Raw genomic sequence first — 56,027 nt, 5'->3', positions numbered from 1 at the left:
GACCACACCTGCCAACCGACTAGAATCTGGTTGCAGCTTTATAACGGATTTTAGACAGCTCGTATGACATTTTTTTGAAGCAATCCGTCACATTAGATTTACATATACATGCCGCCGTTGACCGGAATCGTTGCCCCAGTCACATAACCCGCACCTTCAGAGGCCAGGAAAGCCACCACATTGGCGATCTCCTGAGCCTGACCCAGACGCCCCAGCGGGATCTGGGTCTGCAGCGCTTCGCGCTGAGCTTCAGGCAGTTCGCGGGTCATGTCGGTGTCGATAAAGCCCGGGGTCACCGAGTTCACGGTGATTGCACGGGAGCCTACTTCACGCGCCAGGGCACGGCTGAAACCTTCGAGGCCCGCCTTGGCTGCTGCGTAGTTGACCTGCCCGGCGTTACCCATGGCACCCACTACCGAACCGATGCTGATGATACGACCCCAGCGTGCCTTGGTCATGCCGCGCAACACACCCTTGGACAGACGGTAGAGGCTGTTGAGGTTGGTATCGATGACATCGAACCACTCATCATCCTTCATGCGCATCATCAGGTTGTCACGGGTGATACCGGCGTTGTTGACCAGAATGGTCGGCGCACCGAATTGCTCCTGGATCGCAGCCAGGGTCGCGCTCACCGACTCGTCGCTGGTCACGTTCAGCTCAAGGCCGGTACCGGTGATGCCGTGCTCCTTGAGGGTGGCAGCGATACGCTCGGCGCCGGAGGCGGAGGTCGCCGTACCGATCACGGTAGCGCCCAGACGGCCCAGTTCCAGGGCGATGGCCTGGCCGATACCACGGCTGGCGCCGGTAACCAGTGCAACTTTACCTTGCAGGCTCATGCAAGCTTCTCCTAAATCAGGCCAGCGCCGCGCGGGTGGCGGCGAAAGCATCTGGGGTGTTGAGGTTGTAGGTGGTGACGCCTTCGGCGCAACGCTTGTTCAGGCCCGCCAGGACCTTGCCCGGGCCGCACTCGACCAGATTGACCGGACCATTGGCGGCCAGGGTCTGTACGCATTCAACCCAGCGAACCGGCTTGTACAGCTGCTCGAGCAGGTCGCGCTTGAGGGTGTCGAGGTCGGCAGCAACAGCTGCGCTGACGTTTTGCACCAGCGGGATCTGCGGGGCTTGCCAGTCGATGGCATTGACCGACTCGGCAAAGCGCTCGGCGGCAGGACGCATCAGCTCGCAGTGCGATGGCACACTGACCGGCAGCGGCAGTGCGCGCTTGGCACCGGCCGCCTTGCAGGCTTCCATGGCACGCTCGACGGCTGCCTTGGCACCGGCGATCACGACCTGACCCGGCGAGTTGAAGTTTACGGCGCTGACGACTTCGCCCTGAGCCGATTCGGCGCAGATACGCACGACTTCAGCATCGTCCAGGCCGAGGATCGCCGCCATGGCGCCCTGCCCGGCCGGCACCGCTTCCTGCATGAGTTCGCCACGGCGCTTTACCAGCTTGACGGCGTCACTCAGGCTCAGGCTGCCAGCGGCAACCAGTGCGCTGTACTCGCCCAAGCTGTGACCGGAAACGAACGCCGGACGCGCACCGCCCTCTGCCAGCCACAGACGCCACAAGGCGATCGAGGCGGTAAGGATGGCCGGCTGGGTTTTGTCGGTTTGATTGAGTTGCTCTTCCGGCCCCTGCTGGGTCAGCGCCCAGAGGTCATAGCCCAGGGCATCGGAGGCTTCCTTGAAGGTATCAATGACCAGCGGATACTGGGCGCCCAGCTCGGCGAGCATGCCGAGGGACTGCGAACCTTGACCGGGAAAGACGAATGCGAGGGATGCAGACATTGAACAAGCCCCTAATGATCTTGTCGTCGGAAATGAAGCGCCCAGCACCTGGCTGAGCACAAGAAACTGAAGACTTGGATGATAACGCGGACCAAGCGGTCACATTTAACCACTTCCTCGCCGATATGCCTAAAGCAACAAGTCTTCCAGTCGCCCGTGCAGGCGCTCCGGCAGGTTCTCCTGGATTTCGATCAAAGCGCGCTGGATGGCGCTCTGAAAACCCTGCACACCCGCAGAACCATGGCTCTTGATAACGATCCCCTGCAGGCCGAGGAAACTCGCACCGTTATGCCGTGCCGGCGCAAGATCTGCCTGCAGGCGCTTGAGCAGCGGCATGGCCATGGCACCGGCCAGGCGCGCCGCCACGCCACCCTTGAACAGCGCCTCGATGCGCGCGCCGATCATGGTCGCCAGCCCTTCGCTGGATTTGAGCAGGATGTTGCCGACAAAACCGTCGCACACCACCACATCCGCCTCGCCGCGGTACAAGCCATCGCCCTCGACAAAACCGATGTAGTTAAGGCCACGTGCATTTTGCAGCAGACTGGCCGCCAGCTTGACCTGCTGGTTACCCTTGATGTCTTCGGTACCGACATTCAGCAGCGCCACGCGTGGCCGGGAAATCCCCAAGGCCTGAGCGGCCACCGAGCCCATCACGGCAAACTGGAAGAGGTTTTCTGCACTGCAGTCGACGTTCGCCCCCAGGTCAAGCAACTGGCAATAGCCGGCCTGCGTGGGAATGGCCGCAACCATTGCCGGGCGATCGATACCGGGCAAGGTTTTCAATACATAGCGCGACAGCGCCATCAGCGCCCCGGTGTTGCCAGCGCTCACGCAGGCCTGAACCTTGCCATCACGCAATAGTTCGAGCGCCACGCGCATTGACGAATCGGGCTTGCCGCGCAATGCCTGGGACGGCCGCTCGTCCATGCCGATCACTTCGCTTGCCGCAACAATCTGCAGGCGCGCGCGATCCGCTGCCGACTGGCCAGCGATGAGATCTTCAAGGAGGGAGGGTTGACCGACGAGGGTCAGGTGCAGCGAGGGAGTAGCCGATAGGCAAGCAATACTTGCCTGAACAATGCTGCGGGGACCGAAGTCCCCGCCCATTGCGTCAATCGCGATGATCTGAGCGGACAAGGATTACTCGTCAGCGCCCTTGTCGATCACTTTACGACCACGGTATACGCCTTCTGGCGATACGTGGTGACGCAGGTGTACTTCACCGGTGGTTTTCTCTACGGACAGAGCGTTTTCCGAGAGGGCGTCGTGCGAACGGCGCATGTCACGGGCAGAGCGGGATTTTTTGTTCTGCTGAACAGCCATAATTGATTAACTCCTAAACGTTTGGGTCACGCTTTAACTGCGCCAATACACTGAACGGGTTGGACCGTGTTACCTCGTCCTTGCTCGGTTCGGGCTCATCGGCGCCCGCCGGCTGCTGGCATTCTTCCGGATGATGAGCAGGCACGATGGGCAGGGCGAGCAAAAGCTCCTCCTCGACCAAGGCCTGCAGATCCAAAGGATCTTCGCCCAGTTCCAGCACGTCATAACCTTTCGGCAACGACTGGGTATTCGCACCCTCCTTCACCACAGCGTATGTACATTCGCTATGGATCGGCAGGGTGACCAGCTCAAGACAACGCTGGCAAACCATCTTGACCTCGACGCTCAGGTCGGTGTGGATAACCACAGCCTTCTGCTCGTCTCGCTCAAAATCGAATTTAGCCTGCACCGTACCGACAGTGTCGGAAAGCGGGTCGCAGAGTCTCTCCAAATCGGCGAGTTGCAGCGTTCCTTCGAGAGAAACACCACGATCGGCCAATTTGCGCGGGTCAACGTGAGGTGGAATCGGGTCATTCAACATAGGCGCAGCATTCTAGGGATGACCCCCGCCCCTGTCAAAGGAAATTCGGCTCCGTTCAGCATGTTAGAATCGTTTCACCTGCCCAGGAGTTTATCATGCTGCCTTTATTACTGGCTTCCAGCTCGCCTTACCGGCGCGAATTGCTTGAGCGCTTGCGCCTTCCTTTCAGCTGGGCCTCCCCCGATATCGACGAACAGCGCCTGCCCGAAGAGCCTGCCCTTGACCTGGTCAAACGCCTGGCCCGCGAGAAAGCCCAGGCCCTGGCGGGCAGCCACCCCGCGCACCTGATCATCGGCTCCGACCAGGTGGCCGTGCTGGGCGAGCAGATCCTCGGCAAGCCACACACCTTTGAACGCGCCTGCGAGCAATTGCTGGCCGCCAGCGGCAATCACGTCACCTTTCTCACCGGCGTCGCCCTGCTCAACAGCCAGACCGGCCACTGCCAGGTCGACTGCATCCCCTTCACGGTCAACATGCGCGAGCTGGACTTGGCGCGCATCCAGCGCTACCTGCGCACCGAAACGCCTTACGATTGCGCCGGCAGCTTCAAAGCCGAAGGCCTCGGCGTGAGCCTGTTCCAGAGCACCCACGGCGTCGATGCCACCAGCCTGGTCGGCCTGCCGCTGATCCGCCTGATCGACATGCTGCTGGCCGAAGGCGTTGACCTGCCCTGACCCATAAAAAAACCGGCCTCGACGGGCCGGTTTATTAGCTGACAGAACCTTCAGCGCAGCGATGGCCCCTGAAAGCCCATCCACATTGCCATGCGCTCGGCAATGCTGGTACCCAGACGCTTGGAGAAGCGATCGAACGGCGACTCTTCAACGGTAAAGTCCACCAGTTCCTTCTCACCCACCACCTCACGTGCCACGTAGCCTGCACTGCCCAGGCCATCCACCAGGCCCAGCGCCAATGCCTGCTCGCCCGACCAGATCAAACCACTGAACAGCTCAGGGTGCTCTTTGTCTTTGAGGCGCTCACCACGTCCCTGCTTGACGCTGGCAATGAACTGCTTGTGCGTGGTCTCCAGCACACCCTGCCAGAACGCGGTCTCTTCAGGCTTTTGCGGCTGGAACGGGTCCAGGAACGCCTTGTGCTCGCCCGCCGTGTAGGTACGGCGCTCGACACCCAGCTTCTCCATGGTACCGACAAAGCCATAACCGGCCGCGGTCACACCGATCGAGCCGACCAGGCTCGCCTTGTCGGCATAGATCTGGTCTGCGGCACTGGCGATGTAATAGGCGCCGGAAGCTCCGAGATCGCTGATCACGGCGTACAGCTTGATGGCCGGATATTCCGCGCGCAGGCGGCGAATTTCATCGTAGATGTAACCCGATTGCACCGGACTGCCACCCGGGCTGTTGATGCGCAGGATCACCGCCTTGGTTTTCGAGTCTTTGAAAGCGTCGCGCAAGCCACTGATGATGTTGTCGGCACTGGCCGGCTCCTGATCGGCAATCATCCCGCGCACTTCGACCACCGCGGTGTGACTGACGCTGCGAGACGCCGCCTTGTCCATGCTCATCAACGGGCTGAACAGCGCGAGAATGCCAAACAGGTACGCAAAGGTCAGCAGCTTGAAGAAAATCCCCCAACGCCGCGCACGACGCTGCTCCTGCACACCCGCCAGCAAGGTCTTTTCCAGCAACTTCCAGCTTTTGCGCTCTTCGTTGCCTTCACTTTCGTCGGCGCTGGGCGCCTTCCACTCGTCAGCCATGCTCACCTACCCTGGAATCACAGGCGAGCGATTCAGCCACGCCTGCAAATGTGAAAAATGCTCGATACAGACCTGCGGCCCGAACGCGCTCAACGCTTGCAGCGACATCGCCCCGTAACCGACAGCGACCGAGTGCATGCCTGCATTGCTGGCCATCACCAAATCGAACGACGAGTCACCCACCATCAACGCACGCTCAGGCGCTACCTGGCAATGCGCAAGGATCTCTTCAAGCATCTGCGGATGCGGCTTGCCGCGACTTTCATCGGCAGCCCGGGTGATATCGAAATAATCCTCCCAGCCATTGGCCCGCAATACGCGATCCAGACCACGACGCGCTTTGCCAGTGGCCACTGCCAGACGATAGCCCTGGGCACGAAACGCCTCAAGCGACTCCACCACGCTATCGAACAAGGGTGATGGCTGCTCATCCAGCGCCATGTACACATCAGCATAGTGCTGACGGAACACCGCCACTTGCTCGGCATCCAGGTGTGGATACAGCGTGGCGATCGCCTCGGACAACGCCAGGCCAATTATACCCTTGACCGCCTCGTCATCACTGACCGCATGGCCGGCGCGCCCGGCAGCCAGGCGCATGGCTTCGACAATGCGCCCGATGGAATCGGCGAGGGTGCCATCCCAATCGAAAATCAGCAGATCGTAATCACGACGCACTCAAGCGCTCCACGGTTTTGGCCCACATTTCGTCGACCGGCGCCTCAAGCTTGAGCTCGCCACCGTCAGGCAACGGCACAGTCAGGGCGTAGGCATGCAGGAACAAGCGCTTGCCGCCGAGATCGCGAATTTCACGGGTGAAATCCTCATCGCCGTACTTGCTGTCGCCGGCAATGCAATGTCCGGCATGCAAGGCATGTACACGAATCTGGTGGGTACGACCGGTAATCGGGCGCGCCTCGACAATGGTGGCGAACTCGCCAAAGCGGCGCAGTACACGGAAGATCGTCAGCGCCTCCTTGCCTTCATCATTGACTTCGACCATGCGCTCGCCGGAGCGCAGGTTGCTCTTGAGCAACGGCGCATTGACCTGCTTCTTGGCGGTCGCCCAGTGGCCACGCACCAGCGCCATGTAGCGCTTGTCGACACCATCACCGCGCAAGGCAGCGTGCAGGTGGCGCAGCATGCTGCGTTTTTTCGCGATCATCAGCAGCCCGGAGGTGTCACGGTCCAGGCGATGGACCAGCTCCAGCTCCTTGGCATCCGGACGCATCTGACGAAAGGCCTCGATCACACCGAAATTCAGGCCGCTGCCGCCGTGCACGGCGATGCCGGCCGGTTTGTTCAGTACGATCAAGGCCTTGTCTTCGTAGACGATGGCGGCCTCAAGCCGCTGAAGCAAACCCTGGGCCACTGGCACAGGTTCATCGCGTTCCGGCAGACGAACGGGCGGCACGCGCACGATGTCACCCGCCTGCAATTTGTATTCGGGCTTGATCCGCCCCTTGTTCACCCGCACTTCGCCTTTACGCAAAATCCGGTAAATCAAGGTCTTGGGAACACCCTTGAGTGCAGTGATGAGGAAATTATCGATTCGTTGGCCGGCAAGTTCCGGCGCGACCTCGATCAGCTGGACGCCGGAGGTCGGAGGGGCATTAGTCGTCATTTGCCAATCATAACAATTTTTTATGGATTTGAAGCACTTAATGATTGCTGCTATAGTCGCGAACGCCGCCAAAAGCGGCTGGCCAGCGGAATCACGGCTTCTAGCCGGCCCTGACCGACGCAAATCTCGAGGACGCGAGGCCGTCCGACGGGGCTTTTGCCAGTTTACAGAAATGCCTGGAATCGCCACCAGCGCCGTGCAGAGAAGACCGATAAAAAACTACAAGAGCGGTGTTTTGCCCTCCCCCACGTTTTTTTTCGATGCCCACTCTGTCAGTGCCGTCAATTTCACGCAGTCAGGCGAAGGCTTCGGAAATACCAGCCTTGGACATAAAAGGCGCGGGCTCCCGTATTGGAGCTGGCGATAAATGCAACCCGTTGCGGATTCAGCGCGCGGCAGCACCCGAATTATCAGGGATACGTGTAGGGTGGAGATGCACAACCGTCGGACCGTGTAGTACTGCGTCCAGTCCACAGGCCTTTTGGCCAGGCGACCGGACCCGGTCTTGATCAAGATGCCCCTGGGGCGTCCACGGCCGAAGGCTGATTCCTCCTCCTGACTGAGTGCATTTGACACCACAGCAAGCAGGACGCGTCGTCGCGACTTCGGCAGTACTGGGTTACCAGTCTGGCTCGAATGTCGCTGGACACGGGGGTGGCCCGCCACCCCTTGCGCACCTGACACCGACCGTGAGAAGTCGTGTGTGCCGAACGCCGTTTCCGGCAGCCCGGAAACCGACGGTATTACATGAAAAGAATGCTGATTAACGCGACTCAACCCGAAGAGTTGCGTGTAGCTCTGGTAGACGGCCAACGTCTCTACGACCTGGACATCGAGTCCGGTGCGCGCGAGCAGAAGAAGGCCAACATCTACAAAGGCCGGATCACCCGGATCGAACCCAGCCTCGAAGCCGCCTTCGTCGACTTCGGCTCCGAACGTCACGGCTTTCTGCCGCTGAAAGAAATTTCCCGCGAATACTTCAAGAAGTCCCCGGAAGGCCGGGTGAACATCAAGGAAGTGCTCAGCGAAGGCCAGGAAGTCATCGTCCAGGTCGAGAAAGAAGAGCGTGGCAACAAGGGCGCCGCCCTGACCACCTTCATCAGCCTGGCCGGTCGTTACCTGGTCCTGATGCCGAACAACCCCCGTGCCGGTGGTATTTCCCGCCGCATCGAAGGCGAAGAGCGCAACGAACTGCGCGAAGCCCTGAACGGCCTGGTTGCACCTGCCGACATGGGCCTGATCGTGCGCACTGCCGGCCTAGGCCGCAGCAGTGAAGAAATGCAGTGGGACCTGGATTACCTGCTGCAACTCTGGACCGCGATCAAAGAAGCCTCCCAGGACCGCGCCGCGCCTTTCCTGATCTACCAGGAAAGCAACGTCATCATCCGCGCGATCCGCGACTACCTGCGCCAGGACATCGGCGAAGTGCTGATCGACAGCATCGACGCCCAGGAAGAAGCCCTGACCTTCATCCGCCAGGTGATGCCGCAGTACGCCAGCAAGATCAAGCTGTATGAAGACAGCGTTCCGCTGTTCAACCGTTTCCAGATCGAAAGCCAGATCGAAACCGCCTTCCAGCGCGTGGTCGACCTGCCGTCCGGCGGCTCGATCGTCATCGACCCGACTGAAGCCCTGGTGTCCATCGACATCAACTCGGCGCGCGCCACCAAAGGCAGCGACATCGAGGAAACCGCCCTGCAGACCAACCTGGAAGCGGCTGAGGAAATCGCCCGCCAACTGCGTCTGCGTGACATCGGCGGCCTGATCGTCATCGACTTCATCGACATGACCCCGGCCAAGAACCAGCGCGCTGTCGAAGAAAAGGTACGCGAGTGCCTGGAAGCCGACCGTGCCCGCGTCCAGGTCGGTCGCATCTCGCGCTTCGGCCTGCTGGAAATGTCCCGTCAGCGCCTGCGCCCTTCCCTGGGTGAAAGCAGCGGCATCGTTTGCCCACGCTGCAGCGGCACCGGCATCATTCGTGACGTCGAGTCCCTGTCGCTGGCGATCCTGCGCCTGATCGAAGAAGAAGCCCTGAAGGACCGCACCGCCGAAGTTCGCGCCCAGGTGCCGATCCCGGTGGCCGCGTTCCTGCTCAACGAAAAGCGCAACTCGATCACCAAGATCGAACTGCGTACCCGGGCCCGTATCGTCATTCTGCCGAACGACCACCTGGAAACCCCGCATTTCGAAGTCCAGCGCCTGCGCGACGACAGCCCGGAAGCCCTGCGCGGCCCGTCCAGCTACGAAATCGCTGCCGCCGAGACCGAAGAAGTCCAGCCGACTGCCGCCACCCGCACCCTGGTTCGCCAGGAAGCCGCGGTCAAGACTGCTCCGGCTCGCGCCAACGCCCCGGTGCCGACCGCACCCGAGCAGCCGGCCGCCCCGGTGCACGTCGCACCTGAGCCAAGCCTGTTCAAAGGCCTGGTGAAGTCGCTGGTCAGCCTGTTCGCCGGCAAGGAAGAACCTGCAGCCGCCCCGGTGGTTGCCGAGAAGCCAGCCACCGAGCGTTCGCAGCGCAACGAAGAGCGCCGCAACGGTCGTCAGCAGAGCCGCAACCGCAATGGCCGTCGCGATGAAGAGCGCAAGCCACGCGAAGAGCGTGCCCCGCGTGAAGAGCGTCAGCCACGCGAAGCTCGCGAAGAGACCCAGGCCCGCGAAGAGCGCGCGCCACGTCAGCCGCGTGAAGAGCGTCAGCCGCGTGCGCCACGTGAAGACCGTCGCGCCACCCGCGAAGAGCGTCCGGTGCGTGAACTGCGCGAACCACTGGATGCCGCTGCCCCGGCCGTGCGTGAAGAGCGTCCTGAGCGTGCCCCACGCGAAGAACGTCAGCCACGCGAAGAGCGTGCACCGCGTGAAGAGCGCGCCCCACGTGAAGAACGTGCACCGCGCGAAGAGCGTGCGCCGCGTGAAGAACGCGCCCCACGTGAAGAGCGTCAGCCACGTGCGCCACGCGAAGAGCGTCAGCCTCGCCCTGCAGCCGAAGTAGCTGCAGAAGCTGCAGAAGAGCAACTGCCGAACGAAGAGCTGCTGCAGGACGATAACCAGGAAGGTGCAGAGGGCGAACGCCCACGCCGCCGCTCCCGTGGTCAGCGTCGTCGCAGCAACCGCCGCGAGCGTCAGCGTGATGCCAACGGTGATGTCGTTGAAGGTTCTGAAGACGGTGCAGAAGATGGCGCCGAGCCGTCGGCCGCCGAACTGGCAGCCGGCCTGGCCGTTACCGCTGCGGTGGCGACCAGCAACATCAGCGCTGAAGCCGAAGCTCAAGCCAACGTTCAGGCTCAACGCGCTACCGCTGCCGTTGAAGAAGCTGCCCCGGTAGCCGCTCAGGAAGCGACTGAAGTCGTTGTTGCTCAGGCTGCTGAAGTAGTCGAAGCACCGGCCGTTACCGAAGTAACTGAAACCACCGTGGTCGAGACTGTTGCAGTCGAAACCCCAGCGCCTGCAGCTGTCGAAGAAGTGGCAATCGCCCCTGTGGTCGAACAGCCTGTCGTCGAACCTGTAGCCGTGATTGAACCGAGCATCGAGCCGGTTGCCGAAGTGGCACCTCAGCCCGTAGCAGAAGCGCCTGTCGAAGCACCAGCTGAAGCCGTCGTGATCGCCGAGCCTGTTGTTGAAGCACCTCGCGAGCCGGAAGCCGTTCAGGCACCTGTCGTTGAAGCCGAGGCCGCCAAGGTCGTCGAAGCTGCACCGGCTATCGTCGAGCAGGCCCCTGCTGCCGAGCCGGTTGTAGAGCCAGCTCCGGCTGTCATGCTGCCGAACGGTCGCGCGCCTAACGACCCGCGTGAAGTGCGTCGTCGTAAGCGTGAAGCCGAAGCAGCTGCTGCAGCGGCTGCCGCAGTAAGCGCTGAAGCCGTGGAATCGGAAGAAGAGCAAAAGCCGCTCGTCTGACATTCCAGGCAATAAAAAGCCCCGCCAGGTAACTGGCGGGGCTTTTTTTATGCCGGAACAGTAACAACGGTCGGCACTGTGATCTGTAGGAGCCAGGCTTGCCGGCGAACCAGGCGCCGCGGTGCACCTGCTACACCGCGTTATCGTTCTTCGCGGGCAAGTCGGAGCGCCGCCCGCTCGCTCCTACACACCCTGCCTCAGTACAGATTCGGCTCCATCTCCAGCCTGACATCAAAGCGCTCAAGAATGTCAGCCTGGATTTTCTGCGCCAGCTGATGCAACTGCAGACCGCTGGCCTGGCCATAATTCACCAGCACCAATGACTGCAAACGGTGCACACCGGCATCGCCTTCGCGATGCCCTTTCCAGCCCGCCTGCTCGATTAGCCAGCCCGCAGCCAGCTTCACCTGACCATCGGCCTGTGGATAAGCCACCAACCCCGGATACTGCAGACGAATCCTGTCGGCCAGCACTGCAGCGACCACCGGGTTCTTGAAGAAGCTCCCGGCGTTACCCAGCTCGACCGGATCCGGCAGTTTCTCGCGACGAATGCTGCAAATCGCATCACTGACATTCTGCGCCGTCGGTTGACCAATGCCCTGCTCGCTCAGGCGCTGACGCACTGGCCCGTAGTCCAGGTGCGCCTGCATGACGTGGCTCAAGGCAAAACGCACGCGCAGGATCAACCAGCGCCCGGGGTGCTGCTTGAACACACTGTCGCGGTAGGCGAACTGGCATTCCTCGAGGGTGAACTCACGCAGCTCACCGGTCTGGCGATCCAGCGCAGTCAGCCCGGCAAACACATCCTTTATCTCGACCCCGTAGGCACCGATGTTCTGCATCGGCGCAGCGCCGACGGTACCGGGAATCAGGCTGAGGTTTTCCAGGCCCGCCAGGCCCTGGGCCAGGCTCCACTGGACAAAAGGATGCCAGGGCTCGCCCGCCTCGGCTTCAACAATCACCCGCTGGCCGTCATCCGCCAGAATGCGCACACCACGACTGGCCATGCGCATCACCAGTGCCTGTACATCCGCGGTCAACAGCAGATTGCTGCCACCGCCGATGACCAGCACCGGTACTTGCCGGTGCTTGGCGTCGGCCAGTGCCTGGCGCACTTCGACATCATTGTGCACATCGGTGAAATACCGCGCCGCGACATCAATGCCAAAGGTGTTGTACGGCTTGAGCGATACCTGCTCCTGCCACTGACCGCTCATAGACGACCCTTGAGTTCGATGACCAATTGCCGGCAGGCCGCTTCGATCAGGTCAAGCACCTGCTCGAAACCCTGCTCACCGCCGTAGTAAGGATCCGGCACTTCGTCCAGTGCGCCCTGGTAACGGCGCAGAAACAGGTCAAGCTCGGCTTTTGCCCCGGCAGGCTGCAGAGCCCGCAGATGACCAAGGTTGCTCTTGTCCATCGCCAGGATCAGGTCGTAGTCATTGAAGTGACCGGCCTTGACCTGTTGCGCGCGTTGCTGCGACAGGTCATAACCGCGCAATTGCGCAGCACGGCGAGTGCGGCTGTCTGGCTGCTTGCCGACATGCCAGTCACCGGTGCCGGCCGAGGCCACTTCGATCTGCTCACCCAGGCCTTCGGCCTCAAGCTGATGGCGCAGCACGCCCTCAGCGGTAGGTGAGCGGCAGATGTTACCCAGGCATACAAACAGAACCCGCATCAAGCCTCCAGAATGCGCCGAACGCGCTCCAGGTCTTGCGGCGTATCAACGCCCACAGGCGGCGCCTCGATGGCATCAGCGACATGGATACGCACGCCGTGCCAGAGTGCACGCAGCTGCTCAAGCGATTCGGTGCGCTCCAGCCAGCACGGCCCCCAACCCACGAAATCCTGAAGAAAACCTGCACGGTACGCGTACATGCCGATATGACGACGATAAGGCACGCCGTCAGGCAGGCGGTCCTGGCTGTGGGCAAATGCATCGCGTGCCCAGGGCAGCGGTGCACGGCTGAAGGTCAATGCCAGGCCGTTACAGTCGCTGACCACCTTGACCGCATTGGGATTGAACACCGCCGTCACGTCGTGGATCGGCTCGGCCAGGGTAGCGATGCCCGCTTCAGGGTGGGCGGCCAGGTTGGCCGCGACCTGGTCAATGATGACCGGCGGAATCAGCGGCTCGTCGCCCTGGACATTGACCACGATCGCGTCGGCGGCAAGACCGAGCTTGACCGCCACTTCAGCCAGACGGTCGGTACCCGAGTCATGGTCTGCGCGGGTCATCAGCACTTCAGCACCGAAGGCCTCGCAGGCCTGGTAGATACCGGCGTCATCGGTGGCAATCACCACACGGCTGGCGCTGCTTTTACGGGCCTGTTCCCAGACAAGCTGGATCATCGGCTTGCCGGCGATAGGCAGTAACGGCTTGCCCGGCAGCCGGGTGGACGCCAGGCGTGCCGGAATCACCACGGTAAAGGTCAGGCTCATTTATCCAGACGCTCTTCATCAGTCAGGGTACGGGCCTCGCTTTCCAGCATGACCGGGATACCGTCGCGAATCGGATAGGCCAGGCCAGCGCCTTTGCTGATCAGCTCAGTCTTGTCGGCACTGAGTTTGAGTGGGCCTTTGGTGATCGGGCAGGCCAGGATATCGAGCAGTTTGGTGTCCATGAAAATTCCTCAGGCCAGTGGCCGGAACTAGAAACGAATCAGGAAAGCCGCGAGCCGGGCAGCAAGCGTTCCAGCTGGGCGTCGAACCAGGCCTGAAAGGCCGGTGACGGCTCAGCATCGACCGCAAGGTACCACCAGTCGTCAGCAGCGAAGGCGCGGCATTTGACCGCGTCCTTCTCGGTCATGATCAATGGCAGCGCAGGGCTGAAGCCCAGGGCTTGAGCGCTGTACTCGGCATGATCGGCAAAAGGGTGTGGCACAGGCTGCCAGTTTAGCCCCTGCAGGGTATTGAAGAAACGTTGCGGATTGCCGATACCGGCAACCGCATGCACCGCCTGCCCGGCCGGAAAACGCTCAAGCCCGGCACGCTCGCCCGTGCGCAGATTGACCAGCGCCGTAGGCTTGAGGACAAAACCGTAGCCGTCATCGCGGTCCGTCATCGCGCCGTTGTAGAGCATTGCATCTACAGCCTGCAAACGCTCAACCGGCTCGCGCAACGGCCCGGCAGGCAAGCAGCGGCGATTGCCCAGGCCGCGGGCGGCATCGATCAACACCAGCTCCAGGTCACGGGCCAGACGGTAGTGCTGCATGCCATCGTCGCAAAGTATCAGGTCCAGGGTCTCAGTGGCCAACAACGCCTGAACGGCACGGGAGCGGTCGGGGTCGATCACCAGCGGCACATCGCTGCGCTGCACGATCAACAGCGGCTCATCACCCGCCTGGGCAGCGCTCTGGTCAGCACGCACCCGCCAGGGCAGTTGCGGCGGCTTGGCGCCGTAGCCGCGGCTGACTACGCCGACACGCAAGCCTTGTCGGCGACAATGTTCGATCATCCACAGGATCATCGGCGTTTTGCCGGTGCCACCGACGGTGATGTTACCGACCACGATTACCGGTACCGGCGCGCGATAGCTGGGCTGCTCGCCGCTGAGAAATCGCGCGCGTTTGCGCTGCACCACATGGCGATACAGCGACTCCAGCGGACGCAGCAGGGCCAGGGCCGGATGCCCGTTGTACCAGGCATTGAGCAAACGATCGGCCAAGCCCATCAAGGCGTCCCCTGCGCCGCCTCGACCGTGGTCATGCGCAAGTGGCTGAAACCGAGCTTGCCGGCTGCATCCATGGCAGTCACCACCGCCTGGTGCGGGGTCTTGCCGTCGGCACTGATCGACAACGGCAGTTTGGTGTCACCGGCAGATTCTTTCTGCAGGGCTTCGATCAGGGTCGCCAGATCGCTCTTGGGCAGCAGGTGATTGTTGACCGAGTAAACGCCATCGGCACTGATGGTGATGTCGAGCTGCTTGGCTTCGTTATCGGGCGCCGGTGCGCCGCTGACAGACTCCGGCAACTCTACGCGCAACTGGGTCTCGCGGGTGAAGGTGGTGGTCACCACGAAAAACAGCAGCAGAATGAACACCACGTCAATCAGCGACGCCAGGTTGATATCAACGTTTTCCCGTTGCTTGCGTCGGAATTTCACGCCTTGCCCCCGGCCAGGTCGACATCACGATCGCCCTGGACCACTTCAACCAGTTTGATCGCCTCTTGCTCCATGCCCACTACCAGTTCGTCGATACGACGCTGCAGAAAGCGGTGGAAGAACACCGACGGAATACCCACCATCAGGCCCGCAGCGGTGGTGATCAGCGCCTTGGAGATACCCCCGGCGAGCACGGCGGCATTGGTCGTCATGCCGGTGCCCATGAACGCGCTGAAAATATCGATCATGCCCAGCACGGTACCGAGCAAACCGAGCAGCGGGGCCATGGCGGCAATGGTGCCCAGCGCATTTATATAGCGTTCCAGCTCATGGATGACGCGGGCGGCCGCCTCTTCGATGCACTCTTTCATGATCTCGCGACCATGACGGGAGTTGGCCAGGCCTGCGGCCAGGATCTCGCCCAGCGGCGAATCGGCGCGCAAAGCCTTGAGCTTGTCACTGGTGAGCTGCTTGTCTTTGATCCACATCCACACCTGGCCAAGCAGGTGCGGAGGGGTAACACGGCTGGCGCGCAAGGTCCAGAGACGCTCGGCGACGATAGCCATGGCGGCGATGGAACTCAGAATGATCGGCAGCATCATCCAACCACCGGACTTGACCAATTCCCACACAGTTAGCATCCCCTAGAAAAAGTCCGCCACTCTACCATATGCCCCATGCACGCTCATCTGCCGAAGGTCGTCAAACCGGCTCACGCCAGAAGCGCCGCTGGCTGCGCAACCCCTGTGGCTCGCCGAACGTCCCCAGTTGCAGGCGCAATGCGCCGTGTACGGCGCTGTCGAAGACCACAAAGCCACTGGTCCGGTAGCGCTGCATGACCTCGGCATGAGGGTGACCAAAGGCGTTGTGGCGCCCCCGGGAAATCAATACCCCGCGCGGCGCCGTGGCGGTCAGCAGGGCCTGGCTGGACGAGGTGCGGCTGCCATGGTGCGGGGCTTGCAGCCAATCGACCCGGGTAGCCTGCCAGTCGCGGACCCAGGCCCGTTCGCCTGCGGCATCGAGGTCGCCAGTGAGCAGCAACCGCTCACCGTTTGCCTCGACCAGCAGCACACAGGAGTCCTGGTTGCTGTCACGCGCGCCTGGCCATTGCCACAGCGAGAAGCTCACACCATCCCACTGCCAGCGATGGCCGCTGCTACAGGCTTGCGCCTGCAAGGCAACTGGAAGCTTCGCCGCCTCGCCCGCCTGTACCGCGCGCACCGGCATGCCGCGGGTAATCGCCAACGCCCCGCCTGCATGATCGGCGTCGGCATGGCTTAGCAGCATCAGATCAACCTGGCGAATGCCCAACTTGTACAGGGTTGGCAACACGACCCGCTCGCCCAGGTCATGGTCGCCCATTGCCGGCCCTGCGTCATACAGGAGCGTGTGTTCACGGGTACGCAGCACGAATGCCAGCCCTTGCCCGACATCCAGCTGCCAGACCTCAACCTGGCCGTACGGCACCCGCTCTCGCGGCGCAATGACGGCCAGCAACAGCAACGGCCAGCCCAGCACCCGCATGGGCAATCCCCGTGGCAACAACAGCAACAGCACGCCGACACACAGCAAGCCCCAGAGCGTCCAAGGCAGCGGTTGTGGTACCCAGGCCGGTTGCCAGTCGGCAAGCAGCCCGAGCAGGCGAAACAAGCCGTCAAGCAGCTCTCCTGCCAGCCAGAGCAATGGCGCACCGAGCATCGGCAGGGGCAACAACACCGTTCCCAGCAGCGCCAGTGGCAGCACCGCAAGGCTGATCCAGGGCACCGCAAACAGATTGGCCAGCGGCGCAGTAAGGCTCACCGGCAATCCCAGCGCCATCAGCACCGGCAACAAGCCCAGGGCAATCAACCACTGCGCCCGCCCCCAGGCCTGCCAGGCGCGCCAGGCGCCCAAACGACCGCTGAACGTGAACAGCAATACCGCCACTGCAGCGAACGACAACCAGAACCCCGGCAACAGGCTCGCCAGCGGTTCCCACAGCAACACCGCATTGAGCGCCAGCAACAGCGGCAGGCCTACGCCCAGGTGACGGAAACGCAAGCGCCAGAGCAGTACCACCGCCAACATCACGCAGGCACGCTGCACCGGCACCTGAAAGCCCGCCAACAAGCCGTAACCAAGCGCCGCCGCAAAGGCACAGCCACAGGCCCACGGTAGCCAGGGCAACGCGCGTGGCCAGGCGCCCAGGCGCGCCAACCCGGCAATCAACCCATACACCAGGCCGGCCAGCAGCCCGACATGCTGCCCGGAGATCACCAGCAAATGCACCGTGCCGGTAGCCTGCAGTGTTTGCCAGCTCTCACGGGCCAGCCCTGACCCATCACCCAGCACCAGGGCCAGCAACTCCGGCTCGCGGCCTTGCGCATCGATCGTCAGCAAGCGCTGGCGAACACCGTCACGCCAGGCGCCCTCAGCCGGCGCCAGCCGCTCCCCGGCCTTGATGGTGCCGGTCGCACCGATCCTGCGGGCCAACAACGCCGCCTCACGGTCCGGGCCATGCGGGTTGAGCAGCCCGTGGGGGCGCTTGAGGGTGACGGCCAGCCGCCAACGCTCGCCGCTGTTGACCTCGGGCCCGTTGAACCAGCTCAGCAGCAGTCGCTGTGGCAATTGTGCACGGCGTGACTGCGCGCCATCGAGTTCGAAGCGCACGGAACGACCGCTTTGCGCAGGCAAACCGACCACCCTGCCCTCCAGCCACAGCGTACGCCCGTCGAGTGAGGGCGCGAGACGATCATCCAGTGCCTGATGCGCCGACAGGCAGGCCCAACTGACACCCAGCAAGAACAGCCCCGGCAGGCGCGTGCGCCGCCAGGGCAGGCAAAACAGTCCGATAACCGCAGCCACGACGAGCCATCCGACCGATGGCAAAGCCGTAAGAACACTCAGGCACAACAGGCCCAGTGCCAGCGCCAACATCCCTGTGCGCATGGTTTGAAGCTCCAGAAGAAATTCACCCTCTGAGGCTTAGTTCAGTGCGCCGGGAAACTTGCTCAATAATTGTCACAAAGTCTGTAATGGGAGGCTTTTGGATTCCGTGCATACTTGCCCCCTTCACCCAGTCGAGAGCCTACATGCCGCGTCGTCTCTTCAAACGCTACATGCCCGACCCGACCAGCATCAGGGAACATAAATCCTTACGCTTTCTCGGCCGGCTTTTGCATGACCCGAACCTCTGGCACCTCAACCGCCACTCGGTTGCACGGGCGATGGCGGTCGGCCTGTTTGCGGCGTTCATTCCGATTCCGATGCAGATGCTGCTGGCTGCAAGCCTGGCGGTACTGGTGCGCGGCAACATGCCGATTGCCGTCAGCCTGGTGTGGCTGACCAACCCGTTCACCATGCCGCCGGTGTTCTATTGCACCTACCAGATGGGCGCCTGGCTGATGCAGGTACCGCCGCGCACCTTGCCCGAGGAGCTGACCTTCGAATGGATCACCGGCGAGCTGTCGACGCTCTGGCAACCCTTCCTGCTGGGTTCGGTGGTGTGCGGCGTGCTGCTGGGCGCCCTGGCCTACTGCCTGACCATGCTCTACTGGCGCTGGTGGGTAGGCCGGCAATGGCGCCGGCGCAAACAGAAGGTGTCAGGTACGCATTCCACGCCCACTGACCAGTAGGCGCACGCAACCCAAGTACAGCACCGCCGTGGCCACCAGCATGAAAGTGATGGCGACGCCGATACGGATGTCGGAGACCCCGAGGATGCCGTAACGGAACGAGTTGACCATGTGCAGCACCGGGTTGGCCAGCGACACGGTCTGCCAGAACGGCGGCAGCAGGTTGATCGAGTAGAACACCCCGCCCAGGTAGGTCAGCGGCGTCAACACGAAGGTCGGGATGATCGAGATGTCGTCGAAGTTGCGCGCAAACACCGCGTTGATGAAGCCCAGCAACGAGAAAATCGTCGCCGTCAGCAGCACCACCAGAATGGTCACGCCCAGGTGATGCACCTGCAGGTGGGTAAAGAACAGCGACAGGATCGTGACGATCACCCCCACTGCCAGCCCGCGCAACACACCGCCCAGGGTGTAGCCGATCAGGATGGTATGCGGTGATACCGGCGATACCATCAGTTCTTCGATCGAGCGCTGGAACTTGCTGCCGAAGAAACTCGAGACCACGTTGCCGTAGGAGTTGGTGATCACCGACATCATGATCAGCCCCGGCACGATGTACTCCATGTAGGTGAAGCCGCCCATGTCGCCAATCTGCCGGCCAATCAGGTTACCGAAGATCACGAAGTACAAGACCATGGTGATCGCTGGCGGCAGCAACGTCTGTGGCCAGATCCGGGTAAAGCGGCGTACTTCGCGATAAACGATGGTATTGAGGGCGACCAGGTTGGCGCGCAGTTCCGAACTCATATCGCCACCTTCGCCAGGTTTTTCTCCACCAGGGACACAAACAGCTCCTCGAGACGATTGCTCTTGTTGCGCAGGCTTTGCACTTCGATGTTCTGCAGGGCCAATTGGCCGAACAACGCGGTGACGCCGGCCTCCTTGTCGACTTGTACTTCCAGGGTATGCGGGCTGATCAGTTTGCAGGGATAGCCGAGCAGCGTCGGCGCCTGCGCCAGCTCCTGTTTGAGGTCGAGCAGGAAGGTTTCAACGTGCAGCGTACTGAGCAGCGCGCGCATGCTGGTGTTCTCGACAATGGTGCCATGGTCGATGATGCCAATGTGGCGGCACAGCTGTTCGGCTTCTTCCAGGTAATGGGTGGTGAGGATGATGGTGATGCCCTGCTCGTTCAGCTCGGTGAGAAAGCTCCACATCGAGCGGCGCAGTTCGATGTCCACACCTGCCGTCGGCTCATCGAGGATCAGCAGGCGCGGCTCGTGGATCAGCGCCCGGGCGATCATCAGGCGACGCTTCATGCCACCCGAGAGCGAACGCGACGGCACATCGCGCTTGTCCCACAGGCCGAGCTGGGTCAGGTACTTCTCGGCGCGCTCCTTGGCCACCTTGGCCGGGATACCGTAGTAGCCAGCCTGGGTAACGACGATGTCGAAGGTCTTTTCGAACTGGTTGAAGTTGAACTCCTGCGGCACCACACCGATGCTGCGCTTGAGCGCGGCCGGCTGACGATCGAGGTCGTTGCCGAAAATGCTCACCGTGCCACTGGTCTTGTTGACCAGGGTCGAGAGGATGCCGATGGTGGTCGACTTGCCGGCACCGTTGGGGCCGAGCAAGGCGAAGAAGTCACCTTCGGCGACATCCAGGTCGATACCCTTGAGGGCCTGGAAACCGTTGCCGTAGGTTTTGGTTAGCTGCCTTATGGACAGAGCAGAACTCATAGCGGGTCATGCACCAGAATGGAAGGTTCAGGACGCGGCCGGACAGGCCAGCCGCAGCGAATATGACCATGGTGCTTGCCCCGGCCATACAAGTACAGTCATGTGTATCGATAATAACTATCAGGTTGACCGAAAACTCAGGTCAGTGCGGTCATAACTGCCACCTGATACGCCTCGCGCTCCTGCAGGCGCTCGTACCAAGCGCGTAAATGGCGCATCTCCGGGCGCTCTATGGGCATTTCGAACCAGGCATAGGCGAAGCAACCCAAGGGAATGTCCCCCATACCCAGGTGCTTGCCGGAAAGGTACGGCCGCGTAGCCAGCGCCTGGTCGGCAATCGACAGCAACTGCGCGCAGGTTTTGTGCGCGGCATTGATCGCCACCCAGTCCTGCTGTTCCGGCGGAGTACGCAGCAGGCCCCAGAACAAGGGGCGAAACGGCGCAGCGAAGGACGAAGTTGTCCAGTCCATCCACTTGTCCGCTTCGGCACGTTTGCGCGGATCGCTGAGGTACCAGTGCGAATCCTTGCCGTACTGCGCGCACAGGTAGCGCACGATGGCATTCGACTCCCAGAGCACCAGGCCGTCGTCTTCGATCATCGGCACCAGGCCGTTGGGGTTCAACGCCCGGTATTCAGGCTCGTTGACCAGCCCAAAGGCCCCACCGGCATCGATCGACTCATACTCTAGCCCCAACTCCTGCGCGCACCACAGCGCTTTTCTGACATTGGTCGAATTCTTCCGGCCCCAGATCTTGAGCATGACGTCGTCCTGATGAATGTTTGGGCGCCCAGTCTACTCCAGGCCACCGTGCTGACAATCGCATACACCTCAAGACGAACTCCACGCCGCACAGCCTGTCACTGTTCAGACAGGCTGATCATTGCAGGCCGACTAAGCTCTATGGTTTGCACAACGCCCCGCTGTTTCACGGAGGAATGAATATGTTGCTGTTGTGGTTAGTGGTTCTGGTGATCGGTACGGCCTACCTGGCCCATCGACGCATCGCCGCCTTGCCGATGCTGGGCATCATCGCGGTGTATGTCCTGCTGATGGGCATTTTCAGTCGCGCCCCTGGCTGGTTGCTGACAATTTTCTGGCTGGTGCTGGCGGCCAAGGCTGCACTGTTGCTGCTGCCAGAGCTGCGGCGCAGGGTCTTCAGTGGCCCGCTGTTCGGTTGGTTCAAACGCACCTTGCCGCCCATGTCACAAACCGAACGCGAAGCGATCGATGCCGGCACCGTGTGGTGGGACGGTGAGCTGTTCAGCGGCCGCCCCGACTGGGACACCCTGCTGGGTTACGCCAAGCCTGAACTTACTGAAGAAGAACAGGCCTTCATCGACGGCCCCACCGAAACACTCTGTGCCATGGTCAGCGATTGGCAGATCGGCCAGGACCTCGACCTGCCCCCCGCTGCCTGGGAGCACATAAAGGCCGAAGGCTTCTTCGCCTTGATCATTCCCAAGGAGTACGGCGGCAAAGGCTTCTCGGCCTATGCCCACTCACAGGTGGCGATGAAGCTCGCAACCCGCAGCGGCGACCTGGCGTCCACGGTGATGGTGCCCAACTCTCTCGGCCCGGCGGAACTGCTGCTGCACTACGGCACGGACGAGCAGCGTAATCACTACCTGCCACGCCTGGCGCGCGGCGACGAGATCCCCTGTTTTGCCCTCACCGGCCCCCTGGCCGGTTCCGATGCCGGGGCCATGCCCGATACCGGGGTGATCTGCAAAGGCCAATGGCAAGGCGAAGAAGTGCTCGGCCTGCGCCTGAACTGGGAAAAGCGCTACATCACCCTTGGCCCGGTCGCGACCCTGCTCGGCCTGGCGTTCAAGGCTTACGACCCCGAGCACTTGCTGGGCGAGGAAGAAGAACTGGGTATCAGCCTGGCGCTGATCCCCACCGACACGCCGGGCGTGGAGATCGGCAAGCGCCACCTGCCCCTGGGCGCCGCGTTCATGAACGGCCCCAACAGTGGCAAGGACGTGTTCGTGCCGCTGGAGTTCCTGATCGGCGGCCAGGACATGCTCGGCAAGGGCTGGATGATGCTGATGAACTGCCTGTCGGTAGGCCGTTCTATCTCCCTGCCCGCTGTCGGCACCGGCGCGGCCAAGTACACCAGTCTGGTCACCGGCCAGTACGCGCGTATCCGCGAACAGTTCAACGTGCCGCTCGCCGCCTTCGAAGGTATCCAGGAAGCGCTCGCACGCATCGGCGGCAACGCGTGGCTGATGGACAGTGCTCGCCTGCTCACCGCCAAGGCGGTGGACCTGGGCGAGAAACCCTCGGTGCTGTCGGCGATCCTCAAATACCACCTCACCGAGCGTGGCCGCGAGTGCATTCAGCATGCGATGGACGTTCACGGCGGCAAGGGCATCATCATGGGCCCAAACAACTACCTGGCGCGCAGCTGGCAGGGCGCACCGATTTTCATCACCGTCGAGGGTGCCAACATCCTTTCGCGCAACCTGATGATCTTCGGCCAGGGCGCGATCCGCTGCCATCCGTTCGTGCTCAAGGAGATGGCCCTGGCCGGGCGGGAAGACCAGCAGCTGGCGCTCAATGAGTTCGATGAGCTGTTGATGAAGCACATCATGTTCGCCGTCGGCAATGCGGCCAGCACCTTTGTGCTGGGGCTGGGCCTTGGCCACTTCGAGCGCGTGCCGGGCGATGCCCTCAGCCAGGGCTATTTCCGTGCCCTCAACCGCCAGGCGGCCGCCTTTGCGCTGCTGGCCGATCTGTCGATGATGCTGCTCGGTGGTGCGCTCAAGCGCCGCGAGCGCCTGAGTGCACGCCTGGGTGACGTGCTCAGCCACCTGTACCTCTCCAGCGCCGCGCTCAAGCGCTACCACGACCTGGGCTCACCGCAGCACATGCAACCGCTGCTGCGCTGGGCCATGGAAGAAAGCCTGGGCAAAGCCGAACAGGCGCTGGACCGCTTGCTCGACAACTTCCCCAACCGCTTCATCGGCTGCGCCTTGCGCGTGCTGGTGTTCCCCTTCGGTCGCCGTCACACCGGGCCGAGCGACGCGCTGGATGCCGAAGTGGCCGCGCTGATTGGCCGAAGCAAGGGCGACCCGGCGCTGGAAGAGCTGTTGGCTGGCTGCTACCGGCCGCAGGCTGATGGCGATCCGGTGGCTGCCTTGCAGCAGGCCAGCGATCTGCTGGACGAAACCGTACCGCTGCACAAGTCGCTGCATCAGGCAATCAAGGACGGCAAGGTGCGAGCGGCACCGGGGCAGTCGGTGATCGAGGCGGCTGTGGAGGCTGGCGTGCTGGAGCCAGGTGAAGGTCAGCGGCTGCAGCTCGCCGAACAGGCGCGGCGCAAGGTGATCGATGTGGATGCCTTCGAAAAAGCGCAATTGTTATCCGAGGCGGGCAAAGTGCGTTGACGCCATCGCCGGCAAGCCGGCTCCTACGGGCCCTGTAGGAGCCGGCTTGCCGGCGATGGGCTCAACACCGCCCCATTCACCCACATGGCCCCAACCGGCGTATACTCCGCCCCTTTTCTTGCCACACCGAGGACCCGCCATGGCCAATCCCCACCTGGAATACCACCTGCAACTGCTCCAGCACCTGCGCACCATCCTGGTGGCCCTGGGCGAAGCGGAGCAAGTGCCGGAAGAAAGCCACAGCCTGTTCCTCGAACGCTTCGACGAGCTGCTTACCCTGCTGCCGCAGGACCCACTGCAAAGCCAGTACCTGGGCCAGGACCTGATCTGCCAGGTGATCCAGCGCTACCCGCAGATCGCCCACCTGGTACCGCGCGACCTGCTGTGGTTCTTCGGCGGCGATTGCCTGCACTTCATGCCGGACGACGAACTGGACCTGTACCAGCAGCTCGAAGAACGTCGCTATGAAGCCGAACAGAACGACGAACCGTTCGATTGGCACCAGGAAAAGCAGTTGCTCAGCCTGACAGATCGCGAACCCAAGCACTGATTTCCCCCCAGTTCCTGTGCCTCAGCTGTTGAGCATTTTTACAGACTCCTCGACCTTCATCTGCGGCACAGGCAAGGTAATGACTGCCCAATACATGTAAGTCGGATGGTTATGCACTGCCTGGATGGTTGTGTACGGGCTGGGTAAATTGGCCGCTGGCTTGAACAGCCCGTCCTGGGTCATCACGCCATTGCCCAGTAGGACAGTCCATTCGATATCGTTCCGCTGAACGGTCTCTTCTCCTCACCAGCCCTCGAAGCACAATGTCAACTTGAGCAAGTCTCTCGCCTGAGACACCCGAAAGAAATGCGACTCCTGGGTGTTGTAGATCAGAAAGTGGCTGAGCAATGTACTTAACAATGTGTATATTTAATTTCAATTCAAGGTAACAACACAAATATTTCCAACTCGTGCTACTGCCTTGCTCTTCCGATACTATCGCTTCCCCGGAAACTGCCAGCCAGGCTTTATGCAGCTTGGCAATCGACACATCGGCACGACCATAGTTACCACCAAGGTGATCACTCCACTCCCACCTCTCACATGAAGCACTCATCTAATATGTATCCAGCTAAAGTTGCAGGATACCTATCCTATTTATAAACTTTCGCCTCCGGTTAACTGGTATACATATCAGGTCCAGCACAGCACACTGCCGATATACCTGGCCATGCCCTGCTATCCGGCATTCCACGCGCTGCTGTCTATCCATCCTACATCCAGTTCTTGGCAAACGCCCTAACCTGATCACCGCTCCCCATCCACATTGCCGTCCGGGAGCTCTTTGGGCTCGCCCCACAGACACGCGAACTATCAAGGAATTGTTAATGAAAAAGACATTAGTCACACTCGCCCTGGGAATGGCCTGCAACAGCGCATTCGCCGCAGATGAAACCGGCCCGCTCAACTTCTACGGCAACATCTATGGCGGTGGTACTTGCCCGATCGAAGTTGTTGATCCCCGCAGCGGTGTCATCCCCAAGGTATCGCTGGGTAACTTCACAAACAAATACTTCACCACGTCCGGCACCGCAACGCCCGATGTGGCTTTTGCCCTGCGGGTAACGCCGGGTGACGGCTGCGTCATTCCACCAGACGCCAAAACCACGGTCACCTATGTCCCCTTGAGTGGCATTGTGGGTACTAACCTCTACGGAATCCGCCGGGGCCCTGTCACCGGCCTGGGCGTCGCGATCAAAGACCGCAACCACACCAAAGTGGTGCCTAACGTAGCGTCGATTGAGTACGACCTGTATGAATCGCTGCCTACGGACATGATATTCCACGCATCGTATGAATCGTTTGAGGATGAAGTTACCGGTCAAGGTCTGGCCGAGGCAGAGGTCACCTTCGTCGTGAGCCTGCCGTAATACACACTCCAGGTGCTTGCACCTGGAGTCGTGTCCATTTCTGCTGGTTAAATTTCATGCTGCCTTTTTCCCGCTCCCTGACGACCTTGTGCAGTTGCCTCGCACTGCTCACGGCCAGCTTGCCAAGCGCCCATGCGGCACTCACCATCAGCCACACCCGAATCGTCCACGAGAGCGCCAAACGCAGCGCATCGGTGATCGTCGCCAACCCTGCCAGCAAACCCTATGCGGCGCAGGCCTGGGTCAATACCGAAGCCGACGATGCAACCACCGCCGTGCCGTTGATTGCCTCGCCCAGCCTGTTCCGGCTCGACCCCGGGGGTGAACAGACGGTGCAGATCAACGCCCTGCCCAACGACCTCCCACAAGACCGCGAGTCGCTGTTCTATTTCAATGTGCAGGAGATTCCGCAGGCGACGGCCGATACCGGGCAAAACGTGCTGAATATCGCCCTGCGTACCCGCATCAAACTGTTCTACCGACCAAGCCAACTCAAAGGCCGCCCGCAGGATCGACTCAAAGACCTGGCCTGGTCGATACAACAGATCGAAGGCAAAACACACCTGGTCGTCGACAACCCTTCGCCTTACCACTTCACCTTCAATCGACTGGTCATCAGTGGCGCCGGCATCAGTGAAACCATCAACGCCAAAGGCATGGCCCTGCCGCTGGGCAGACAGGCATATGCATTGCAGACCGTACCCGTCACCGACGGCCTGCAGGTCACCTTCACCACGATCAACGATTACAGTGGTATCACTGCGGAGATTTCCAGCCCGGTTGCACAGCCGTAATACAATTCGGGCGATAGCTGTAGGCCGAGGGAGGGAAACCTGGTCCGGTTCCCTCCCAACGTGCCTCTTTGTCAATCACCCTGGCAAGAACCCACTACTGAAGCAACTGCAAGTTTATGCTGCGAAACTTGGTAAAATGCAGCCCACCGTCATAGCTGAGCCGAGGCCAGAGGGTGAAATAATCGTTAATATTGAGCCGGGTCAGAAGGTCTTTGGGTAATGTCGCCTTTACCCCGTTCAGCGCTTCGTCCTGCGTGACGGGAACACTGTCGTGAAATGTTATCTCCTGCTCCCCCGTATCCGTCGTGAAAGTGAGCGACAAGCTCAGCAATTGCCCTGCCGCGCCGTAGGCCCAAGGTTCCAGTTCCAAGCGGGCACCGGTAGAAGGCACCTTTGACAACGACAATTTGCCATCAGGTGCATCAGGACAGGCGAGTTGCGGAAGGTTCTTCATGGGCAATGGAGTGATCCGCAGGTGATAGGCAACCGAGTCGACATGTCCCGCATCGCTGATCAGCCGGTAAAACACTTCGAATCGCCTGGACTCGTCCTTTTCACCACGAGCCATGTTCGCAGGCACATACTCGGGCGGGATGAAAAAGCACAGCGGATTTTGTTCGTGCACCGGCTGCGTGGCGATGTACCGGCCCAGTTCGGAGTAGCCCATCCAGTGAACCTCCAGGCGTTCTCCCTCGGCAACAATGTGGTTGGGCACTACAACATATACCCCGCACATCGCATCGTAGGCCGCCATTTTCCCCCAATTTGGCGTTGCTTCCGGATCGGCATCTCTGACATCAGGCGAAATCAGCTGACGAATCCCCCTGACCTGGACTGGCAACTCACCGGAACGCAGGCTTTCACCCTGACGACCATACAGGTAGCTCAGCCGCACAGCTTCCCCCGCGTTCAGCACCAGGGTTTCGGCAGGCACCCGAAAGGGAATGGAACCCGCCACCAGGGTGCTCGGGTCAACGCGCACCGTCTGGACCAGGTCACTCACCGGGCTGCGCCAGTGCATGACAACATGATCAGACACCGCCATACCGGAATATGCTGGCACACGGACTGTCACACCATCGCGAAACCGCGCCGGATCCAACGGGTCGCCCTCCTGGTGACCATCAATGGCGGAGTTGTCGAGGGTATCGGGTAGTGCCGCGTCCGAATCGATGCTCCAGCACTGCACGGGTGAATCAAGGCGGCTACCGTCCACCAGTTCAATGCTGTAAAAGCCCTCCACATAGCCTTTTTCCAAGAAACTGAAAAAGCTTTTAGGTACGTCGGCCGACAGGGGCCGCTTGCCGAAATGTTCTTTGCTCACTGTCAGCACACGAGACCAGTCGCCATCCTCATCTCCGCTGTCGTCATAGCCCACCAGCTTCATGTTGACCTTGTCGCCAACCTGCATGGCCTGGTACGCAGGGACTACGACCGTCACCACACCGCCGATGGGCAGTTTATTTGGCTGAATTACCAGGTTGTGTGACTGCAAGGCCTGCAGCACCGACAGTGTCTCGTCCCCTGGGCGCTCACGCAGCCCCAGGTAGCAGAATTGTCGAAGTGATTCCTGTGCGCCAACCACGGTGTAGGAGAGGAACGCCCACCCGCCTGCGGCGCCGCGGATTTTTTCGTTATCGACTTTTATTACAAGTCCGTTTTCCAGATCATCCTTGCCGACTGTCAACAGTGCTTCGACATCGTCGAACACTTCACCGGTCGGACCGGCGCCTACCCAGCGCGGCCGAACAAGATGCCCCTCCTGCATACCGGTATATTTAATACAGGCGAGCAGCGGCTCATATCCTAGTTGTTCAAGATCCACTTCATTGAATTCATTCAGACCCGGAATACGCGGTTTTTCGGACCCTAACGTACGCAACACACTCATCTTAGCCACCTTGGATTAATTATGACGGCAGGACATTAACAATTACACGCTATTGCGCTCTTACCTGACCCGCCAGCGATTTACTTGAGCCAAGTTATATGCCTGTATGCGAAATACAGACAACTGGTGAAGCTGCCAGGTGTGCATAACGGTAAAGGCTATTATCCTGCACGCCCACGGCATGCGAGCCTTGCGCAAGGGCTCCGCTTTTTTAATTTCTTGCGCAAGCCAAGCAACTCACATCAAACCAAGTAGTCAATACTCGTGGTTTCTGTCATGCAAAATGAGATCGCGACTTTTGCGGTCGCGGGCATATCAAGCACGGGTGTACAATCCGGAACAACTAATGCTCAAGTCCATGCCGTACCTGTCTCACGTAGTAGTTCGACATCCAATGTGAGTTCATCATCGAGTGATAGCTCTGCTACCCAAACGCCGATCGGAGTTGCGCCTCGTACACAGCAACGTGGATGTGATCTAAAGACTTTGACTGATGACAGGAGAATCGCTTTCCAAAATGATAACAAGGACTACTTTACAGGCCCCGTAGATACCGCCCCTCTCCGCTGCAGACCCTTCTTACATACCCCTCCCCCGCCCCCCGCCTAACCTAGCGCCCTCGAACACGGCGTACCCAGGGCCCTGAAACGACCCGCACGCCGTGGCTCACCGCACGCTCCAGCCATCACAAGCCGATCCCGCCCTGGCGCTGATCGGTGGCGCAGTTCAGGACCTTCCCATGCCCCGACTTGACCGGCGCAGGCCTCTGCCGTCGCGCCTACGCTTTACCCCGCTGTCGCCTCTGCTCGGCGGCTTCCTCATCCTCATGCCGATCACGCCCGCCGTCGCCGACACCCCCGCCGCAACGTTCCAGGCCGGCTTCATGCGCCAGCCACCCGGCCAGGCCGCCGATGCCGGCGCGCTGGCGCTGCAGAGCCTGGCCGCCCACACGCCGTTGGCCGCCGGGCGCTATCGCGTCGCCCTGCTGGTCAACCTCGTCCCCTTCGAAGAACGCGAACTTGAGTTCCACGACGCGACTGACGGCAAAGATCTGCAAGCCTGCCTGACCAGCGATTTGCTGCGTGCCCTTAACCTGCGCGAGCAAGCCTTGGAAGCGCCCCTGCCCGATGACGATCGATGTGTCGACCTGACAGCACTGATCCCGCAGGCCCGCGTCGACTTCGACCCGTCGCAGCTGCGCCTGTCGCTGTCGATCCCACAGATTGCCCTGCGCCAGGACCGCTCGGGCAACGTTCCGCAGGAGCGTTGGGACACCGGCATCAACGCCGCGTTCATCAACTACCAGGCATCGGCCCAACACAGCCGCCGCCGCGACGGGCGCAACGAAAGCAGCCAGGACCTCTACCTGAGCAGTGGCATCAACCTCGGGGCCTGGCGCCTGCGCAGCCACCAGGCGCTGCGCGAAAACCAGGACGGCGAGCGCCGCTGGAGTCGCACCGACACCTATGCTCAACGCGACCTGCCCGGCCTGCGGGCGAACCTTACGCTGGGCGAAACCTTTACCGGCGGCGATGTGTTTCGCAGCTTTGCATTCTCCGGCGCACGCCTGGCCTCCGACCAGGACATGCTCTCCGATGCTATGCAGCAATACGCCCCGGTGATCCGTGGTGTGGCCCAGACCCGGGCGAAGATCGAGGTGCTGCGCAACGGCTTCCCGATCTACTCCACGTACGTCGCCCCCGGCGCCTATGTAATCGACGACCTCAGTGTCGGCTCCGGGCACGGTGAGCTCGAGGTGGTGGTCACCGAGAGTGATGGCCAGGTGAACCGCTTCATCCAGCCCTATTCATCGCTGGGCAGCCTGTTGCGTGAAGGGGTGTGGCGCTACACCACCACCGCCGGCCGTTACAACGGCGCCGAGCACCTCGATAAGCCACAGTTCTGGCAAGGTACCCTGGCCCGCGGCGGCACTTGGGACACCACGCTGTATGGCGGCGTGCTTGCCAGTGACTACTACCGCGCCGGCGTGCTGGGCATGGCCCGCGACTTCGGTAACCTTGGGGCGCTGTCGCTGGATGTCACCAACGCCAACACTGATCTGAGCGGTACGCTGGGCCAGGTGCAAGGGCAAAGCTTTGCACTGCGCTACGGCAAAAGCTTCCAGACCCGCACCAGCCTGCGCTTCGCCGGTTACCGCTATTCCACCGAGGGCTACCGCGACCTTTACGAAGCAGTGCAGCAACGCAACGCCGCCGCACGCTTTGCCGGCAGCCGGCGCAGCCAACTAGAGGCGTCGGCGTACCAGAATGTCGGCCAGCGCAGCTCGCTGAGCCTGACCCTGTCGCAGGAAGACTACTGGCGCAGCAACTATCAGCGCCGCCAGTACCAGCTGCAGTACAACACTCGCCTGGGTGAGCTGGGGGTCAACCTGTTCGCCTCGCAATCGCTGAGCGCCCGCAATTCAGACAACCGCCTGTTCGGGCTGAGCCTGAGCCTGCCGCTGGACTTTGGCCGCCCGCATACTGCCACCTTCGACCTGCAGCGCTCCAACGGCCAATACAGCGAGCGCGCCAGCCTGCAGGGCGGCCTGCTGGATGATCGCCTCAGCTACCATACCTCGCTGACCAGCGACCAGAACAACCGTAAGAGCGGTGCTTTGTCGCTCGCCTACCAGGGCAGCAAGGGCAGCTATGGCGCGGGTTACAGCGAAGCCAGCGACTACCGCAGCCTGTCGCTGAACGCCAGCGGCTCGGTACTGGCCCATGCCGACGGGATCGCCCTGGGCAGTTACCTGGGCGAAACCACGGCGCTCGTCCACGTACCGGACGTCGCCGACGTCGGCGTGCAAAACGCCTCCACGGCACGCACCGATGCCAAGGGCTATCTACTGATCCCGCACCTGCGCCCGTACCGGAGCAATTCACTGGTGCTGGACACCGACCAGCTGTCGCCCGAAGTGATCATCGACAATGCCACCCAGCAAGTGGTGCCGCGCCGGGGTGCGGTGGTCAAAGCCAGTTTCGATGCACGCCAGGTAGTGCGCATGGTGCTCACCCTGCAGCAGCCAGACGGCCGCCCGCTACCGTTCGGCGCCCAGGTCAGCGACGCTCAAGGCCAGGCGCTCGGTGTGGTTGGGCAAGCCGGGCAGACGCTGGTGGCGAGCAACGAACCCGGCCTGCAACGCCTGCAGGTGAGCTGGTCCGACAGCGACATTCAGCGCTGCCAGGTGACGCTGGATGCGCAAACCATGCCTCTGAACAACGGCTATCGCATGCAGACGCTTGACTGCCTGCCCGATGCCGACGACCCGGCCCATGCTACCGACTCACAGGAAAACGCCTCATGACCTCGCCCCGTCGCCACTACATGCGCCCGCTCGCCTTGACCTTCTGCAACCTTGCACTCTGGCTGGCATCCACCAGCGCGCAGGCCCGATGTGATTGGGGCAGTGGCAGCCCGACCTATATGACCTTCCAACGCGATATGGGCACATTCTGGGTTCCGCGCGACGCGCCAATCGGCGCGCTCATCGGCAAGGCCAATCTGTTCACCACCAATGACCAAGGGGCGATCCTGACCTGCTTTTATGACCCTGTCATCCCGGTGACAGCCAGGCTACCCAACTCCGCCCCGCTGTTCGCCGGCAGCCTGCCGCCCGTCGGAGGCAAGCCGGTGGATGGCCGGGTGATGGAAACCAACATCAAGGGCGTAGGCGTGTTCATCGATCTCATCTACCCCTACGATGGCTCTGCCAGCAACACCTTTACCCCCGACGACGGCACCGCCATTCCCTACTCCGGGGCCATGACTCAGGACACCGCGATCGGCATGCCGCTACGCGCCGTTTACGGCGAGGCCATGTTCATCAAGATCGGTGACATCGACCCGGGCCCGCAGCGAATTGATCAGGAGGTGTTCCATGGCTTTATTCATACCCTGGGCAAAGTCATGGATTACCGGGTCAAGGCAACCGTCAATCGCGCACAGTGCACCTTGAAAGCCGACGCCGTGAGTGCCGATCCTGTGCTGCTGGGGGATTACAGCGTCGATGACTTCAAGGGAATCGGCACACACACGCCGGCCATTCCCTTCCATATCACCCTCAACGACTGCGAAGACAACAGCACCCCAGGTGCCAAGCGCGCGGATGTGTATATTTTTCTCGACGGCGTTAAAGGCTCTACGCCTATCGACGCCGACCAGGGCCTGTTCAGCCTGACCACAGCAGAGGGAGACGAGGGCGCCAAGGGCATAGGCATTCAGATTCTGCGCAGTGACAATTCGCCCATGCCCTTGCAGTCGGATCAATTGATGAAGGAACTCGACATTGGTCTGACGCGTCTGGACTTTCGCGCGCGATTTGTACAGACCGAGCCGAAGGTGACGCCCGGCGTGGCTGAAGGTGCGCTGAACTTCACCGTCAGCTACCGCTGAGCAGGCAACGCCCCTGGTTCAGGGGCGTTGCGCCAGGGCAAAAAATGGGGACGAAAAAAAAGGGACCAGAGGTCCCTTTTTTCGTCTTACGTTTGGAGCGGGAAACGAGACTCGAACTCGCGACCCCGACCTTGGCAAGGTCGTGCTCTACCAACTGAGCTATTCCCGCAATGTGAAGCTTTACCGCTAATCGGCGTGAAGCGCCTTTACGACCTTCACCACCCTGTACCGTCATGAACGCCACAGCTTTATACTGGAGCGGGAAACGAGACTCGAACTCGCGACCCCGACCTTGGCAAGGTCGTGCTCTACCAACTGAGCTATTCCCGCAAATGGCGTCCCCTAGGGGACTCGAACCCCTGTTACCGCCGTGAAAGGGCGGTGTCCTAGGCCACTAGACGAAGGGGACACACAACGCTTTGCAGCGCACCAGGCTTCCTTTCGAAAAATCCTGGATTTCTTTTTCCAGCCCCGCCGTTAAGCGTTGCCGTGGAAACTGGAGCGGGAAACGAGACTCGAACTCGCGACCCCGACCTTGGCAAGGTCGTGCTCTACCAACTGAGCTATTCCCGCATTGGCGTCCCCTAGGGGACTCGAACCCCTGTTACCGCCGTGAAAGGGCGGTGTCCTAGGCCACTAGACGAAGGGGACACACTACAACATTCACTCCCTGCCGCGTTTCGCTGTGTGCTTTACGCTGCAAGTGGCGCGCATTCTATGGATGCTTTGAGAAGCCGTCAACCCCTGTCGATAAATTTATTTAAATCAATGACTTCCCGGCGTTCATCAGGGCGCGCGGGGGGGTTGCGCGCCTGCGCCTTGACGATTATTTTTTGACGACCCTAAACAGCTCTATCCGCCCCAAAGCTAAGCCACTACACTCAAACGGTAAATCATCCTGTATGAGGCGTTAACGGTGACACCACTTATGATCACCCTGCTTATAGTAGCGGGGATCGCGTTACTGATCGTGATCGGCTACCTCAACAATGTGGTCGAGAACAACAAGCTTGAGCGTGCCCGGCTGAAGATCGAGCTGGCCGACCGCTTGCGTCGCTGTGGCGAGATCACCGAGACCTTCCCCGGCCAGCTGATGACCCCGGCCTTGAAGCTGCTGCTCACCCGCCTTGAACTGAACCTTAACCAGCGCCAGCTGGCACTGGATAAAAACAGCCGCGAGATTCGCGCCCGCATTGCCGAGCTCGAAGGCCTGATCGCCCAGGGTGAAGCCTTGCCGGTGAACAACCCGCCCGCCCCGATCCAGACCGAAGCCCGGGCCAAGGACGTACGCTTTCTATTGGAAGGCATGCACAACCAGATCACCCGCGCCGCACAAGAAGGCTTTTTGCCTACAAACGAGGCCAAGTACTGGGTCAAGGAAATTCGCCACATTCTGGTGCTGCTGCACATCGAATTTTTCAACAACCTCGGCCAGCAGGCGTTGCAGCAGAGCCAGCCAGGGCATGCGCGCCTGGCGTTTGAACGCGGCGTTCAATACCTGCGCAAACAACCGGACCCGGCGCTGTACCGCGAGCAGCTCGAGTACCTGGAAAAGCTGCTGGCCCGTGCCAATGCCCAGGTATTGAGCCAGCTAGAGCCGGCAGAAGATGAAGTCAATGAGCTGACCGAAGGCCTGAAGACCGACGGTAGCGAAGACTGGAAGAAGAAGGTCATCTACGACTGATGCTGCCGTCCATGTAGGAGCTGGCGTAGCCTGCGATCGAGCGCGCAGCGGTCGCAGATTCTGTCAGCCTATACGGTCTTCGGGGCTGCTGTGCAGCCCATCGCAGGCTTCGCCAGCTCCTACAAAGGGCGGCTAATCAGCAATCGGTCAGACGCAAGAAGATCCCGGCCAGACGCTCCAGCCCTGCCTGATCTGCTTCAGAGAAGCGCGCCAGTTTCGGGCTATCCAGATCCAGCACGCCAATCAGACGCCCCTCCTTGACCAGCGGTATCACCAGCTCGCTGTTCGATGCGCTGTCACAGGCGATGTGCCCCGGGAACGCATGCACGTCCTCGACCCGCTGGGTCTGGCGACTGGTCGCTGCTGCGCCGCACACGCCACGCCCGAACGGAATCCGCACACAGGCAACCTGCCCCTGAAACGGCCCCAATACCAGCTCTTCATTGCGGTTGAGGTAGAACCCTGCCCAATTCAGGTCTTCGACCTGGCTGTAGAGAAACGCCGAAAACTGCGCGGCATTGGCAATAAAGTCGCGCTCGTCGGCAAACAAGGCTTCCAGCTGTGCAGCCAGCAGGCCGTACCCTTCAAGGCCAGCGCCAGAAGCATTCAGGTCAATCATTTATTTTGCTCCAACAATTGCAGCCCAACCCAGTAACGGGCGAACTGATAGGCACAACGGCCATTACGGTTACCACGGCCGGTTGCCCAGCGCACGGCGAGAATTTCCAGTGCTTCGTCACGCTGCCAGGTCAAGCCGGCGGCGCTGGCCAACTGGCCAATCCAGTGTTCCACCACATTGAGGAAATGTTCCTGGGTGAAGGGGTAGAACGACAGCCACAAACCGAAACGGTCAGACAAGGCGATCTTGTCTTCAACGGCTTCATTGGGGTGCAGTTCACCGTCGACCATCTTCCAGTTTTCATTGTCGCTCTGTTTTTCCGGCACCAAGTGGCGGCGGTTGGAAGTGGCGTACAGCAGCACATTGTCGGGAGCCTGTTCCAGCGACCCATCGAGCACGCTTTTCAGCACCCGGTAATCGCCCTCCCCGGCTTCGAACGACAAGTCATCGCAAAACAATACAAAGCGCTGCGGCAGCTTGCTCAGTTGCTCCACCACCCGTGGCAAGTCAGCCAGGTGATCGCGCTCGATTTCAATCAGGCGCAAACCGGCCCCGGCATGCTCGGCCAGCAGCGCGCGCACCAACGACGATTTGCCCGTGCCCCGCGAGCCCCACAACAAGGCATGGTTGGCAGGCATGCCATCGAGGAACTGGCGGGTGTTGCGACCCAACTGATCTCGCTGGCGGTCTACACCGATCAGGTCCGACAAACGCATGTCGAGGCTGACCTCAAGCGGCAACAGGTAGCCACTGCGGCCATCGCGCTGCCAGCGCGCAGCCAGGCACTGCTGCCAGTCTATCGCTGGCCGTGGCGCTGGCAACAAGGGTTCAAGTCGGGCGAGCACGGCTTCGGCGCGCTCCAGAAAGCTGGTCAATCGAGCGTCCACTACGGATCCTCAGGGCTGATTCAAAGACAAATGCACGGCTGAATGTGTGACAGGGCGTGCCAGCAGCCGGGACTGATCGGCTATGCTTGCGCAGCGCACGGAACGTGAAACTGGCTCGGGACTCATGGATATCAAGTTCACCAATCGCCTGTCCTACAAGCAAGCCCGGCTGACGGTCCTGGTCGGCTTCATCCTGGGTACATTGCTCAGTCTCATTCAGATCGGCATCGATTATGCCAGCGAAGACGCCTCCATCAACCGTGAGATGCGTACCCTGCTGCAAATCAGCCACAACCCGGCCTCGCGCATCGCCTACAACATCGACGCCGAACTGGCCCAGGAACTGACCGGCGGCCTGCTGCAATCACCGGCCATCACCCGCGCGCGCCTGATCGACAACAACGACACGGTACTGGCTGATGTACAGCGCCCGCGCGAGGACAACAGCTACCGCGCCATCAGCGACTTTCTGTTCGGTGAAAGCCGAAATTTTCAGGACCCGCTGTTCCTCAGCCACATGCCCGATGAATACCTCGGCACCCTGTACCTGGAAGTCGACACCTTCGCTTTTGGTGGCCGCTTTCTCAAGCGCGCCGAAGTCACCCTGCTCAACGGCTTTATCCGCAGCCTGATCCTTACCGGCATTCTGCTCGCCCTGTTCTATTTCATGCTGACCAAACCGCTGGTGCGCGTGATCAGCGCCCTGGCCAGCCGCGACCCGCGGCAACCGGAGCAGTCGAAACTGCATTTCCCGCCCGGCCATGAACACGATGAAATCGGTGTGCTGGTGAAAGTCGCCAACCAGCAGTTCGTCAGCATGGCCACGGAAATCCAGCAGCGTCGCGCCGCTGAAAACCGGCTGACCGAATACCTCGGCGAGCTGGAGAACATCGTTTCAGCACGCACCGATGAACTCAAGGCCAGCAACACGCGCCTGAGCCAGTCCAATGAAGAGCTTGAAGACGCACGCCGGCGCGCCCTGGACATGGCCCAGGCGCGGGCGGCTTTTCTGGCCAACATGAGCCATGAGATCCGCACCCCGCTCAACGGCCTGCTGGGGATGATTGCGCTGTCCCTCGACAGCCCGCTCAACGCCGAGCAACGCCAGCAGCTGTCGATCGCCCACGACTCGGGCAAGGTGCTGGTGGAGTTGCTGAACGATATTCTCGACCTGTCCAAGTTCGACGCCGGTCAGCTGGAGCTGGAGCGCATCCCGTTCGACCTCGGTGCCCTGGTCGAGGACACCGCCAACCTGTTGTCGCAGAACGCCGCCGCCAGTGTCGAGCTAACCTGCCTGATCGACCCGGATTTCCCTGCAATGGTGCTGGGTGACCCCACCCGCGTACGGCAGATCGTCAGCAACCTGTTGTCCAATGCCTTGAAGTTCACCCGTTTCGGTCGTGTTGATGTACGCCTGAGTACCTATAAAGGCGGCGTGCGCCTGGATGTCTGCGACACCGGTATCGGCATCGCCCACGAAGCCCAGGCGCGCATCTTCCAGCCCTTTACCCAGGCAGGCGTCGGCATTACCCGGCAATATGGCGGTACCGGCCTGGGGCTGGCCCTGACCAACAACCTTTGTGAGGCCATGCGCGGGCGGCTGAGCATCAGCTCCGAAGCGGGCTTTGGCAGCCAGTTCACCGCCGAGCTGCCATTGCTCAGCCACACCGCAGCGGTACCCGCCGAGCGCCTGTACGGCAACATTGCCGTGCTCAGCGACATCAGCAGCGGCCTGACGGAACTGCTGTCTACCCTGCTCCCGGGCTGGGGGCTGGACGTGCGGCGTTACGACCGCGTCGATCAATTGGTCGCGGCGAATGCCGATCTGGTCATCACCGACGACCTCGACAGCCTGTTCACCCTTCGCCCCGAGGTTATCGCACCGATCCTGCTGGTGACCGCCTACGGAAATTTTCTGCCGGGCGAGCAGGCCGCGCACCTTGCCCCGTTGCAGCAACTGGCCCGGCCACTGGCCCGCAACGCGCTGTACCAGATCTTGCGGCGCAGCCTGCACGGCAAGGACCAAAGCGACGCCCACACCCGAGGGAGTACCCAGCACAGCCGTCGCGCGCGCATTCTGCTGGTGGAGGACAACCCGGTGAACCAACTGGTAGCCAAGGGCATGCTGAGCAAGCTCGGCTGCGAGGTGGCCATCGCCGCTCATGGTGCCGAGGCCCTGGAGCACCTCGAGCGGACCACTTTCGACCTGGTGTTGATGGACTGCAACATGCCGGTCATGAACGGCTATGAAGCCAGCCGACGCATCCGCCAGAGCGGACGCTGGCCAGACCTGCCCATCGTCGCCCTGACCGCCAACGCCATGCCCGAAGAGCGCGAACGCTGCCGCGCTGCAGGCATGAATGACTACCTGGCCAAACCGTTTCGACGCGAAGAACTACTGGCCCTGATCGACCACTGGGTGCCGCTGACCACTACCTGAGCAACGCTTCGATCGAGCCGGCCAGTGCATCGGGCTTGGTGCTCGGGGCGAAACGCGTGACCTTGCCGCTTGCCGGGTCGACGAGGAACTTGGTGAAGTTCCATTTGACCTTTTGCGAGCCAAACAAGCCGGGCGCGCGTTTTTTCAGCTCGACAAACAGCGGATGCGCCCCGTTGCCATTGACCTCGATCTTGGCAAACAGTGGAAAGCTGACACCAAAGTTCAGCTCACAGAACTGGGCGATGTCACGGGCGTCACCCGGCTCCTGCTTGCCGAATTGATTGCACGGAAAGCCCAGCACCACCAGGCCGCGCTCGCGGTAGCGCTGCCAGAGCTGCTCAAGGCCCTTGTACTGCGGAGTAAAGCCGCACTGGCTGGCGGTGTTGACCACCAGCAAGGCCTTGCCGGGGAAATCCCCCAGGTGCTTGTGTTCACCCTTGAGGGTGACGCAGGGAATGTTCAGCAGTGTGTCGCTCATGGTATGCCTCCTCTGTCAGCGTGGAACCAGGTCCAGGCAGACCGAGTTGATGCAGTAGCGTAGCCCGGTCGGTGGTGGCCCGTCGGGAAACACGTGACCCAGGTGTGCATCGCACTGCGCGCAGGTGACCTCGGTACGGATCATGCCGTGGGAGGTGTCGCGAATCTCGATCATCGCGCTGTCTGCAATTGGCGCGTAAAAGCTGGGCCAGCCACAACCGGAGTCAAACTTGGTGGTCGAATCGAACAACGGCGCATTGCAGCAGATGCAGTGGTACACCCCGTCGGTGCGGGTGCTGTTGTACTTGCCGCTGAAGGGCCGTTCAGTGCCCTTCAGGCGGCAGACGTTGTACTGCTCTGGGTCGAGCATTGCGCGCCATTCGTCCAGGGTTTTCTCGATCTTTTCCATATGCAGGCCTCGGCAGACTAAAAACCCCGCGCAGTGTCTTTTCCACAGCGCGGTGGGCACGTATATTATTGCGCCTCATCAGACATCAGTCTGGCACCCGCGTTACACGCATTTCAAACGTTTTCACAGCGCAATGCGCGGCGATCTTTTCTAATCGGGATCACATCATGCAGGTCAGCAAATCGAACAAGCTCGCCAATGTCTGCTATGACATTCGCGGCCCGGTGCTCAAGCACGCCAAACGCCTGGAAGAGGAAGGCCATCGCATCCTCAAGCTGAACATCGGCAACCCTGCGCCGTTTGGTTTCGAAGCGCCGGACGAAATCCTCCAGGATGTGATCCGCAACCTGCCGACTGCCCAGGGCTACAGCGACTCCAAGGGCCTGTTCAGCGCACGCAAGGCGGTCATGCAGTACTGCCAGCAAAAGCAGATCGAAGGTGTCGGCATCGAAGACATCTACCTGGGTAACGGTGTCTCCGAGCTGATCGTGATGTCGATGCAGGCGCTGCTCAACAACGGCGACGAAGTGCTGATCCCGGCGCCGGACTACCCGCTATGGACCGCTGCAGTGAGCCTGGCCGGCGGCAACCCGGTGCATTACCTGTGCGACGAGCAGGCCGACTGGTTCCCTGACCTAGAAGACATCAAGGCCAAGATCACCCCCAACACCAAGGCTCTGGTGATCATCAACCCGAACAACCCGACCGGTGCGGTGTACTCGCGCGAATTGCTGCTGGGCATGCTGGAGCTGGCGCGCCAGCACAACCTCGTGGTGTTCTCCGACGAGATCTACGACAAGATCCTCTACGACGAAGCCGTGCACATCAGCACCGCCGCCCTCGCCCCGGACCTGCTCTGCCTGACCTTCAACGGCCTGTCGAAATCTTACCGGGTGGCGGGTTTCCGTTCCGGCTGGCTGATCATCTCCGGGCCCAAGCACCACGCCCAGAGCTACATCGAAGGCATCGACATGCTGGCCAACATGCGCCTGTGCGCCAACGTGCCGAGCCAGCACGCCATCCAGACCGCCCTGGGCGGCTACCAGAGCATTAACGACCTGGTCCTGCCGCCGGGCCGCCTGCTGGAGCAACGCAACCGCACCTGGGAGCTGCTCAATGACATCCCGGGCGTCAGCTGCGTCAAACCGATGGGCGCGCTGTACGCCTTCCCGCGGATCGACCCGAAAGTCTGCCCGATCCTCAACGACGAGAAGTTCGCCCTCGACCTGCTGCTCTCGGAAAAACTGCTGATCGTCCAGGGCACTGCGTTCAACTGGCCATGGCCGGATCACTTCCGCGTGGTCACCCTGCCACGGGTAGACGACCTGGAGCAGGCCATCGGCCGCATCGGAAACTTCCTGAAGACATATCAGCAGTAACCCACAGGCGTCGCAAAAAAGGCCTGCGTCAACATCGACGCAGGCCTTACAGACCTTTTACCCTGCCCTTATCGTCTCGACACCTTGCCGTGCGGGATGCTGGAATTCGTCTGTAATACAGACAAGTACACAGTTTGAAATAGTCGCCCGGTTGAATCACTGAAGCCCGCGCCTTATATACCCCGCATACGTGACACTTTTATCCGTCAGGAGACCGTAACAACCATGATGCGCATCTTACTGTTTGTAGCCACCAACCTTGCGGTCGTGCTGATTGCCAGCATTACCCTGAGCCTGTTCGGCTTCAATGGGTTCATGGCGGCAAACGGGGTTGACCTCAAGCTCGACCAGCTGCTGATTTTCTGTGCCGTGTTCGGCTTTGCCGGCTCGCTGATTTCGCTGTTCATCTCCAAGTGGATGGCGAAGATGAGCACCGGCACCCAGATCATCAGCCAGCCGCGCACCCGTCACGAACAGTGGCTGTTGCAGACCGTCGAAGAGCTCTCCCGCGAGGCCGGCATCAAGATGCCCGAAGTGGGGATCTTCCCGGCCTACGAGGCCAACGCCTTTGCCACCGGCTGGAACCGCAACGACGCGCTGGTCGCGGTCAGCCAGGGCTTGCTGGAGCGATTCTCGCCCGATGAAGTCCGTGCCGTACTGGCCCACGAGATCGGCCACGTTGCCAACGGCGACATGGTCACCCTGGCGCTGGTGCAGGGCGTGGTCAACACCTTCGTGATGTTCTTCGCGCGGATCATCGGCAACTTTGTCGACAAGGTGATCTTCAAGAACGAAGAAGGCCAGGGCATCGCCTACTACATCGCCACCATCGTTGCCGAATTGGTCCTGGGCATTCTCGCCAGCATCATCGTCATGTGGTTCTCGCGCAAACGCGAATACCGTGCCGACGAAGCCGGCGCCCGCCTGGCAGGCACCAACGCCATGATCGGCGCATTGCAGCGCCTGCGTTCGGAACAGGACGTGCCGGTGCACATGCCCAGCACCCTGAACGCCTTCGGCATCAACGGCGGCCTCAAGCAGGGCCTGGCTGGCCTGCTGATGAGCCACCCGCCACTGGAAGACCGCATCGAAGCACTGCGCCGTCGCGGCTAAGCGATACCGCAACAAAAAAGGGCGACCCTCGGGTCGCCCTTTTGCATTTCAGCGCTGCAGCCGGTACACCCGCTCCAGCAAATGGCTGGCACCGGCCTGTAGAAACCTCGGGCTGTCTGCCAACACATCATGCGAAGCCTGCAACTGCGGCTCCCAGGCAGCAAACAATACCTGCACCTCCTCGTCGGTGACCGCAAAAGGTGGGCCGTCGAGCTGGGACTGGTTGTAGTCCAGGGTGATCAACAGGCCCGCAGCCGATGCCGGCAGGATGGCGCCCAGGTGCTCGACATAGCGCTTGCGCATCTCCACCGGCAGGGCAATCACCGCGGCGCGGTCATACAAGGCCGTGCAGCCCTGAACGTCTTCGGCGCGCAGGGCAAAAAAGTCGCCACAGCAAATTTCGATGTCTTCACAGCGAAACACCTTGAAGGCGCCACGCTGCGACACCTGAGGCACAAGCTGATGCTCGGCGAAGAAGGCTTCCACCGCCCGTTCCGACAACTCCACCCCGAGCACCTGCAGCCCCTGGCCTGCCAGCCAGAGCATGTCCAGGCTCTTGCCGCACAGCGGCACCAGCACCCGCGCCCCGGCCGGGATCACCAACGCCGGCCAGTACTGCTGAAGGTAGGCGTTCACCTGCGGCTGATGAAAGCCGATCTGATTGTTGTTCCAGCGCGACTGCCAAAATTCCGCTTGCATGCCTCACCTCGATAAATTCGATCAAATACCGCGAAAACTTATATTAGATTTAGATCAATGATCTGCCTGAAGATAAGCGCATCTTACCTTCAGGAGCCCTTCCATGCTGCCCAGCCTGTTTATTTCTCACGGCTCACCGATGCTTGCCCTGCAGCCGGGTGCCAGTGGGCCTGCGTTGAAAAACCTGGCGGCCCAGCTCCCGCGCCCGAAAGCCATCGTGATGGTCTCGGCACACTGGGAGAGCCGCGAACTGCTGGTTTCCAGCCACCCGCAGCCGCAAACCTGGCATGACTTTGGCGGTTTTCCTGCCGCACTGTTTGCCGTGCAGTACCCGGCCCCCGGTGAACCGCAGCTGGCCCAGCGCGTGGCCGGCCTGCTCGGCAACGCCGGGCTGGAAGCTCGGCTCGACCCGCAGCGCCCCTTCGACCATGGTGTGTGGGTGCCGCTGTCGCTGATGTATCCACAGGCCGACATCCCTGTCGTACAGGTCTCCCTGCCTTCGCGGATGGGCCCGCAATTGCAGCTGCAGGTTGGCCAGGCACTGAGCGAACTGCGCGCCGACGGCATACTGTTGATCGGCTCGGGCAGCATCACCCACAACCTGGGCGAACTGGACTGGCATGCCGGGCCGGAGAGCGTTGAGCCCTGGGCGTTGGCGTTTCGTGAATGGATGATCGACAAACTGGCGGCCGACGACATGCCGGCCCTCAACGACTATCGCCGGCAGGCGCCGTTTGCCGTACGCAACCACCCGAGTGATGAACACCTGCTGCCGCTGTATTTTGCCCGGGGCGCAGGTGGGCAGTTCGGCATCGTGCATCAGGGCTTCACCCTGGGTGCGCTGGGGATGGATATCTACCGCTTTGATTGAGCGTAGGCCAGGCTTGCCGGCGAACCAGGCGCACCAGGCACACCGCGTGATCGTTCTTCGCGGGCAAGCCTCGCTCCTACAGGGCCTAGCGGTAGCCTCAGCCAGCCCTACGGCATGCCACGGTCTCGTAGGAGCCAGGCTTGCCGGCGAACAGGGCAGCGATGAGGCCCGTGCAGGCAAAAAAAATCCCCGACTCAGTCGGGGATTTTTTTATCACTCGCGGATCAGTCTTCGCGGTAGCGGCGCAGCTTCAGCTGCTTACCGGCAACGCGGGTGTCCTTGAGCTTGGCCAGCAGACGCTCCAGCCCCTCTTCCGGCAGCTCGACCAGGCTGAAGCTGTCGCGTACCTGGATACGGCCGATCGCTTCGCGGGCCAGGCCGCCTTCGTTGAGGATGGCGCCGAGCAGGTTCTTGGCGGCGATACCGTCACGCGCACCCAGCGCGGTACGGCAACGGGCACGACCTTCGCCCAGCGGCATCGGTGCACGACGCTCACGCTCGCCACGCTCTGGACGCTCGCCAGTGCGCTCACGCGGGGTGTAGGTCGGAACCAGCGGCTGCTCTTTCTCGACAGCGTCCAGGGTCAGGGCCTGACCGTTGGTCGCCTTGCGCAGCAGGGCTGCGGCCAGAGCACGCGGGCTGCAACCGATGTCGGCAGTCAGGCGATCCAGCAGGTCGCCATGGGTCGACTCGGCGTCAGCTACCAGCGGTGCCAGGCTGTTGGTCAGCTTCTTGATGCGTGCATCAAGAACGGCCTGGGCGTTTGGCAGACGAACTTCGGCAACTTTCTGACCGGTAACACGCTCGATCACCTGCAGCATGCGACGCTCGCGCGGGGTAACCAGCAGCAGCGCACGGCCTTCGCGACCGGCACGGCCAGTACGGCCGATACGGTGAACGTAGGACTCCGGGTCGTACGGCATGTCAACGTTGAACACGTGAGTGATGCGCGGTACGTCCAGACCACGGGCGGCAACGTCGGTTGCAACGACGATGTCCAGACGGCCATCCTTGAGCGAGTCGATAACGCGCTCACGCTGGTTCTGGGCAATGTCACCGTTCAGCGCAGCAGCTTTGTAGCCTTTGGCTTCAAGGGCGCTGGCGAGGTCCAGGGTGGCTTGCTTGGTACGCACGAAGGCGATCAGTGCGTCGAACTCTTCCACTTCCAGCAAACGCAGGACAGCAGAAACCTTCTGGTCGGCGTGGACCATCAGGTGGGCTTGTTCGATCGCGGTTACGGTCTGGGTCTTGCTCTGGATCTTGACGTGCTTCGGATCACGCAGGTGACGCTCGGCAATCGCGCGGATCGAGGCCGGCAGAGTGGCCGAGAACAGCACGGTCTGACGGCTCTCAGGCATGGCCTTGAAGATGACTTCGAGGTCATCCATGAAGCCCAGCTTGAGCATTTCGTCGGCTTCGTCGAGCACCAGGTGGTTGACGGTTGCCAGAACTTTCTCGTCGCGACGCAGGTGGTCGCACAGACGGCCCGGGGTAGCAACGACGATTTGCGCGCCGTTACGGATTGCTTTGAGTTGTGGGCCCATCGGGGCACCACCGTACACGGCCACCACGGTTACGCCCGGCATTTGCTTGGCGTAGGTTTCGAATGCGGTAGCTACTTGCAGCGCCAACTCACGGGTTGGCGCCAGGATCAGGGCTTGCGGCTCGCGCTTGCTCGGGTCAATGCGGTTCAGGATAGGCAGTGCGAAGGCAGCGGTTTTACCGGTACCTGTCTGCGCCTGACCGATCATGTCGTGACCGGCAAGAATAATCGGGATCGATTGCTGCTGAATGGCGGATGGCTCTTCGTAGCCGGTAGCCAGTACTGCAGCAACAATGCTCGGATGAAGATCGAGAGCGGCGAAGCCGCCGGTTTCCTGGGTCATGGGTCTGCCTCTAAGTGCATCCGCAAAGACCCATGCTCCAAAGCTGCACATGCCTTGTAAGACCCGAAGGTCACCCTGGCAGCTTTGTCGGCGGGGATTTGCGAAAACGATTGAAGAAAAATAGGAACGTCAAGGAGAGTCCGCGAGGCGGACGCGCAGCCGAAGCTGGCTTCGGGGAAATGCACTACCTAAACGAGGTCTGGTAAAAGACCGGCGCGTACTATACCTGAATTCCCCATTCACGGGAGAATTTTTTATCGCAACACGCCAGCGTCAGGCCTGATTACGACGGGCCTGAGCGCTGGGAGACGGCAAATGGCTGAAACGTTTTTCTACTGCCCGCTCAACCACGCGGCTCAGGTGGCCGGGCGAATGGCGCCGATCAGCGTTTGCAACGAGTAACCAAGCTGCGGCGCCAGTGCTTCGGCACGCGCGTTGAGCCCGTCCATGTCCAGCTCCTGATCAAGCTCGGACGGTACCAGGATGATCACATTGCCCTCCTTGACCGGCAGCTCCCAGTAGTGGCGGTGGTACAGGCCACGCAACAGGGCAGCGCCCAGCGGCTTGCCGTCATCACCGGCCCACTGGTTGATCACCAGCCAGCCCCCCGGGTTCAGGCGCTTCTGGCAGTCTTCAAGAAAGCGCCAGGCCAGGTGGGCCACGCCAGGGCCGTGATCGGTGTACAGGTCAACGAAGATCAGGTCGGCCGGCTCGGCGCTGTTGAGCAGCTCCATGGCGTCGCCGATGCGGATGTACAGGCGCGGGTCGTCGTCGAGCCCCAGGTATTCGATGGCCAGGCGCGGCACATCGGGGCGCAGTTCGATGGCCTCGACGTCTTCAAGCGGCAAAAACTTCAGGCACGCCTGGGTCAGGGTACCGGCGCCAAGGCCAAGGAACAGCGCACTTTCGGGCTGCGCATGGCACAGCGCACCAATCAGCATGGCGCGGGTGTAGTCATACTCCAGCCAGCTGGGGTCGGCGGTAAACACACAGCTTTGCTCGATGGCCTCGCCGAACTCGAGAAACCGGTAGTCCTCGACCTCCAGCACGCTGATGGTGCCGTATTGGTCCTGGACCTGGGCCAGCACCCGCTCTTCCCGCTCAACTGTCATGCTGTCTCCCGGCGTGCGCCGCCGTTACAGGCAAAAACCGCTATTGTCCGTCAATGGCGCCAGTGCAACAAGGCATGCTGCAACTGGTACCATGGCAGACAGCCCAATTACGATAAGACCGAGCCTGTGATGAACCAACCCTGGAGCCCTGACAGCTGGCGCGCCCTGCCGATCCAGCAACAACCGAACTACCCCGACGCGGCGCACCTGCTCAAGGTCGAACAAACCCTGGCCAGCTACCCGCCGCTGGTGTTTGCCGGCGAAGCCCGCGAACTGCGTCGACAGTTCGCCGAGGTCACCGAAGGCCGGGCGTTCCTGCTGCAAGGCGGCGACTGCGCAGAAAGCTTCGCCGAATTCTCCGCAGCGAAGATTCGCGACACCTTCAAAGTACTGCTGCAAATGGCCATCGTCATGACCTTTGCCGCCGGCTGCCCGGTGGTCAAGGTCGGGCGTATGGCCGGGCAGTTCGCCAAGCCGCGCTCGGCCGGCGATGAAACCATCGGCGGCATCACCCTGCCCGCTTACCGTGGCGACATCGTCAATGGCATCGGTTTCGACGAAAAAAGTCGGGTACCCGACCCGGAGCGCCTGCTACAGGCCTATCACCAGTCCACCGCCAGCCTCAACCTGCTGCGCGCCTTTGCCCAGGGCGGCTTTGCCGACCTGCACCAGGTACACAAGTGGAACCTGGACTTCATCGCCAACTCGGCCCTGGCAGAAAAGTACAGCCAGCTGGCCGACCGCATCGATGAAACCCTGGCCTTCATGCGCGCCTGTGGCATGGACAGCTCGCCACAACTGCGTGAAACCAGCTTCTTCACCGCCCACGAGGCGCTGCTGCTGAACTATGAAGAAGCCTTTGTGCGCCGTGACAGCCTGACCAACGATTACTACGACTGCTCGGCGCACATGCTGTGGATCGGCGACCGCACCCGTCAGCTCGACGGTGCCCATGTCGAGTTCCTGCGCGGGGTGAACAACCCGATCGGGGTCAAGGTCGGCCCGAGCATGAACACCGAGGAGCTGATCCGCCTGATCGACGTGCTCAACCCGGACAACGACCCCGGCCGCCTCAACCTGATCGTGCGCATGGGTGCCGAGAAGGTTGGCGAGCACTTGCCAGCACTGATTCGCAGCGTTGAACGCGAAGGGCGCAAGGTGCTATGGAGCTCCGACCCGATGCACGGCAACACCATCAAGGCCAGCAGCGGTTACAAGACCCGCGACTTCGCGCAGATCCTCAGTGAGGTCAAACAGTTCTTCCAGGTGCACCAGGCCGAAGGCAGCCATGCCGGCGGTATCCACATCGAGATGACCGGGCAAAACGTCACCGAATGCATCGGCGGCGCCCGCCCGATCACCGAAGACGCCTTGTCTGACCGCTACCACACCCACTGCGATCCGCGGATGAATGCCGACCAGTCGCTGGAGCTGGCGTTCCTGATCGCCGAAACCCTCAAGCAGGTTCGGCGCTGATCCCGCCGCGGGCCAGTGCCACGCGCAAGCGTGCGGCACTGGCCCGCGGGCAGTTCAGTTGCACATCCGCCAGGCCCAGCCAGGCTGCCATGCGCCACAAGCTATCGGCCAGGGCCTGCATCCCGGCCTCATCCAGGCCCGGCGCCTCCTCATGCACGGCATGCACCGCCAGGCGATTGCTGGCCCGCTCAGCACGCAAGTCGACCCGCGCAGCGATGCACTCATTGTGCAGAAAGGGCAGCACGTAATAGCCATACACCCGCTTGTGCGCCGGAGTGTAGATTTCCAGCCGGTAATGAAAATCAAACAACCGCTCGGTGCGTTCGCGCGCCCACACCAGCGAATCGAAGGGCGACAGCAAGGCGCTGGCCGCAACACGGCGCGGCAAACGGGCATCGCTCAGGCAGTAGGCCGGTTGTGACCACCCCTGTACCGAACAGGACTGCAACGCGCCCTCCTCGACCAGTTCGGCAAGGCGTGCGCGGCTATCGCCCGGGCTCAAGCGGTAGTAGTCACGCAGGTCCTTTTCGGTGGCCACGCCCAATGCCGTGGCCGCCTGCAGCAGCAAGCCGCGCTGAGCTTCAACTTCAGTGAGCTGCGGTAGTTGCAGCAAAGCCGCAGGCAATACCCGTTCCGGCAAATCGTACAGGCGCTCAAAGCCACGACGACCGGCGACCGTCACCAGGCCTGCAGCAAACAGCCATTCCAGTGCGTGCTTTTCCGCACTCCAGTCCCACCAGGGCCCGGCCCGCTCCTGCCGGGTCGACAGGCTGCCGGCGCCCAGGGCACCCTGCTCGGTCACCGCCGCCAGCACCCGGTCGATGGTGGCTTGCTGTTCACGGCCAAAGCGCGCCAGTTGCTGGTAAATACCCTGCCCTTGGCGCGCCCGGTCCATGCGCCAGCGCAACAAGGGGTACAGCGACAACGGCAACAGCGAGGCTTCATGCCCCCAGTATTCAAACAGTTTGCGTTGGCGGTTGCGGCCCCAGGCGAGCTGATCGAGCAGCCCCTGTGGATAACTGCCCAGACGCGAGAACAGCGGCAGGTAATGCGAACGCACCAGTGCGTTGACCGAGTCGATCTGCACCACACCCAGGCGCTCGACAACACGCGCCACGTGTTCAGCACGCACCTGTTGCGGCACGCGCGCAGCGAAGCCCTGGGCCGACAAGGCCAAGCGCCGCGCTTGCGTCAGGGATATGGATTGAGTGGTGGGCATGCCCGGTTCCTCCAGAACAGCCCACTTAAGGTAGTAGCGCTGCCACGCGGGCGCGACTCATTTTTTCAACGGGTCGTCCCAGAATGGCCGCTCCACTTCCTGCATCACATCGGCACGGCTCATGCCGATATCGTGCAGCGCTGCGTCACTCAGGCGTGCCAGCTCCATGCGTTGGTAGTGCAACTGACGCCAGCGCGCCAACTGCCCGACTACGTCATGAAAGAGGTGAGACAAGCCGCCGTGGTGCGACGGGGAGTGCATCAGGACCAGCGATTTCTGACCTTTCATCGTCTTGCCCTCCGTGTGGGATGACGACAGTGTCAGCGCAGGCCTAAGATCAATCCAACGAATGTTTCTGATGCCATACATCTAGGGGATTGATGCCTTGTCCCAGTATCAGAGTATCGACTCCGACGTCTTGCGCACCTTCGTCGCCATCGCCGAATACGGCGGCTTCACCCGCGCCGGTGAAGTGGTCAACCGCACCCAGTCGGCGGTGAGCATGCAGATGAAGCGCCTGGAAGAAGACATCATCGGCCGCCAGCTGTTCGAGCGCGACGGCCGCCAGGTACGCCTGACCGCCGAAGGCCAGGTGCTGCTCGGCTACGCCAGGCGCATCCTCAAACTGCACGGCGAAGTGTTCAATACCCTGCGCATGCCGCACATGGTCGGCACCGTGCGCATTGGTACCCCGGACGACTACGCCATGCGCTTTCTGCCGGGCATCCTCTCAAGCTTTGCCCAGGCCTATCCGCTGATTCAGGTTGAAGTGCACTGCGAAAGTTCGCGCCTGCTCATGCAGCGCCAGGACCTGGACATGACCATCGTCACCTGCGAACCCGGCCATGAAGTTGGCCAGTTGCTGCGCCGTGAGCGGGCGGTGTGGGTGCAGGCCCAGGGCTTTTGCCCGCATGAGCACAACCCCCTGCCCCTGGCCGTGTTCAACACCGACTGCTGCTGCCGGACCTGGGCCTGCAACGCCCTGGATGCGGTGGAAAAGGAGTACCGCATCGCCTACACCAGCGCCAGCACCCCGGCGATCATGGCCGTGGTCAGTGCCGGGCTGGCTGTGACGGCGCAACTGCAGAGCCTGATCACCAGCGACCTGCGCATCATCGGCGAGGCCGAGGGCCTGCCGGGCTTGCCGACTGCCAGCATCATGCTGCTGCGCAACCTCAGCAGCCAGTCACAAATGACCGATTGCATGGCCGACTACATCGCCGAAGGCTTCAGATCTTGAACGCCAGCATCACCGCACAGAGCACGAGGAACCCGCAGAACAGTGAACGCAGGACTTTTTCCGGCAAGGCGTGCGCGAGCTTCACGCCCCAGCTGATGCTCAGCAGACCACCGATGGCCAGGGCAATACCCATGTCCCACTGCACATGCTGGTGCACGCCGTAGGTCAGCAGGGTTACCGCCGTGCTGGGCGCGGCCAGGGCCAGCGACAGCCCCTGGGCAACCACCTGGGTGGTGCCGAACACACTGGTCAGCACCGGCGTGGCCACCACCGCGCCGCCGACGCCAAACAGGCCACCAAGCACACCGGCACCACCACCGAGCACACCCAGCCATGGCCATGGGTGACGCATCTCACTGCTCGGCTGTGCGCTGCGCATGAACATCCGCGCCACATTCCACACCGCCAGTGCCACCAGAAACAACACAAAGCCAAAGCGCATGGCCTGGGCATCCAGCCCCACTGCCCAGATCGACCCGAGCCAGGCAAAGACGAAGCCCGCAAGCGCCAGCGGCAACGCGTGCCGCAACTCGATACGGTTACGCTGGTGATAACGCCACAAGGCCAGCAAGACGTTGGGCACCACCATCACCAGCGCGGTGCCTTGGGCCAGTTGCTGATCAAGCCCGAACAGCACCCCGAGTGCAGGAATCGCAATCAGGCCACCGCCGATACCAAACAGCCCGCCTACCGTGCCCAGCGCCGCGCCCAGCGCTATGTACATCGCCCACTCGATCATCACTGCCTCACCAAAAAATCCAATGCATGCATGCTACCGACACGGTGCTAGCGGGGAAACGCACAGCAACGCACAATGGCTGTGCCAATTTCGCAAAGGCAGCGCTTGAATGAACCCCGATGCACTCACCGAACAACTCAACCTCTTCCTCGACGTTATCGAATCCGGCAGCTTCTCGGCGGCCGCCCGGCGCCATCCGCTGACGCCCTCGGCAGTCGCCCGGCGCATCGACAGCCTGGAGAGCGCCGTGGGCAGCCAGTTGTTTGTGCGCAGCACCCACGCGGTGCGGCCGACGCCCGCCGGCAATGCCTTTGCCGAGCGCGCACGGCGCATCGTCGGCGAACTACGCCTGGCTCGCGCCGAGGCGGTGTCGTTGAGCAACGCCCCGGAAGGCATAATTCGTATGGACGCACCGGCCGCCTTCGGCCGTCGTCACCTGGCTCCGGCGATTGCCGATTTTCTGGTCGCTTACCCCGGCCTGGACGTGCAGTTGCGCCTGATCGACAGCTTTGTCGACATGCACGGTGCACACCTGGGCCAGGTCGACCTGGCGCTGCGTGCCGGGCCCTTGGCCGACACCCGCCTGGTAGCCACGCCCTTGGCCAAAATGGTGCGCATTGCCTGTGCAAGCCCGGCTTACCTGAAGCAGCGCGGCATCCCCAAAAGCCCCGCCGAACTGCCTGAGCACGACGGCCTGGACTGGGACGGCCTGGCCCCGCCGTTTGCCTGGCGCTTTAGCGTCGACGGTCAGACGCGCCTGTTCCGCCCGTCGCGGCTGCGCATGAGCGCCAACAATGCCGAGGCACTGCTGTTCGGGGTGCTGGCCGGCCTTGGCATCGCCCACCTGCCCACCTGGCTGATCAGCGAATACCTGCTGCGCGGCGAACTGCTGCCATTGTTTTGCGAAAACGGCCTGCCGGCTGCCGAGTCCAGCGGTATCTATGCCTTGCGCCTGGATCATGAAACGAACTCTCGCAGCCGTTTGTTGCTCGAATTCCTCAAGAGCCGCTTCAGCCCCGAGCCCCCGTGGGACCTGGCGCTGCAAAGCGAGCTGCGCTGGTAGTCAGCGCGCTAATCAACGGCGTGCTAAATTTATTCCACCCATTGACCAAAGGCCTGGCATGAACGCTGATCGCAAAACACCGTGCACCGAGCTGCTGCTGGACAACCAGGTGTGCTTTGCCCTGCACTCCACTTCGTTGCTGATGACCAAGGTGTACAAGCCCCTGCTGCAGGCACTTGGCCTGACTTATCCACAGTACCTGGCCATGCTCGTGCTCTGGGAACAGGACGGCCTGACCGTGGGTGAAATCAGCCAGCACCTGCTGACCGATCCCGGCTCGCTCACCCCGCTGCTCAAACGCCTGGAGGCCGAAGGCTTGCTCAAGCGCACCCGCAGCCGAGAAGACGAACGGGTGGTGCTGGTGCAACTCACCGAGCAAGGTCGCGCCCTGCAAGCCAAGGCGCAAACCATCCCGCCGTGCATCCTGGCCGCCAGCGGGCAAAGCCTGGAGCGCCTGCAACAGCTGCAGGCCGATCTGCTCGAGCTGCGTGCCAACCTGCAAAAAAGCCTCTGACAACTATGCTGTGAATGACCGTTTGTAGACTGGTCGAAATTTATCTTGCGCGCAAAATAATTGCGCGCTAAGTTAATTCCCGTACCCACTCAGCGCCGCGGCGCCCTTCACAAGCGAGGCTCATCATGCAAAAGGTCACTCCGCTGTACATTGCGCACGCCACCTCCACCGGCGGTCGCGACGGCACTTCCGAATCCAGCGACGGCAAACTCAAGGTCAAGCTGAGCACCCCAAAAGAACTGGGCGGCGCCGGTGGTGACGGCACCAACCCTGAGCAAATGTTTGCCGCCGGCTACTCGGCCTGCTTCATCGGCGCGCTGAAGTTCGTTGCCGGCCAGCAGAAAAAAGCCCTGCCCGCCGACAGCTCAATCACCGCTGACGTCGGCATCGGCCAGATCCCCGGTGGTTTTGGCCTGGATATCGACCTGAACATCAACCTGCCAGGCCTGCAACAGGCCGAGGCGCAAGCGCTGGTAGACGCAGCCCACCAGGTCTGCCCTTACTCCAACGCCACCCGCGGCAACGTCGATGTGCGCCTGCACGTCACTGTCTGAGGGTAAAACCCAGGCATAAAAAAACCCGGCCAAGGCCGGGTTTTTTGTGCGAATCGCCAGAATTACTTGGCGCGGCCCTTGTAGGAACCACCTTCGCGGGTATCGATCTCGATCATGTCGCCGATTTCGATGAAGTCAGCAACGCTCAGCTCGGTGCCGTTTTTCAGTTTGGCAGGCTTCATGACCTTGCCCGAAGTGTCGCCGCGAGCGGAACCTTCGGTGTAGTCAACCTGGCGAACGATGGTGGTCGGCAGTTCAACCGAAACCAGACGGCCTTCGAAGAACACGGCTTCGCAAACGTCGGTCATGCCTTCTTCGATGAACGGCAGAACGGCTTCGATGTCTTCGGCGTTCAGCTCGTACATGGTGTAGTCGGTGGTGTCCATGAACGTGTAGGTGTCACCGCTGATGAACGACAGGGTGGCTTCTTTACGGTCCAGGATCACGTCGTCCAGCTTGTCATCAGCCGAGTAGACGGTTTCAGTCTTGTAGCCGGTCAGCAGGTTCTTCAGCTTGGTCTTCATGATCGCGCTGTTACGGCCCGACTTGGTGAATTCCGCTTTCTGAACCAGCCACGGGTCGTTGTCGATCCGCAGTACGGTACCAGGTTTCAGCTCTTTACCAGTTTTCATTGCGAGATATCCGAATTTGGATGGATTTACAAAAATCGAGGCCGCGTATCATAGCGAATTTCGGTAAAACTGTACCAGCGCCGTGGCAAGGTCCGGCTGAGCGGCCTGTACGGCGCTCCAGCGACGGGCATGCTGATCGAGCTCGGCCCAGTGTTCGAGCACCTGCTGCCAGGCCTGGCCCATGTCGCGGTCCATGTTCCAGGCGCGCCACAAATCGACGATGGCGACTTTGGCCGCGGGCGAAAGCCCTTCGACGTAGTGGTCGAGGAACGCCTCGAGTTTTTCCCAGTGGGCGTACTCTTCCTGCACATAGATGTGCCACAGCAGCGGGCGCGCAGCCCATTGCGCCCGCACGAACGAATCCTCACCGCGCACGGCGTTGAAATCACAGCACCAGAGCAATTGATCGTATTCATCCTGGCTGACGAACGGCAGGATCTGCACCGTCAGGGCCTCACGCACCACCACACTGCCCGCCTGCAACGCGTCCACGCCCAACCAGGCCTGCACATCGCCGAGCACACGGCCCTCGGGTACCAGCAAGTGGTTGGCGCGGCTGTCGCTGGCCAGGGCATCGAGCCAACTGGCCAGGGCCGGGTTTTCGTAGGCGAACAACGAGATCAGCCGGGCATCGCTGGCCGGCGTTACGCCCAGCCCCTGCAAGAATGCCTGGCGCGCCGCCGGGTTCTGCTCGAACGCGTCGCGCCGCGCCAGCAGTGACGCCTCGCGCAGCAGGCCTCCGGTTTTGGCGGTAAAACCAGGGAAGAAAAACACCTTGCGCAGGCCATTGGGCTGCGGGGATGGCAAGCCATGGCAGCCTTCGACCCAGTGTTCGGCGCTGAGGTACTCGAGGTTTATCCACAGCGGCGGGCGCGGGCTGTCGACCATGGCCTGCACATAAGTGGCAGGCAACTGACAGGCGAACGCGCCGATGACCACATCCGGCACCGATGTCGCTTGCCAGTCAGGCAGCCAGTGGCATACCTCCACGCCCTGTTGCCACTGGCGCGCTGCCTGGGTGTCGGCACCGGGGCACAGGCGTGCAAACGCAGTGAGGTCATCGACCCACAGCCGTACCGCCAGCCCGTGTTCGGCCACCAGCTGCCGGGCCAGGCGCCAGGTCACACCGATGTCGCCGTAGTTATCGACGACACAACAGAAGATGTCCCAGTCTGCTTTCATTGCTGGCCCCGTGAAAAAAGTGCCGATTGTCCGGGTAAATCATCGCAGACAAAAGCGCGGCACGAAAAAAACCCGTTGCAGCATGCCACAATGAACACTCCGGACCTGGCCAGGAGGCCACCATGCCCCGCCCTCGTGAATTGAAGATCACCCTCAAGCCTGTGCAATTGATCCTCTGTGTTGCCCTGGGCCTCTGGCTCGGCGCACTGGCCATTGCCGTCAGCCTGTGGCTGGCCGGGCGTCTGCTGCCTGAACAGGTGCAACCCTTGAGCCAGCTGGTGATGCCGCCTGCGCCCGCTACCGCCCCGGCCGCTACGCCAGATTCGCAAAGCCAGATGTTTGAACAGTACAAGCAGATCCTGCACAAACAGGAACTGCAGCAGGCCCAGGATCAGGCCGAAGCCAGTACGCGCAACCTGTCCAACCCCAAGTGCCAGTTCTGGCTGCAACAAAACCGCACCGCACCGACTGAAAAAAGTCGCGCCCTCGTCCTGGAATTCTGCAACTGACACCATGAACAAAGCCGACTTGCTGCAACGCATCATCGACACCCTCAGCATCGACCTGGACGTTGCCCAGCGCGCCGCCCAAACCGCGTATGAAGCGGCCACGGCCGAAGAGAACATCGCCGAGAACAAGTACGACACCCTGGGCCTTGAGGCCTCTTACCTTGCCACCGGGCAGGCCCGGCGCATGGAAGAGATTCGCCAGGCACGGGCGGCGTATCAGCAATTGCTGCTGCGTGAATACGACCCGGTGCGGGGTATTCAGGTCAGTAACCTGGTGACCCTGGAGGCTGAAGATGGCAGCTGCCAGCAGCTGTTTCTCGGGCCTGAAGGCGCCGGCCTGAAAATTGGCCAGGGTGAGCAGCTGGTGACGGTCATCACCCCGCGCTCGCCGCTGGGGCAGAGCCTGCTCGGCAAGGTTGAAGATGAAGAGGTGAGCCTGGTGCTCGGTGGTGTGCGCCAGGAATACCGGGTGGTGCAGGTTTGCTGATTGTGGGAAGGCTTCGCCTTCCATCGCAGGCTCCGCCAGCTTGTGTCTTCACATGCCTTTAAAATCAGAGGTGAGAGCGGTGGATGGCAGACTGATAGCCAGCAGTGCCCTAGAGCACGAGTAGGAGCATAGTCGCCATCCACCTCTCACTCTGGCCCGAA

The 56,027-nt window shown here is 61.5% G+C and carries 52 protein-coding genes, 5 tRNA genes and 1 pseudogene; 21 read left to right on the top strand and 37 right to left on the bottom strand.

What is annotated here, in order from left to right:
* Positions 1–98: 98 nt before the first annotated feature.
* The 5 genes from fabG to I5S59_RS21245 form a co-directional block, all read right to left on the bottom strand.
* A complete protein-coding gene (gene fabG, locus I5S59_RS21265) occupies positions 99–839 on the bottom strand; it encodes a 3-oxoacyl-ACP reductase FabG (RefSeq protein WP_197878342.1) in 741 nt (246 codons plus the stop codon).
* Between the two features lie 16 nt (positions 840–855).
* Positions 856–1,794, bottom strand: coding sequence for an ACP S-malonyltransferase (fabD, locus tag I5S59_RS21260; RefSeq protein WP_197878341.1), 939 nt, complete (start codon positions 1,792–1,794; stop codon positions 856–858).
* Between the two features lie 129 nt (positions 1,795–1,923).
* Positions 1,924–2,934, bottom strand: a complete 1,011-nt coding sequence (plsX, locus tag I5S59_RS21255; protein ID WP_197878340.1) for a phosphate acyltransferase PlsX — start codon at positions 2,932–2,934, stop codon at positions 1,924–1,926.
* A 3-nt stretch (positions 2,935–2,937) separates the two neighbouring features.
* Entirely contained in the window at positions 2,938–3,120 is a 183-nt protein-coding gene (rpmF, locus tag I5S59_RS21250) for a 50S ribosomal protein L32 (RefSeq protein WP_010223221.1), read from the bottom strand.
* Between the two features lie 13 nt (positions 3,121–3,133).
* Entirely contained in the window at positions 3,134–3,661 is a 528-nt protein-coding gene (locus I5S59_RS21245) for a YceD family protein (RefSeq protein WP_010223220.1), read from the bottom strand.
* A gap of 95 nt (positions 3,662–3,756) precedes the next feature.
* On the opposite strand from I5S59_RS21245, the gene I5S59_RS21240 reads away from it, so the two are divergent.
* The gene (locus I5S59_RS21240; protein ID WP_197878339.1) at positions 3,757–4,335 is read left to right on the top strand and encodes a Maf family protein; all 579 of its coding nucleotides are present in this window, start codon (positions 3,757–3,759) and stop codon (positions 4,333–4,335) included.
* 50 nt (positions 4,336–4,385) lie between these two features.
* On the opposite strand, the gene I5S59_RS21235 is transcribed toward I5S59_RS21240, so the two are convergent.
* From I5S59_RS21235 to rluC, 3 genes are read right to left on the bottom strand one after another with little or no spacing between them, the layout of a single operon-like run.
* The gene (locus I5S59_RS21235) at positions 4,386–5,378 is read right to left on the bottom strand and encodes a S49 family peptidase (protein ID WP_197878338.1); all 993 of its coding nucleotides are present in this window, start codon (positions 5,376–5,378) and stop codon (positions 4,386–4,388) included.
* A gap of 6 nt (positions 5,379–5,384) precedes the next feature.
* Positions 5,385–6,056 carry an HAD family hydrolase gene (locus tag I5S59_RS21230; RefSeq protein WP_197878337.1) on the bottom strand — a complete coding sequence of 224 codons (672 nt, stop codon included), beginning with the start codon at positions 6,054–6,056 and terminating at the stop codon, positions 5,385–5,387.
* Positions 6,046–7,002 (bottom strand): 23S rRNA pseudouridine(955/2504/2580) synthase RluC, encoded by a 957-nt coding sequence (gene rluC, locus I5S59_RS21225; protein ID WP_128326008.1) that lies wholly within the window; start codon positions 7,000–7,002, stop codon positions 6,046–6,048. The genes I5S59_RS21230 and rluC overlap by 11 nt, the downstream gene beginning before the upstream one ends.
* Before the next feature lie 747 nt (positions 7,003–7,749).
* Between rluC and rne the strand changes: the two genes are divergently transcribed.
* Positions 7,750–10,890 carry a ribonuclease E gene (gene rne / locus I5S59_RS21220; protein ID WP_197878336.1) on the top strand — a complete coding sequence of 1,047 codons (3,141 nt, stop codon included), beginning with the start codon at positions 7,750–7,752 and terminating at the stop codon, positions 10,888–10,890.
* Positions 10,891–11,087: 197 nt separating this feature from the next.
* On the opposite strand, the gene murB is transcribed toward rne, so the two are convergent.
* The 8 genes from murB to I5S59_RS21180 all read right to left on the bottom strand — a co-directional run bounded on the left by murB (position 11,088) and on the right by I5S59_RS21180 (position 17,922).
* Positions 11,088–12,107: a UDP-N-acetylmuramate dehydrogenase gene (gene murB / locus I5S59_RS21215; RefSeq protein WP_197878335.1), complete on the bottom strand. Its 1,020-nt coding sequence runs from the start codon at positions 12,105–12,107 to the stop codon at positions 11,088–11,090.
* Positions 12,104–12,568 carry a low molecular weight protein-tyrosine-phosphatase gene (locus I5S59_RS21210; RefSeq protein WP_197878334.1) on the bottom strand — a complete coding sequence of 155 codons (465 nt, stop codon included), beginning with the start codon at positions 12,566–12,568 and terminating at the stop codon, positions 12,104–12,106. Before I5S59_RS21210 ends, murB begins: the two co-directional genes overlap by 4 nt.
* On the bottom strand, positions 12,568–13,332 hold the full coding sequence (gene kdsB, locus I5S59_RS21205) for a 3-deoxy-manno-octulosonate cytidylyltransferase (RefSeq protein WP_197878333.1): 765 nt from the start codon (positions 13,330–13,332) through the stop codon (positions 12,568–12,570). The genes I5S59_RS21210 and kdsB overlap by 1 nt, the downstream gene beginning before the upstream one ends.
* Positions 13,329–13,514, bottom strand: coding sequence for a Trm112 family protein (locus I5S59_RS21200; RefSeq protein ID WP_011532874.1), 186 nt, complete (start codon positions 13,512–13,514; stop codon positions 13,329–13,331). Before I5S59_RS21200 ends, kdsB begins: the two co-directional genes overlap by 4 nt.
* Positions 13,515–13,552: 38 nt before the next feature.
* Positions 13,553–14,563: a tetraacyldisaccharide 4'-kinase gene (lpxK, locus tag I5S59_RS21195; protein ID WP_197878332.1), complete on the bottom strand. Its 1,011-nt coding sequence runs from the start codon at positions 14,561–14,563 to the stop codon at positions 13,553–13,555.
* Positions 14,563–14,994, bottom strand: coding sequence for an ExbD/TolR family protein (locus I5S59_RS21190; RefSeq protein WP_128326002.1), 432 nt, complete (start codon positions 14,992–14,994; stop codon positions 14,563–14,565). The genes lpxK and I5S59_RS21190 overlap by 1 nt, the downstream gene beginning before the upstream one ends.
* Positions 14,991–15,626, bottom strand: a complete 636-nt coding sequence (locus tag I5S59_RS21185) for a MotA/TolQ/ExbB proton channel family protein (protein ID WP_128326001.1) — start codon at positions 15,624–15,626, stop codon at positions 14,991–14,993. The genes I5S59_RS21190 and I5S59_RS21185 overlap by 4 nt, the downstream gene beginning before the upstream one ends.
* Before the next feature lie 70 nt (positions 15,627–15,696).
* On the bottom strand, positions 15,697–17,922 hold the full coding sequence (locus tag I5S59_RS21180; protein ID WP_197878331.1) for a DNA internalization-related competence protein ComEC/Rec2: 2,226 nt from the start codon (positions 17,920–17,922) through the stop codon (positions 15,697–15,699).
* Between the two features lie 143 nt (positions 17,923–18,065).
* On the opposite strand from I5S59_RS21180, the gene I5S59_RS21175 reads away from it, so the two are divergent.
* Positions 18,066–18,608 (top strand): DUF2062 domain-containing protein, encoded by a 543-nt coding sequence (locus I5S59_RS21175; RefSeq protein WP_197878330.1) that lies wholly within the window; start codon positions 18,066–18,068, stop codon positions 18,606–18,608.
* Here I5S59_RS21175 and I5S59_RS21170 read toward each other — a convergent pair.
* From I5S59_RS21170 to I5S59_RS21160, 3 genes are all read right to left on the bottom strand, one after another.
* Positions 18,576–19,355 carry an ABC transporter permease gene (locus I5S59_RS21170; RefSeq protein ID WP_197878329.1) on the bottom strand — a complete coding sequence of 260 codons (780 nt, stop codon included), beginning with the start codon at positions 19,353–19,355 and terminating at the stop codon, positions 18,576–18,578. The two genes, I5S59_RS21175 and I5S59_RS21170, sit on opposite strands and share 33 nt — an antisense overlap.
* Positions 19,352–20,284 (bottom strand): ABC transporter ATP-binding protein, encoded by a 933-nt coding sequence (locus I5S59_RS21165; protein WP_197878328.1) that lies wholly within the window; start codon positions 20,282–20,284, stop codon positions 19,352–19,354. Before I5S59_RS21165 ends, I5S59_RS21170 begins: the two co-directional genes overlap by 4 nt.
* Positions 20,285–20,421: 137 nt before the next feature.
* Positions 20,422–21,045 carry a glutathione S-transferase family protein gene (locus I5S59_RS21160; RefSeq protein ID WP_197878327.1) on the bottom strand — a complete coding sequence of 208 codons (624 nt, stop codon included), beginning with the start codon at positions 21,043–21,045 and terminating at the stop codon, positions 20,422–20,424.
* A 182-nt stretch (positions 21,046–21,227) separates the two neighbouring features.
* Between I5S59_RS21160 and I5S59_RS21155 the strand changes: the two genes are divergently transcribed.
* From I5S59_RS21155 to I5S59_RS21140, 4 genes are all read left to right on the top strand, one after another.
* On the top strand, positions 21,228–23,675 hold the full coding sequence (locus I5S59_RS21155) for an acyl-CoA dehydrogenase (RefSeq protein ID WP_197878326.1): 2,448 nt from the start codon (positions 21,228–21,230) through the stop codon (positions 23,673–23,675).
* A gap of 139 nt (positions 23,676–23,814) precedes the next feature.
* Complete coding sequence (locus I5S59_RS21150; RefSeq protein WP_197878325.1) at positions 23,815–24,225, top strand: PA2817 family protein; 411 nt, start codon at positions 23,815–23,817, stop codon at positions 24,223–24,225.
* 827 nt (positions 24,226–25,052) lie between these two features.
* The gene (locus I5S59_RS21145; protein ID WP_197878324.1) at positions 25,053–25,595 is read left to right on the top strand and encodes a fimbrial protein; all 543 of its coding nucleotides are present in this window, start codon (positions 25,053–25,055) and stop codon (positions 25,593–25,595) included.
* 56 nt (positions 25,596–25,651) lie between these two features.
* Positions 25,652–26,389, top strand: coding sequence for a molecular chaperone (locus I5S59_RS21140; RefSeq protein WP_197878323.1), 738 nt, complete (start codon positions 25,652–25,654; stop codon positions 26,387–26,389).
* 94 nt (positions 26,390–26,483) lie between these two features.
* Here I5S59_RS21140 and I5S59_RS21135 read toward each other — a convergent pair whose 3' ends face one another.
* Positions 26,484–28,280 (bottom strand): hypothetical protein, encoded by a 1,797-nt coding sequence (locus I5S59_RS21135; protein WP_197878322.1) that lies wholly within the window; start codon positions 28,278–28,280, stop codon positions 26,484–26,486.
* A 739-nt stretch (positions 28,281–29,019) separates the two neighbouring features.
* On the opposite strand from I5S59_RS21135, the gene I5S59_RS21130 reads away from it, so the two are divergent.
* Positions 29,020–31,587: a fimbria/pilus outer membrane usher protein gene (locus tag I5S59_RS21130; protein ID WP_197878321.1), complete on the top strand. Its 2,568-nt coding sequence runs from the start codon at positions 29,020–29,022 to the stop codon at positions 31,585–31,587.
* Positions 31,584–32,675, top strand: coding sequence for a fimbrial protein (locus I5S59_RS21125; RefSeq protein ID WP_197878320.1), 1,092 nt, complete (start codon positions 31,584–31,586; stop codon positions 32,673–32,675). Before I5S59_RS21130 ends, I5S59_RS21125 begins: the two co-directional genes overlap by 4 nt.
* A gap of 93 nt (positions 32,676–32,768) precedes the next feature.
* Here the strand turns inward: I5S59_RS21125 and I5S59_RS21120 are convergent.
* The 5 genes from I5S59_RS21120 to I5S59_RS21100 form a co-directional block, all read right to left on the bottom strand.
* Positions 32,769–32,844, bottom strand: a tRNA-Gly gene (locus tag I5S59_RS21120).
* 85 nt (positions 32,845–32,929) lie between these two features.
* Positions 32,930–33,005 (bottom strand) — tRNA-Gly (locus tag I5S59_RS21115).
* A gap of 3 nt (positions 33,006–33,008) precedes the next feature.
* A tRNA-Glu gene (locus I5S59_RS21110) sits at positions 33,009–33,084 on the bottom strand.
* A gap of 88 nt (positions 33,085–33,172) precedes the next feature.
* Positions 33,173–33,248, bottom strand: a tRNA-Gly gene (locus I5S59_RS21105).
* Positions 33,249–33,250: 2 nt separating this feature from the next.
* Positions 33,251–33,326: transfer RNA gene (locus I5S59_RS21100), tRNA-Glu, on the bottom strand.
* Positions 33,327–33,591: 265 nt separating this feature from the next.
* Here I5S59_RS21100 and I5S59_RS21095 point away from each other — a divergent pair.
* Positions 33,592–34,359: a hypothetical protein gene (locus I5S59_RS21095; protein WP_197878319.1), complete on the top strand. Its 768-nt coding sequence runs from the start codon at positions 33,592–33,594 to the stop codon at positions 34,357–34,359.
* Positions 34,360–34,495: 136 nt separating this feature from the next.
* On the opposite strand, the gene I5S59_RS21090 is transcribed toward I5S59_RS21095, so the two are convergent.
* On the bottom strand, positions 34,496–34,978 hold the full coding sequence (locus I5S59_RS21090; RefSeq protein ID WP_197878318.1) for a GAF domain-containing protein: 483 nt from the start codon (positions 34,976–34,978) through the stop codon (positions 34,496–34,498).
* Positions 34,975–35,865 (bottom strand): ATP-binding protein, encoded by an 891-nt coding sequence (locus I5S59_RS21085; protein ID WP_197878317.1) that lies wholly within the window; start codon positions 35,863–35,865, stop codon positions 34,975–34,977. Before I5S59_RS21085 ends, I5S59_RS21090 begins: the two co-directional genes overlap by 4 nt.
* Before the next feature lie 82 nt (positions 35,866–35,947).
* Here I5S59_RS21085 and I5S59_RS21080 point away from each other — a divergent pair, with 82 nt between their 5' ends.
* On the top strand, positions 35,948–38,305 hold the full coding sequence (locus tag I5S59_RS21080; RefSeq protein WP_197878316.1) for a hybrid sensor histidine kinase/response regulator: 2,358 nt from the start codon (positions 35,948–35,950) through the stop codon (positions 38,303–38,305).
* Here I5S59_RS21080 and I5S59_RS21075 read toward each other — a convergent pair.
* Positions 38,298–38,783, bottom strand: coding sequence for a glutathione peroxidase (locus tag I5S59_RS21075; protein ID WP_197878315.1), 486 nt, complete (start codon positions 38,781–38,783; stop codon positions 38,298–38,300). The two genes, I5S59_RS21080 and I5S59_RS21075, sit on opposite strands and share 8 nt — an antisense overlap.
* 15 nt (positions 38,784–38,798) lie before the next feature.
* The gene (msrB, locus tag I5S59_RS21070; protein ID WP_128325983.1) at positions 38,799–39,191 is read right to left on the bottom strand and encodes a peptide-methionine (R)-S-oxide reductase MsrB; all 393 of its coding nucleotides are present in this window, start codon (positions 39,189–39,191) and stop codon (positions 38,799–38,801) included.
* Between the two features lie 167 nt (positions 39,192–39,358).
* Between msrB and I5S59_RS21065 the strand changes: the two genes are divergently transcribed.
* Both I5S59_RS21065 and htpX read left to right on the top strand, forming a co-directional pair.
* Entirely contained in the window at positions 39,359–40,570 is a 1,212-nt protein-coding gene (locus tag I5S59_RS21065; RefSeq protein ID WP_128325982.1) for a pyridoxal phosphate-dependent aminotransferase, read from the top strand.
* Positions 40,571–40,795: 225 nt separating this feature from the next.
* Complete coding sequence (htpX, locus tag I5S59_RS21060; RefSeq protein WP_128325981.1) at positions 40,796–41,683, top strand: protease HtpX; 888 nt, start codon at positions 40,796–40,798, stop codon at positions 41,681–41,683.
* A 48-nt stretch (positions 41,684–41,731) separates the two neighbouring features.
* On the opposite strand, the gene I5S59_RS21055 is transcribed toward htpX, so the two are convergent.
* Positions 41,732–42,382: a thiopurine S-methyltransferase gene (locus I5S59_RS21055; RefSeq protein WP_197878314.1), complete on the bottom strand. Its 651-nt coding sequence runs from the start codon at positions 42,380–42,382 to the stop codon at positions 41,732–41,734.
* Between the two features lie 103 nt (positions 42,383–42,485).
* Here I5S59_RS21055 and I5S59_RS21050 point away from each other — a divergent pair, with 103 nt between their 5' ends.
* Entirely contained in the window at positions 42,486–43,253 is a 768-nt protein-coding gene (locus I5S59_RS21050) for a DODA-type extradiol aromatic ring-opening family dioxygenase (protein WP_197878313.1), read from the top strand.
* Positions 43,254–43,477: 224 nt separating this feature from the next.
* On the opposite strand, the pseudogene I5S59_RS21045 reads toward I5S59_RS21050, so the two are convergent.
* Both I5S59_RS21045 and I5S59_RS21040 read right to left on the bottom strand, forming a co-directional pair.
* Positions 43,478–45,173, bottom strand: a pseudogene (locus I5S59_RS21045) (DEAD/DEAH box helicase).
* Positions 45,174–45,495: 322 nt separating this feature from the next.
* Positions 45,496–46,251 carry a spermidine synthase gene (locus I5S59_RS21040; RefSeq protein ID WP_128325977.1) on the bottom strand — a complete coding sequence of 252 codons (756 nt, stop codon included), beginning with the start codon at positions 46,249–46,251 and terminating at the stop codon, positions 45,496–45,498.
* Between the two features lie 129 nt (positions 46,252–46,380).
* Between I5S59_RS21040 and I5S59_RS21035 the strand changes: the two genes are divergently transcribed.
* Positions 46,381–47,727 carry a class II 3-deoxy-7-phosphoheptulonate synthase gene (locus I5S59_RS21035; RefSeq protein ID WP_197878311.1) on the top strand — a complete coding sequence of 449 codons (1,347 nt, stop codon included), beginning with the start codon at positions 46,381–46,383 and terminating at the stop codon, positions 47,725–47,727.
* Here I5S59_RS21035 and I5S59_RS21030 read toward each other — a convergent pair.
* Positions 47,708–48,946 (bottom strand): winged helix-turn-helix domain-containing protein, encoded by a 1,239-nt coding sequence (locus tag I5S59_RS21030; RefSeq protein WP_197878310.1) that lies wholly within the window; start codon positions 48,944–48,946, stop codon positions 47,708–47,710. The genes I5S59_RS21035 and I5S59_RS21030 overlap by 20 nt on opposite strands.
* Positions 48,947–49,003: 57 nt before the next feature.
* The gene (locus I5S59_RS21025; protein WP_332262092.1) at positions 49,004–49,234 is read right to left on the bottom strand and encodes a DUF1127 domain-containing protein; all 231 of its coding nucleotides are present in this window, start codon (positions 49,232–49,234) and stop codon (positions 49,004–49,006) included.
* A 97-nt stretch (positions 49,235–49,331) separates the two neighbouring features.
* Between I5S59_RS21025 and I5S59_RS21020 the strand changes: the two genes are divergently transcribed.
* Positions 49,332–50,186: a LysR family transcriptional regulator gene (locus I5S59_RS21020; RefSeq protein WP_197878308.1), complete on the top strand. Its 855-nt coding sequence runs from the start codon at positions 49,332–49,334 to the stop codon at positions 50,184–50,186.
* Here the strand turns inward: I5S59_RS21020 and I5S59_RS21015 are convergent.
* The gene (locus I5S59_RS21015) at positions 50,176–50,925 is read right to left on the bottom strand and encodes a sulfite exporter TauE/SafE family protein (RefSeq protein ID WP_197878307.1); all 750 of its coding nucleotides are present in this window, start codon (positions 50,923–50,925) and stop codon (positions 50,176–50,178) included. The genes I5S59_RS21020 and I5S59_RS21015 overlap by 11 nt on opposite strands.
* 109 nt (positions 50,926–51,034) lie before the next feature.
* On the opposite strand from I5S59_RS21015, the gene I5S59_RS21010 reads away from it, so the two are divergent.
* From I5S59_RS21010 to I5S59_RS21000, 3 genes are all read left to right on the top strand, one after another.
* Positions 51,035–51,988 carry a LysR family transcriptional regulator gene (locus I5S59_RS21010; RefSeq protein ID WP_197878306.1) on the top strand — a complete coding sequence of 318 codons (954 nt, stop codon included), beginning with the start codon at positions 51,035–51,037 and terminating at the stop codon, positions 51,986–51,988.
* 58 nt (positions 51,989–52,046) lie between these two features.
* Positions 52,047–52,502, top strand: coding sequence for a MarR family winged helix-turn-helix transcriptional regulator (locus I5S59_RS21005; RefSeq protein WP_128325970.1), 456 nt, complete (start codon positions 52,047–52,049; stop codon positions 52,500–52,502).
* 125 nt (positions 52,503–52,627) lie between these two features.
* Positions 52,628–53,056 (top strand): organic hydroperoxide resistance protein, encoded by a 429-nt coding sequence (locus I5S59_RS21000; RefSeq protein ID WP_197878305.1) that lies wholly within the window; start codon positions 52,628–52,630, stop codon positions 53,054–53,056.
* Positions 53,057–53,118: 62 nt separating this feature from the next.
* Here the strand turns inward: I5S59_RS21000 and I5S59_RS20995 are convergent, their stop codons facing one another.
* Together I5S59_RS20995 and earP are read right to left on the bottom strand one after the other, a co-directional pair.
* Positions 53,119–53,688, bottom strand: a complete 570-nt coding sequence (locus I5S59_RS20995; protein WP_107026588.1) for an elongation factor P — start codon at positions 53,686–53,688, stop codon at positions 53,119–53,121.
* Positions 53,689–53,736: 48 nt separating this feature from the next.
* Positions 53,737–54,870, bottom strand: a complete 1,134-nt coding sequence (gene earP, locus I5S59_RS20990; protein ID WP_197878304.1) for an elongation factor P maturation arginine rhamnosyltransferase EarP — start codon at positions 54,868–54,870, stop codon at positions 53,737–53,739.
* Between the two features lie 122 nt (positions 54,871–54,992).
* Here earP and I5S59_RS20985 point away from each other — a divergent pair, with 122 nt between their 5' ends.
* Together I5S59_RS20985 and I5S59_RS20980 are read left to right on the top strand one after the other, a co-directional pair.
* Positions 54,993–55,379 (top strand): hypothetical protein, encoded by a 387-nt coding sequence (locus I5S59_RS20985; protein ID WP_197878303.1) that lies wholly within the window; start codon positions 54,993–54,995, stop codon positions 55,377–55,379.
* A 4-nt stretch (positions 55,380–55,383) separates the two neighbouring features.
* Positions 55,384–55,866: a GreA/GreB family elongation factor gene (locus tag I5S59_RS20980; protein ID WP_197878302.1), complete on the top strand. Its 483-nt coding sequence runs from the start codon at positions 55,384–55,386 to the stop codon at positions 55,864–55,866.
* Positions 55,867–56,027: the final 161 nt, after the last annotated feature.

This window comes from Pseudomonas alkylphenolica, assembly GCF_016009175.1.
GTDB classification, from domain to species: domain Bacteria; phylum Pseudomonadota; class Gammaproteobacteria; order Pseudomonadales; family Pseudomonadaceae; genus Aquipseudomonas; species Aquipseudomonas alkylphenolica_B.
Note: the sequence above shows the minus strand (reverse complement) of the source record. Positions and strands in the feature narration are given on the sequence as shown.

Bases quoted from the DNA above. Each gene is read 5' to 3' on its own strand.
- I5S59_RS21180 (WP_197878331.1), bottom strand. From the start codon at position 17,922: ATGCGCACAGGGATGTTGGCGCTGGCACTGGGCCTGTTGTGCCTGAGT.
- I5S59_RS21125 (WP_197878320.1), top strand. From the start codon at position 31,584: ATGACCTCGCCCCGTCGCCACTACATGCGCCCGCTCGCCTTGACCTTC.
- I5S59_RS21075 (WP_197878315.1), bottom strand. From the start codon at position 38,783: ATGAGCGACACACTGCTGAACATTCCCTGCGTCACCCTCAAGGGTGAA.
- rpmF (WP_010223221.1), bottom strand. From the start codon at position 3,120: ATGGCTGTTCAGCAGAACAAAAAATCCCGCTCTGCCCGTGACATGCGC.
- msrB (WP_128325983.1), bottom strand. From the start codon at position 39,191: ATGGAAAAGATCGAGAAAACCCTGGACGAATGGCGCGCAATGCTCGAC.
- I5S59_RS21140 (WP_197878323.1), top strand. From the start codon at position 25,652: ATGCTGCCTTTTTCCCGCTCCCTGACGACCTTGTGCAGTTGCCTCGCA.
- I5S59_RS20995 (WP_107026588.1), bottom strand. From the start codon at position 53,688: ATGAAAACTGGTAAAGAGCTGAAACCTGGTACCGTACTGCGGATCGAC.
- I5S59_RS21175 (WP_197878330.1), top strand. From the start codon at position 18,066: ATGCCGCGTCGTCTCTTCAAACGCTACATGCCCGACCCGACCAGCATC.
- I5S59_RS21170 (WP_197878329.1), bottom strand. From the start codon at position 19,355: ATGAGTTCGGAACTGCGCGCCAACCTGGTCGCCCTCAATACCATCGTT.
- I5S59_RS21010 (WP_197878306.1), top strand. From the start codon at position 51,035: ATGAACCCCGATGCACTCACCGAACAACTCAACCTCTTCCTCGACGTT.
- I5S59_RS21015 (WP_197878307.1), bottom strand. From the start codon at position 50,925: ATGATCGAGTGGGCGATGTACATAGCGCTGGGCGCGGCGCTGGGCACG.
- I5S59_RS21030 (WP_197878310.1), bottom strand. From the start codon at position 48,946: ATGCCCACCACTCAATCCATATCCCTGACGCAAGCGCGGCGCTTGGCC.
- fabD (WP_197878341.1), bottom strand. From the start codon at position 1,794: ATGTCTGCATCCCTCGCATTCGTCTTTCCCGGTCAAGGTTCGCAGTCC.
- I5S59_RS20980 (WP_197878302.1), top strand. From the start codon at position 55,384: ATGAACAAAGCCGACTTGCTGCAACGCATCATCGACACCCTCAGCATC.
- I5S59_RS21135 (WP_197878322.1), bottom strand. From the start codon at position 28,280: ATGAGTGTGTTGCGTACGTTAGGGTCCGAAAAACCGCGTATTCCGGGT.
- I5S59_RS21035 (WP_197878311.1), top strand. From the start codon at position 46,381: ATGAACCAACCCTGGAGCCCTGACAGCTGGCGCGCCCTGCCGATCCAG.
- rluC (WP_128326008.1), bottom strand. From the start codon at position 7,002: ATGACGACTAATGCCCCTCCGACCTCCGGCGTCCAGCTGATCGAGGTC.
- kdsB (WP_197878333.1), bottom strand. From the start codon at position 13,332: ATGAGCCTGACCTTTACCGTGGTGATTCCGGCACGCCTGGCGTCCACC.
- I5S59_RS21050 (WP_197878313.1), top strand. From the start codon at position 42,486: ATGCTGCCCAGCCTGTTTATTTCTCACGGCTCACCGATGCTTGCCCTG.
- I5S59_RS21065 (WP_128325982.1), top strand. From the start codon at position 39,359: ATGCAGGTCAGCAAATCGAACAAGCTCGCCAATGTCTGCTATGACATT.
- I5S59_RS21165 (WP_197878328.1), bottom strand. From the start codon at position 20,284: ATGAGTTCTGCTCTGTCCATAAGGCAGCTAACCAAAACCTACGGCAAC.
- I5S59_RS21080 (WP_197878316.1), top strand. From the start codon at position 35,948: ATGCTTGCGCAGCGCACGGAACGTGAAACTGGCTCGGGACTCATGGAT.
- I5S59_RS21055 (WP_197878314.1), bottom strand. From the start codon at position 42,382: ATGCAAGCGGAATTTTGGCAGTCGCGCTGGAACAACAATCAGATCGGC.
- fabG (WP_197878342.1), bottom strand. From the start codon at position 839: ATGAGCCTGCAAGGTAAAGTTGCACTGGTTACCGGCGCCAGCCGTGGT.
- I5S59_RS21005 (WP_128325970.1), top strand. From the start codon at position 52,047: ATGAACGCTGATCGCAAAACACCGTGCACCGAGCTGCTGCTGGACAAC.
- I5S59_RS21145 (WP_197878324.1), top strand. From the start codon at position 25,053: ATGAAAAAGACATTAGTCACACTCGCCCTGGGAATGGCCTGCAACAGC.
- I5S59_RS21090 (WP_197878318.1), bottom strand. From the start codon at position 34,978: ATGATTGACCTGAATGCTTCTGGCGCTGGCCTTGAAGGGTACGGCCTG.
- lpxK (WP_197878332.1), bottom strand. From the start codon at position 14,563: ATGGGCTTGGCCGATCGTTTGCTCAATGCCTGGTACAACGGGCATCCG.
- I5S59_RS21025 (WP_332262092.1), bottom strand. From the start codon at position 49,234: ATGAAAGGTCAGAAATCGCTGGTCCTGATGCACTCCCCGTCGCACCAC.
- I5S59_RS21160 (WP_197878327.1), bottom strand. From the start codon at position 21,045: ATGCTCAAGATCTGGGGCCGGAAGAATTCGACCAATGTCAGAAAAGCG.
- earP (WP_197878304.1), bottom strand. From the start codon at position 54,870: ATGAAAGCAGACTGGGACATCTTCTGTTGTGTCGTCGATAACTACGGC.
- I5S59_RS21040 (WP_128325977.1), bottom strand. From the start codon at position 46,251: ATGACAGTTGAGCGGGAAGAGCGGGTGCTGGCCCAGGTCCAGGACCAA.
- I5S59_RS21000 (WP_197878305.1), top strand. From the start codon at position 52,628: ATGCAAAAGGTCACTCCGCTGTACATTGCGCACGCCACCTCCACCGGC.
- I5S59_RS21240 (WP_197878339.1), top strand. From the start codon at position 3,757: ATGCTGCCTTTATTACTGGCTTCCAGCTCGCCTTACCGGCGCGAATTG.
- I5S59_RS21130 (WP_197878321.1), top strand. From the start codon at position 29,020: ATGCCCCGACTTGACCGGCGCAGGCCTCTGCCGTCGCGCCTACGCTTT.
- I5S59_RS21155 (WP_197878326.1), top strand. From the start codon at position 21,228: ATGTTGCTGTTGTGGTTAGTGGTTCTGGTGATCGGTACGGCCTACCTG.
- I5S59_RS20985 (WP_197878303.1), top strand. From the start codon at position 54,993: ATGCCCCGCCCTCGTGAATTGAAGATCACCCTCAAGCCTGTGCAATTG.
- murB (WP_197878335.1), bottom strand. From the start codon at position 12,107: ATGAGCGGTCAGTGGCAGGAGCAGGTATCGCTCAAGCCGTACAACACC.
- htpX (WP_128325981.1), top strand. From the start codon at position 40,796: ATGATGCGCATCTTACTGTTTGTAGCCACCAACCTTGCGGTCGTGCTG.
- rne (WP_197878336.1), top strand. From the start codon at position 7,750: ATGAAAAGAATGCTGATTAACGCGACTCAACCCGAAGAGTTGCGTGTA.
- I5S59_RS21235 (WP_197878338.1), bottom strand. From the start codon at position 5,378: ATGGCTGACGAGTGGAAGGCGCCCAGCGCCGACGAAAGTGAAGGCAAC.
- I5S59_RS21150 (WP_197878325.1), top strand. From the start codon at position 23,815: ATGGCCAATCCCCACCTGGAATACCACCTGCAACTGCTCCAGCACCTG.
- I5S59_RS21210 (WP_197878334.1), bottom strand. From the start codon at position 12,568: ATGCGGGTTCTGTTTGTATGCCTGGGTAACATCTGCCGCTCACCTACC.
- I5S59_RS21200 (WP_011532874.1), bottom strand. From the start codon at position 13,514: ATGGACACCAAACTGCTCGATATCCTGGCCTGCCCGATCACCAAAGGC.
- I5S59_RS21245 (WP_010223220.1), bottom strand. From the start codon at position 3,661: ATGTTGAATGACCCGATTCCACCTCACGTTGACCCGCGCAAATTGGCC.